This window comes from Pseudomonas sp. R3-52-08 (assembly GCF_003851745.1).
GTDB lineage: Bacteria > Pseudomonadota > Gammaproteobacteria > Pseudomonadales > Pseudomonadaceae > Aquipseudomonas.
Genome location: NZ_CP027730.1, coordinates 5,135,585 through 5,190,708 on the forward strand (window position 1 = coordinate 5,135,585; position 55,124 = coordinate 5,190,708).

The 55,124-nt window shown below is 61.8% G+C and carries 54 protein-coding genes and 1 pseudogene (2 of these 55 running past the window's edge); 29 read left to right on the plus strand and 26 right to left on the minus strand.

Annotated elements, in window-relative coordinates:
• Positions 1-433: the 5' portion of a ferredoxin--NADP reductase gene (locus C4J91_RS23620; RefSeq protein ID WP_124364493.1), read on the minus strand. Its footprint begins 344 nt before the window's first position; the window shows 433 of its 777 coding nt (coding positions 1-433); it begins with the start codon at positions 431-433; its stop codon lies beyond the left edge, outside the window.
• A gap of 429 nt (positions 434-862) precedes the next feature.
• On the opposite strand from C4J91_RS23620, the gene C4J91_RS23625 reads away from it, so the two are divergent.
• Both C4J91_RS23625 and C4J91_RS23630 read left to right on the plus strand, forming a co-directional pair.
• Positions 863-1,573, plus strand: coding sequence for a LuxR family transcriptional regulator (locus C4J91_RS23625; RefSeq protein ID WP_124365209.1), 711 nt, complete (start codon positions 863-865; stop codon positions 1,571-1,573).
• A gap of 142 nt (positions 1,574-1,715) precedes the next feature.
• The gene (locus C4J91_RS23630) at positions 1,716-2,840 is read left to right on the plus strand and encodes a class I SAM-dependent methyltransferase (RefSeq protein ID WP_124364494.1); all 1,125 of its coding nucleotides are present in this window, start codon (positions 1,716-1,718) and stop codon (positions 2,838-2,840) included.
• Between the two features lie 67 nt (positions 2,841-2,907).
• On the opposite strand, the gene C4J91_RS23635 is transcribed toward C4J91_RS23630, so the two are convergent.
• Genes C4J91_RS23635 through C4J91_RS23645 form a run of 3 tightly spaced genes read right to left on the minus strand, consistent with a single transcriptional unit; the run spans position 2,908 to position 5,536 of the window.
• Positions 2,908-3,075 carry a DUF2474 domain-containing protein gene (locus C4J91_RS23635; RefSeq protein WP_065886906.1) on the minus strand — a complete coding sequence of 56 codons (168 nt, stop codon included), beginning with the start codon at positions 3,073-3,075 and terminating at the stop codon, positions 2,908-2,910.
• Positions 3,076-3,087: 12 nt separating this feature from the next.
• Positions 3,088-4,095 (minus strand): cytochrome d ubiquinol oxidase subunit II, encoded by a 1,008-nt coding sequence (cydB, locus tag C4J91_RS23640; protein ID WP_124364495.1) that lies wholly within the window; start codon positions 4,093-4,095, stop codon positions 3,088-3,090.
• Between the two features lies 1 nt (position 4,096).
• Positions 4,097-5,536, minus strand: a complete 1,440-nt coding sequence (locus C4J91_RS23645; protein WP_124364496.1) for a cytochrome ubiquinol oxidase subunit I — start codon at positions 5,534-5,536, stop codon at positions 4,097-4,099.
• Positions 5,537-5,854: 318 nt separating this feature from the next.
• Between C4J91_RS23645 and C4J91_RS23650 the strand changes: the two genes are divergently transcribed.
• Positions 5,855-7,105, plus strand: coding sequence for an MFS transporter (locus C4J91_RS23650; protein ID WP_124364497.1), 1,251 nt, complete (start codon positions 5,855-5,857; stop codon positions 7,103-7,105).
• A gap of 129 nt (positions 7,106-7,234) precedes the next feature.
• Here the strand turns inward: C4J91_RS23650 and C4J91_RS23655 are convergent, their stop codons facing one another.
• The 4 genes from C4J91_RS23655 to C4J91_RS23670 all read right to left on the minus strand — a co-directional run bounded on the left by C4J91_RS23655 (position 7,235) and on the right by C4J91_RS23670 (position 11,468).
• Positions 7,235-9,418, minus strand: coding sequence for a xanthine dehydrogenase family protein molybdopterin-binding subunit (locus C4J91_RS23655; RefSeq protein ID WP_124364498.1), 2,184 nt, complete (start codon positions 9,416-9,418; stop codon positions 7,235-7,237).
• On the minus strand, positions 9,415-10,404 hold the full coding sequence (locus C4J91_RS23660) for a xanthine dehydrogenase family protein subunit M (RefSeq protein WP_124364499.1): 990 nt from the start codon (positions 10,402-10,404) through the stop codon (positions 9,415-9,417). The genes C4J91_RS23655 and C4J91_RS23660 overlap by 4 nt, the downstream gene beginning before the upstream one ends.
• Entirely contained in the window at positions 10,401-10,925 is a 525-nt protein-coding gene (locus C4J91_RS23665; protein ID WP_124364500.1) for a (2Fe-2S)-binding protein, read from the minus strand. Before C4J91_RS23665 ends, C4J91_RS23660 begins: the two co-directional genes overlap by 4 nt.
• Before the next feature lie 96 nt (positions 10,926-11,021).
• Positions 11,022-11,468, minus strand: a complete 447-nt coding sequence (locus C4J91_RS23670) for a DUF4879 domain-containing protein (RefSeq protein ID WP_124364501.1) — start codon at positions 11,466-11,468, stop codon at positions 11,022-11,024.
• A gap of 188 nt (positions 11,469-11,656) precedes the next feature.
• Between C4J91_RS23670 and C4J91_RS23675 the strand changes: the two genes are divergently transcribed.
• The 4 genes from C4J91_RS23675 (at position 11,657) to C4J91_RS23690 (ending at position 15,504) form a co-directional block, all read left to right on the plus strand.
• The gene (locus C4J91_RS23675; RefSeq protein WP_124364502.1) at positions 11,657-12,952 is read left to right on the plus strand and encodes an NCS2 family permease; all 1,296 of its coding nucleotides are present in this window, start codon (positions 11,657-11,659) and stop codon (positions 12,950-12,952) included.
• A complete protein-coding gene (gene trmA, locus C4J91_RS23680; RefSeq protein WP_124364503.1) occupies positions 12,949-14,028 on the plus strand; it encodes a tRNA (uridine(54)-C5)-methyltransferase TrmA in 1,080 nt (359 codons plus the stop codon). Before C4J91_RS23675 ends, trmA begins: the two co-directional genes overlap by 4 nt.
• Positions 14,029-14,203: 175 nt before the next feature.
• Positions 14,204-14,650, plus strand: coding sequence for a type II 3-dehydroquinate dehydratase (gene aroQ, locus C4J91_RS23685; protein WP_124364504.1), 447 nt, complete (start codon positions 14,204-14,206; stop codon positions 14,648-14,650).
• The gene (locus tag C4J91_RS23690; RefSeq protein WP_124364505.1) at positions 14,650-15,504 is read left to right on the plus strand and encodes a shikimate dehydrogenase; all 855 of its coding nucleotides are present in this window, start codon (positions 14,650-14,652) and stop codon (positions 15,502-15,504) included. The genes aroQ and C4J91_RS23690 overlap by 1 nt, the downstream gene beginning before the upstream one ends.
• Before the next feature lie 60 nt (positions 15,505-15,564).
• Here the strand turns inward: C4J91_RS23690 and C4J91_RS23695 are convergent, their stop codons facing one another.
• Together C4J91_RS23695 and quiC are read right to left on the minus strand one after the other, a co-directional pair.
• On the minus strand, positions 15,565-16,230 hold the full coding sequence (locus C4J91_RS23695) for a TetR/AcrR family transcriptional regulator (RefSeq protein WP_124364506.1): 666 nt from the start codon (positions 16,228-16,230) through the stop codon (positions 15,565-15,567).
• 74 nt (positions 16,231-16,304) lie between these two features.
• Positions 16,305-18,203 carry a 3-dehydroshikimate dehydratase QuiC gene (quiC, locus tag C4J91_RS23700; RefSeq protein WP_124364507.1) on the minus strand — a complete coding sequence of 633 codons (1,899 nt, stop codon included), beginning with the start codon at positions 18,201-18,203 and terminating at the stop codon, positions 16,305-16,307.
• 210 nt (positions 18,204-18,413) lie between these two features.
• Here quiC and C4J91_RS23705 point away from each other — a divergent pair, with 210 nt between their 5' ends.
• Positions 18,414-19,748 (plus strand): MFS transporter, encoded by a 1,335-nt coding sequence (locus C4J91_RS23705; RefSeq protein WP_124364508.1) that lies wholly within the window; start codon positions 18,414-18,416, stop codon positions 19,746-19,748.
• Here C4J91_RS23705 and C4J91_RS23710 read toward each other — a convergent pair whose 3' ends face one another.
• Entirely contained in the window at positions 19,749-20,627 is an 879-nt protein-coding gene (locus C4J91_RS23710; RefSeq protein WP_065935812.1) for a DMT family transporter, read from the minus strand.
• Positions 20,628-20,813: 186 nt separating this feature from the next.
• On the opposite strand from C4J91_RS23710, the gene C4J91_RS23715 reads away from it, so the two are divergent.
• Genes C4J91_RS23715 through C4J91_RS23725 form a run of 3 tightly spaced genes read left to right on the plus strand, consistent with a single transcriptional unit; the run spans position 20,814 to position 23,145 of the window.
• Positions 20,814-21,227: a lipoprotein gene (locus tag C4J91_RS23715; RefSeq protein ID WP_124364509.1), complete on the plus strand. Its 414-nt coding sequence runs from the start codon at positions 20,814-20,816 to the stop codon at positions 21,225-21,227.
• A gap of 55 nt (positions 21,228-21,282) precedes the next feature.
• Complete coding sequence (locus tag C4J91_RS23720; RefSeq protein ID WP_124364510.1) at positions 21,283-22,170, plus strand: neutral zinc metallopeptidase; 888 nt, start codon at positions 21,283-21,285, stop codon at positions 22,168-22,170.
• Complete coding sequence (locus C4J91_RS23725; protein WP_124364511.1) at positions 22,171-23,145, plus strand: alpha/beta hydrolase; 975 nt, start codon at positions 22,171-22,173, stop codon at positions 23,143-23,145. It begins immediately after the preceding gene.
• A gap of 118 nt (positions 23,146-23,263) precedes the next feature.
• Here the strand turns inward: C4J91_RS23725 and C4J91_RS23730 are convergent, their stop codons facing one another.
• From C4J91_RS23730 to C4J91_RS23740, 3 genes are read right to left on the minus strand one after another with little or no spacing between them, the layout of a single operon-like run.
• Positions 23,264-23,863, minus strand: a complete 600-nt coding sequence (locus C4J91_RS23730; RefSeq protein ID WP_124364512.1) for an HAD family hydrolase — start codon at positions 23,861-23,863, stop codon at positions 23,264-23,266.
• On the minus strand, positions 23,860-24,729 hold the full coding sequence (tesB, locus tag C4J91_RS23735) for an acyl-CoA thioesterase II (protein ID WP_124364513.1): 870 nt from the start codon (positions 24,727-24,729) through the stop codon (positions 23,860-23,862). Before tesB ends, C4J91_RS23730 begins: the two co-directional genes overlap by 4 nt.
• 38 nt (positions 24,730-24,767) lie before the next feature.
• Positions 24,768-25,337: a GNAT family N-acetyltransferase gene (locus C4J91_RS23740; RefSeq protein WP_124364514.1), complete on the minus strand. Its 570-nt coding sequence runs from the start codon at positions 25,335-25,337 to the stop codon at positions 24,768-24,770.
• 75 nt (positions 25,338-25,412) lie between these two features.
• Here C4J91_RS23740 and C4J91_RS23745 point away from each other — a divergent pair, with 75 nt between their 5' ends.
• Both C4J91_RS23745 and C4J91_RS23750 read left to right on the plus strand, forming a co-directional pair.
• Positions 25,413-26,333: a histone deacetylase gene (locus C4J91_RS23745; protein ID WP_124364515.1), complete on the plus strand. Its 921-nt coding sequence runs from the start codon at positions 25,413-25,415 to the stop codon at positions 26,331-26,333.
• Positions 26,334-26,504: 171 nt separating this feature from the next.
• Complete coding sequence (locus C4J91_RS23750) at positions 26,505-27,731, plus strand: TIGR03862 family flavoprotein (protein WP_124364516.1); 1,227 nt, start codon at positions 26,505-26,507, stop codon at positions 27,729-27,731.
• Between the two features lie 121 nt (positions 27,732-27,852).
• Here the strand turns inward: C4J91_RS23750 and C4J91_RS23755 are convergent, their stop codons facing one another.
• Both C4J91_RS23755 and yedA read right to left on the minus strand, forming a co-directional pair.
• Complete coding sequence (locus tag C4J91_RS23755) at positions 27,853-29,187, minus strand: DEAD/DEAH box helicase (RefSeq protein ID WP_124364517.1); 1,335 nt, start codon at positions 29,185-29,187, stop codon at positions 27,853-27,855.
• A gap of 49 nt (positions 29,188-29,236) precedes the next feature.
• On the minus strand, positions 29,237-30,133 hold the full coding sequence (gene yedA, locus C4J91_RS23760) for a drug/metabolite exporter YedA (RefSeq protein ID WP_124364518.1): 897 nt from the start codon (positions 30,131-30,133) through the stop codon (positions 29,237-29,239).
• A gap of 140 nt (positions 30,134-30,273) precedes the next feature.
• Between yedA and C4J91_RS23765 the strand changes: the two are divergent.
• The 3 genes and pseudogenes from C4J91_RS23765 to C4J91_RS23775 form a co-directional block, all read left to right on the plus strand.
• Positions 30,274-30,455 (plus strand): annotated as a pseudogene (locus C4J91_RS23765) (Lrp/AsnC family transcriptional regulator); the annotation flags it as partial.
• Positions 30,445-31,152, plus strand: a complete 708-nt coding sequence (locus C4J91_RS23770; RefSeq protein WP_124364519.1) for a cyclase family protein — start codon at positions 30,445-30,447, stop codon at positions 31,150-31,152. The pseudogene C4J91_RS23765 and the gene C4J91_RS23770, both read left to right, overlap by 11 nt.
• A gap of 527 nt (positions 31,153-31,679) precedes the next feature.
• Positions 31,680-31,988 carry a DUF6124 family protein gene (locus C4J91_RS23775; RefSeq protein ID WP_124364520.1) on the plus strand — a complete coding sequence of 103 codons (309 nt, stop codon included), beginning with the start codon at positions 31,680-31,682 and terminating at the stop codon, positions 31,986-31,988.
• 141 nt (positions 31,989-32,129) lie between these two features.
• Here the strand turns inward: C4J91_RS23775 and C4J91_RS23780 are convergent, their stop codons facing one another.
• The 3 genes from C4J91_RS23780 to C4J91_RS23790 form a co-directional block, all read right to left on the minus strand.
• On the minus strand, positions 32,130-32,741 hold the full coding sequence (locus C4J91_RS23780) for a PolC-type DNA polymerase III (protein ID WP_124364521.1): 612 nt from the start codon (positions 32,739-32,741) through the stop codon (positions 32,130-32,132).
• Positions 32,742-32,783: 42 nt separating this feature from the next.
• Entirely contained in the window at positions 32,784-33,260 is a 477-nt protein-coding gene (locus tag C4J91_RS23785; RefSeq protein ID WP_124364522.1) for an NYN domain-containing protein, read from the minus strand.
• Positions 33,261-33,378: 118 nt separating this feature from the next.
• Positions 33,379-34,110, minus strand: coding sequence for a DUF2076 domain-containing protein (locus tag C4J91_RS23790; RefSeq protein WP_124364523.1), 732 nt, complete (start codon positions 34,108-34,110; stop codon positions 33,379-33,381).
• Positions 34,111-34,290: 180 nt separating this feature from the next.
• Between C4J91_RS23790 and C4J91_RS23795 the strand changes: the two genes are divergently transcribed.
• Together C4J91_RS23795 and C4J91_RS23800 are read left to right on the plus strand one after the other, a co-directional pair.
• Positions 34,291-34,950 carry a YciC family protein gene (locus C4J91_RS23795; RefSeq protein ID WP_124364524.1) on the plus strand — a complete coding sequence of 220 codons (660 nt, stop codon included), beginning with the start codon at positions 34,291-34,293 and terminating at the stop codon, positions 34,948-34,950.
• 41 nt (positions 34,951-34,991) lie between these two features.
• Positions 34,992-36,080 carry an endonuclease/exonuclease/phosphatase family protein gene (locus C4J91_RS23800; protein ID WP_124364525.1) on the plus strand — a complete coding sequence of 363 codons (1,089 nt, stop codon included), beginning with the start codon at positions 34,992-34,994 and terminating at the stop codon, positions 36,078-36,080.
• An 18-nt stretch (positions 36,081-36,098) separates the two neighbouring features.
• On the opposite strand, the gene C4J91_RS23805 is transcribed toward C4J91_RS23800, so the two are convergent.
• Entirely contained in the window at positions 36,099-36,851 is a 753-nt protein-coding gene (locus C4J91_RS23805; protein WP_124364526.1) for a hydroxypyruvate isomerase family protein, read from the minus strand.
• A 189-nt stretch (positions 36,852-37,040) separates the two neighbouring features.
• Here C4J91_RS23805 and C4J91_RS23810 point away from each other — a divergent pair, with 189 nt between their 5' ends.
• The 3 genes from C4J91_RS23810 to C4J91_RS27920 all read left to right on the plus strand — a co-directional run bounded on the left by C4J91_RS23810 (position 37,041) and on the right by C4J91_RS27920 (position 38,679).
• Positions 37,041-37,943 carry a GntR family transcriptional regulator gene (locus C4J91_RS23810; protein WP_124364527.1) on the plus strand — a complete coding sequence of 301 codons (903 nt, stop codon included), beginning with the start codon at positions 37,041-37,043 and terminating at the stop codon, positions 37,941-37,943.
• A 167-nt stretch (positions 37,944-38,110) separates the two neighbouring features.
• Positions 38,111-38,392 carry a hypothetical protein gene (locus C4J91_RS27915; protein ID WP_256681622.1) on the plus strand — a complete coding sequence of 94 codons (282 nt, stop codon included), beginning with the start codon at positions 38,111-38,113 and terminating at the stop codon, positions 38,390-38,392.
• Positions 38,392-38,679: a hypothetical protein gene (locus C4J91_RS27920; protein ID WP_256681623.1), complete on the plus strand. Its 288-nt coding sequence runs from the start codon at positions 38,392-38,394 to the stop codon at positions 38,677-38,679. The genes C4J91_RS27915 and C4J91_RS27920 overlap by 1 nt, the downstream gene beginning before the upstream one ends.
• Positions 38,680-38,762: 83 nt before the next feature.
• Here the strand turns inward: C4J91_RS27920 and hrpB are convergent, their stop codons facing one another.
• Positions 38,763-41,273 carry an ATP-dependent helicase HrpB gene (hrpB, locus tag C4J91_RS23820; RefSeq protein WP_124364528.1) on the minus strand — a complete coding sequence of 837 codons (2,511 nt, stop codon included), beginning with the start codon at positions 41,271-41,273 and terminating at the stop codon, positions 38,763-38,765.
• Positions 41,274-41,520: 247 nt separating this feature from the next.
• Here hrpB and C4J91_RS23830 point away from each other — a divergent pair, with 247 nt between their 5' ends.
• Both C4J91_RS23830 and C4J91_RS23835 read left to right on the plus strand, forming a co-directional pair.
• The gene (locus tag C4J91_RS23830; RefSeq protein WP_124364530.1) at positions 41,521-41,940 is read left to right on the plus strand and encodes a polyribonucleotide nucleotidyltransferase; all 420 of its coding nucleotides are present in this window, start codon (positions 41,521-41,523) and stop codon (positions 41,938-41,940) included.
• Between the two features lie 10 nt (positions 41,941-41,950).
• On the plus strand, positions 41,951-42,844 hold the full coding sequence (locus C4J91_RS23835; RefSeq protein ID WP_124364531.1) for a cation diffusion facilitator family transporter: 894 nt from the start codon (positions 41,951-41,953) through the stop codon (positions 42,842-42,844).
• Here the strand turns inward: C4J91_RS23835 and C4J91_RS23840 are convergent.
• Positions 42,841-43,857, minus strand: coding sequence for a DUF6515 family protein (locus tag C4J91_RS23840; RefSeq protein ID WP_124364532.1), 1,017 nt, complete (start codon positions 43,855-43,857; stop codon positions 42,841-42,843). The genes C4J91_RS23835 and C4J91_RS23840 overlap by 4 nt on opposite strands.
• 417 nt (positions 43,858-44,274) lie before the next feature.
• Here C4J91_RS23840 and C4J91_RS23845 point away from each other — a divergent pair, with 417 nt between their 5' ends.
• Positions 44,275-44,754 carry an Lrp/AsnC family transcriptional regulator gene (locus C4J91_RS23845; protein ID WP_003194418.1) on the plus strand — a complete coding sequence of 160 codons (480 nt, stop codon included), beginning with the start codon at positions 44,275-44,277 and terminating at the stop codon, positions 44,752-44,754.
• A gap of 197 nt (positions 44,755-44,951) precedes the next feature.
• On the plus strand, positions 44,952-45,161 hold the full coding sequence (locus C4J91_RS23850) for a DUF2788 domain-containing protein (protein ID WP_025999909.1): 210 nt from the start codon (positions 44,952-44,954) through the stop codon (positions 45,159-45,161).
• Here the strand turns inward: C4J91_RS23850 and C4J91_RS23855 are convergent.
• From C4J91_RS23855 to C4J91_RS23870, 4 genes are all read right to left on the minus strand, one after another.
• Positions 45,156-45,791: a pseudouridine synthase gene (locus C4J91_RS23855; RefSeq protein ID WP_124364533.1), complete on the minus strand. Its 636-nt coding sequence runs from the start codon at positions 45,789-45,791 to the stop codon at positions 45,156-45,158. The genes C4J91_RS23850 and C4J91_RS23855 overlap by 6 nt on opposite strands.
• A gap of 71 nt (positions 45,792-45,862) precedes the next feature.
• A complete protein-coding gene (gene amn, locus C4J91_RS23860) occupies positions 45,863-47,335 on the minus strand; it encodes an AMP nucleosidase (RefSeq protein WP_164484569.1) in 1,473 nt (490 codons plus the stop codon).
• Between the two features lie 187 nt (positions 47,336-47,522).
• Positions 47,523-49,175, minus strand: coding sequence for an acyl-CoA dehydrogenase family protein (locus C4J91_RS23865; protein WP_124364535.1), 1,653 nt, complete (start codon positions 49,173-49,175; stop codon positions 47,523-47,525).
• A 68-nt stretch (positions 49,176-49,243) separates the two neighbouring features.
• The gene (locus C4J91_RS23870) at positions 49,244-51,643 is read right to left on the minus strand and encodes a hybrid sensor histidine kinase/response regulator (RefSeq protein WP_124364536.1); all 2,400 of its coding nucleotides are present in this window, start codon (positions 51,641-51,643) and stop codon (positions 49,244-49,246) included.
• A 277-nt stretch (positions 51,644-51,920) separates the two neighbouring features.
• Here C4J91_RS23870 and C4J91_RS23875 point away from each other — a divergent pair, with 277 nt between their 5' ends.
• From C4J91_RS23875 to C4J91_RS23890, 4 genes are all read left to right on the plus strand, one after another.
• Complete coding sequence (locus C4J91_RS23875) at positions 51,921-52,718, plus strand: hydroxymethylpyrimidine/phosphomethylpyrimidine kinase (protein ID WP_124364537.1); 798 nt, start codon at positions 51,921-51,923, stop codon at positions 52,716-52,718.
• A gap of 49 nt (positions 52,719-52,767) precedes the next feature.
• Entirely contained in the window at positions 52,768-53,397 is a 630-nt protein-coding gene (thiE, locus tag C4J91_RS23880; RefSeq protein ID WP_124364538.1) for a thiamine phosphate synthase, read from the plus strand.
• 11 nt (positions 53,398-53,408) lie between these two features.
• A complete protein-coding gene (gene hemL / locus C4J91_RS23885) occupies positions 53,409-54,692 on the plus strand; it encodes a glutamate-1-semialdehyde 2,1-aminomutase (RefSeq protein WP_124364539.1) in 1,284 nt (427 codons plus the stop codon).
• Positions 54,693-54,917: 225 nt separating this feature from the next.
• Positions 54,918-55,124: the 5' end (the start) of a tetratricopeptide repeat protein gene (locus C4J91_RS23890; RefSeq protein ID WP_057724919.1), read on the plus strand. The gene runs 348 nt beyond the window's last position; only the first 207 of its 555 coding nucleotides appear in the window; it begins with the start codon at positions 54,918-54,920; the stop codon falls past the right edge of the window.

Below are 55,124 nucleotides of genomic sequence, written 5' to 3' on the forward strand. Positions count from 1 at the left end.
GGACGATACGCTCGAATTTCTCCCATACCTCGAAATCCTGCAGGATCGACAGGAACGGCGCCACACCGGTACCGGTGCCCAACAGCCACAGATCACGCCCGTCTACAAAGCGGTTCAAGGTCAGGAAACCGGTGGCCTGGCGCTCCACCAGCAAGGTATCGCCCACCTTAAGACGGCTTAACTCACTGGTGAACTCGCCCCCCGGAACAACAATGGAAAAGAAATCGAGGTGTTCGTCAAACGGCGAAGACACGATGGAGTAAGCGCGCCATACGGTACTGCCATCCGCCCTGGTGACGCCCAGGCGCACGAACTGGCCGGCGGTAAACCGAAAACCGGCGTCGCGCGTGGTACGCAGGGTGAAGAGACTGGGGGTCAGCGATTGCACGTCTAGCAAGGTCTGGCGGGTAAATTTTTCAGCACTGGCCGTCATGGGAGGCTCCGTTTTGCACAGAGCCTTAGTGTCCCTCAAAGCAGGCCGCGCAAACACCGTTGATTTGTACTGGCATTACCGCCAGCCCAACGGCGACGCTGTTTCAGCGTTATGACAAAAGTGGCAAATCAGCGCCGCGCTGCATCGAACTAAATATTTCGCTATTAACGCACTTGCAGTACACCACAAGTTGAAGTCGAGCCTGCAAGAGATGTCATTTTGACAGCATTTACAAGCTCTTGAAAAAACAAGCCCTCCCCCACTAACGCCTACAAAAGCTGACTCCTTGTTCAGCGTTGAAGGCGTAAAACAAGCCAACAAATGAAAACATTTTAAGGCTCAATTGTAGGAGTTCTCCTACACTTGGTTTCGAGCAGCATTGGGATCCGGGCGTACCCAAGGCACATGGAAACCTATGGAGAGTTACCGATGGTCAGATGGCGAAATACACGGCTGCCCAAGCTGGAAGACGAGAATGAAATCACCAGCGTGTTTGAAATGGTCGTCAACCACACCTACGAACTGGGATTCCGATATTGCTCATTTACGATGAGTCCCGAAGCCCAAAGCAATCAAACAACGCCCGTTCACCTTAGTAATCATCCAATTGAATGGAGGAGTCTTTACCAACAAGCGCACTTCTTCGATATAGATCCCGTTGTAGCCCATTGTAAAAATAGTGTGCTGCCCGTTGTCTGGGACAAGAAGACCTTTAGGAACGCCCCTCATTTGTGGGAATTGGCCCGATCGTTTGGCGTTCACTTAGGCTGGACCCAAGCGGTCCATGACTTCCGAGGTGTGTTCAGCATGCTGACCCTGGCGCGTGACAAAGACGAGGTCAGCCCTGAAGAGCTTTACGAAAAAGCCGGGCAAGTGTTGTGGCTCTGCCATGCGATGCATGCGGTCGTGGCAAAAAAATACGCCGACAAAACCCATGTCAACGCGCCCAGTAAGTTAACGGCACGCGAAACGGAAGTGCTCAAGTGGTCCGCCATGGGCAAGACCGCTTCCGAGATTGCCGCGATTCTCTGCCTGTCCGAGCGTACGATAGGCTTTCATATCAGCAGTTCCTTCAAGAAGTTGGGGGTTCACAATAAGATCCAGGCCGTGCTCAGCGCCTCTAAAGCAGGACTGTTTTAGCCCTGACAAGAAACACCGCATGTCATCGCAGTCAAAAAAAAGTAACATTTACGGCCAATTCTGAGTGTTGATGCTGCCCTTTCAGAGGTTGCTTCGCTGTTCACTTAGACGGTTCCGTCGATTACCCAGAGCCTCCCCCGCCATGCCCCTGCTTGACAGCCCTTTCGCCCAACTCGATTTGATTCGTCAGCCCGAGCAATCCAATGACCCGCTGCAAGCCTTCGATGCCGCCGATGAGTACCTGCTCAGCCATCTCGCCAGCCAGCAACCCAACGCGGCAACCCGTGTGCTGGTGCTCAATGACAGCTTCGGTGCGCTCGCGGCCAGCCTTGAAGGCCAGGTGCAGGTGACCTCCAGCGGGGACTCGTTCCTCGCCGCCCAGGGCCTGGAGAAAAACCTGGTGCGCAACGGCAAAGCGTTTGATGCGGTGACGTTCGTGCCGGCCAGCCAGGTGCCGGTCGGGCCTTTCGATCGGGTGCTGCTCCGGGTGCCAAAAACCCTGGCGCTGCTGGAAGAACAGTTGATTCGGCTGCACGGGCAGTTGGCGCCGGGCGCCGAAGTGATCGCCGGGGCCATGCTCAAACACTTGCCACGCGCCGCTGGCGAGCTGCTGGAACGTTATATCGGGCCGATGCACGCCACGCTGGCGGTAAAAAAGGCCCGGCTGCTGATCGCCAGCGTTGCCGATCGACCGGCGTCAGTATCGCCCTACCCTACCCGCTACACGCTGGATACACCGGCCATCGAATTGCTCAACCATGCCAATGTGTTCTGCCGCGAAGGCCTGGACATCGGCACGCGCGCCTTCCTGCCCCACTTGCCGAACAACCTGGGCAGCGCCCGCGTCGCGGACCTGGGCTGCGGCAACGGCGTATTGGCGATTGCCAGCGCGCTGCAAAACCCCGACGCGCACTACACTCTGGTGGATGAGTCGTTCATGGCGGTGCAGTCAGCCACCGAGAATTGGCAGGCCGCCCTGGGGGCACGTGACGTGATCGTGAGTGCTGGCGACGGCCTGGCCGGCCAGCAAGCGCAGTCGTTGGACGTGGTGCTGTGCAACCCGCCGTTCCACCAGCAGCAGGTGGTGGGCGATTTCCTCGCCTGGCGCATGTTCCAGCAGGCACGGGAAGCCCTTGTGGTAGGCGGCGCGTTGTATATCGTGGGCAACCGTCACCTGGGTTATCACAGCAAATTGGCGCGCCTGTACCGTGGCGTCGAACAGGTGGCGGCCACGCCCAAGTTCGTCATTCTCAAGGCGCGCAAATAAAAAAAGCCCTGCCTTCTATAGAAGAACAGGGCTGAAAGAGCCGGACCGCAAGGCCCGGATCGGGATGTCAGTGTGTGGTAAGGCCCGCCGCATTCATGAACATGCGCATCAGGCTGGCGACGATAAACAGGGCCAGCACACTGCCGGTCCAGATCATCGCCAACCACCCAAGGCGCCGCCACAGCGGCTGTTTCTCGGCCTGTTCGATGTCGTGCAACGAAGGTTTGCCCGCCATGTCGCGACCCTCCTAGTGATAACCGTCTTCGTGGGTGACCTTGCCGCGGAACACGTAGTAGCTCCAGAAGGTGTAGCCCAGGATGAACGGGATGATGAACAAGGTGCCTACCAGCATGAAGCCCTGGCTTTGCGGCGGTGCGGCGGCGTCCCAGATCGATACCGACGGTGGGATGATGTTCGGCCACAGGCTGATCCCCAGGCCGCTATAACCCAGGAAAATCAGTACCAGCGTCAGCAGGAATGGCGTGTAGTGCGCATTGCGTGCCACGGCGCGGATCAGCCCGTACATGGTCACCAGTACCAGCACCGGCACCGGCAGGAACCAGAACAGGTTCGGCAGGGTGAACCAGCGCGAAGCGATTTCCGGGTGGGTCAGCGGTGTCCAGATACTGACGATACCGATCACCGCCAGCACCACGAAGGCCAGCGGCCGCGCCAGGTTGTGCATCTGTTCCTGCAACTTGCCTTCGGTCTTCATGATCAGCCAGGTGCAGCCGAGCAGCGCATACGCCACGATCAATGCCACGCCACAGAACATCGTGAACGGCGTGAGCCAGTCCAGCGAGCCTCCGGCGAACTGGCGGTTGACCACCGGAATCCCATCGATAAACGCCCCCAGCGCCACGCCCTGGAAGAACGTGGCCGTCAGCGAACCGCCGATAAACGCCTTGTCCCACAGGTGACGCTTGTGGTCCTTGGCCTTGAAGCGGAACTCAAAGGCCACGCCACGAAAAATCAGTCCGATCAGCATCAGGATCAGCGGCAGGTACAACGCCGACAACACCACGGAATAGGCCAGCGGGAACGCACCAAACAGTCCCGCGCCACCCAATACCAGCCAGGTTTCATTGCCGTCCCACACCGGTGCCACGGTGTTCATCATGACGTCGCGGTCGGTCTTGCCCGGTACGAACGGAAACAGGATGCCGATCCCCAAGTCGAAACCGTCCATGACCACGTACATCATGATCCCGAAAATGATGATCACAGCCCAGATCAGCGGCAGATCAATGCCCATCTCAATTCCCCTTGTGCTGGATGTCGTCGTGGTCGTTGTCGGTGCCATCATCGGCAGCGGACAGCGGACGGGCCGGTGTGCGTTTCTGGCCAGGACCACCATGGGTCGGCTCAGTGACTTCGTGAATCACAGGCCCTTTGCGCACCAGACGCATCATGTAACCCAGGCCCGCACCGAACAGCGCGAAGTACACCACCACAAACAGCACCAGGGTGATGGTCATCTGCGCCAGGCTATGCCCGGAGGACGCATCCGCCGTGCGCATCAGCCCGTAGACCACCCACGGCTGGCGACCGATTTCGGTGGTGAACCAGCCAGCGAGAATCGCGATCAGGCCGGAGGGGCCCATCCACAAGGCCAGGTACAGGAACGGCTTGGACGTATACATCTTGTCGCCCCGGCGCAGCCACAGGCTGAACAACCCGGTGAAGATCATCAGCAAGCCCAGGCCGACCATGACCCGGAACGACCAGAACACCACGGTCGAATTAGGACGGTCTTCAGGCGGGAATTCCTTGAGCGCCGGCACCTGTTTATCCAACGAGTGGGTCAGGATCAGGCTGCCCAGGTAGGGAATTTCCACCGCGTACTTGGTTTTTTCAGCCTTCATGTCCGGCCAGCCGAACAGGATCAGCGGTGTGGGTTCATTGCCGATGTTTTCCCAGTGGCCTTCAATCGCGGCAATTTTTGCCGGCTGGTGCTTCAAGGTGTTGAGGCCGTGGAAGTCGCCGATCACCGCCTGGATGGGCGCGACGATCAAGGCCATCCACATCGCCATCGAGAGCATCTTGCGGATCGCCGGATTGTCCTTGCCGCGCAGCAGGTGCCAGGCCGCCGACGAGCCGACGAAGAACGCCGTGGCCACGAAGGCCGCAGTAGCCATGTGCGCCAGGCGGTAGGGGAACGATGGGTTGAAGACCACGGCGAACCAATCGGTGGGGATCACTCGGCCATCAACGATTTCAAAGCCTTGGGGCGTCTGCATCCAGCTATTGGATGAGAGGATCCAGAAGGTCGAGATCAGCGTACCGATAGCCACCATCACGGTGGAGAAGAAGTGCAGGTTGCGCCCTACCTTGTTCCAGCCGAACAGCATCACGCCAAGGAAACCCGCCTCGAGGAAGAAGGCGGTGAGCACTTCGTACGTCAGCAGCGGCCCGGTGACGGCGCCGGCGAAGTCGGAGAAGCGGCTCCAGTTGGTGCCGAACTGATACGCCATGACCAGGCCCGAGACCACGCCCATGCCGAAGTTGACGGCAAAGATCTTCGACCAGAAATGGTAGAGGTCGCGGTAAGTGTCGTTACGGGTCTTGAGCCACAAACCCTCCAGCACCGCAAGGTAACTGGCCAGGCCGATGGTGATCGCCGGGAACAGGATGTGAAACGAGATGGTGAACGCGAATTGAATTCGGGCGAGATCTAGCGCCTCCAAACCGAACATAAGTCTTCCTCTGTCAGGTAATACCGGCTGCGGGCTCGGAGCCTGCACCCACTGCCCCCACGGATATGGAGTGTGACGAATTTCAATTCGTTTCTTTTTTTACCCGTCACGTAGGGAATCTGGCCTTTCGGCCGCCAGAACAATCCCGGTGCGGGTGTTGATCTGGATCAAGCATCGTTGAAAGAGTAGTCCCATTTGCGCTGCCCGGTTGTGTGGTCTTTTGCCGCGTGACAGCTTGCCTCACCAGGGTTATTGCAACTATTTGTTACAACACAATGCTAATCTCGCCATTCCTTTCGGTCTCGACCTGTACTCCCAATGCCTAGTGAACCTGCGTTGCTGTTACGTCACCACCGCCCCTTCATCGCGTTCTGGCTGGCGCGGATCTTTACCGCCAGCGGCTTCCAGATGCTGACCGTGGCCATCGGCTGGAACCTCTACCAACTGACTGGCAATGTGCTGGACCTGGGGCTGGTCGGCCTGGTGGAGTTCGTGCCGCGCGTGCTGTTCATGCTGCACACCGGGCATGTGGCCGATCGCTATGAGCGACGCAAAGTCGCTGCCATCTGCCAGACCGTACAGGCGCTGATTGCCCTGTCCCTGGCCATTGGCGGCCTGACCGGCAACGTGACCCGCGAGATGATCTTCATCCTCGCTTTCCTGCTGGGCGCCGCGCGTTCATTCGAAATGCCCACCACCCAGGCATTGCTGCCGAGTATCGTGCCCAGCGCGCTATTCCCCCGGGCCGTGGCCTCGTCGCAATCGGCTCAGCAATTGGCGACCATCGTCGCCCCGGCCCTCGGTGGTTTGCTCTATGCGTTCGGCAGCGTTTGGGTGTACGGCCCGACGGTAGTGCTGTACCTGATCGCCTGCGGCTTGACCCTGAACCTGCCTGCGCGCCAGACGCCGCTGAACAAAGGCAAGGCCACCCTGGATTCGCTGCTGGCCGGGATTCGCTTTATCCGCAGCCGGCCGGACATCCTCGGCGCCATTTCCCTGGACCTGTTTGCCGTGCTGCTGGGCGGCGCCACCGCGTTGTTGCCGGTGTTCGCCAAGGACATCCTGCTGACCGGCCCCTGGGGCCTGGGCCTGTTGCGCTCGGCACCAGCGGTGGGGGCGCTGTTGATGTCGTTGTGGCTGGCGCGTTTCTCGGTGGACCGCAAGGTCGGCCGCGTGATGTTCACCGCAGTCGGGGTGTTCGGCGTGGCAACCATCGCGTTCGGGCTGTCGACCTCGTTCTGGTTTTCCCTGGGGGTGCTGGTGGTGCTGGGCGCGGCGGATATGATCAGCATGGTGATCCGGGCTTCGTTCGTGCAGTTGGAAACGCCGGATGAGATGCGCGGCCGGGTCAGCGCAGTCAACGGCCTGTTTATCGGTGCTTCCAATCAATTGGGTGAGTTCGAATCAGGGATCACCGCCCATTGGTTCGGCACCGTGCCCGCCGTCGTCATGGGTGGGATTGGTACGCTGGTAGTGACCGGGGTGTGGATCAAGCTGTTCCCGACCCTGGCGAATCGAGACCGGATGCATGTGCCGGTAGAAGAGCCCGGGCTGAAGCCCACCGCATAACCTGAGCCTTGAACAGGATAAATGTGGGAGGGGGCTTGCCCCCGATAGCGGTAGATCAGTCACATCATCCTCGACTGATACTCCGTCATCGGGAGCAAGCCCCCTCCCACATGAGTTACGCGGTGTGTTTTAGAGCACTTTGTCCAGGGTGATCGGAAACTCCCGAACCCGTTTACCAGTGGCGTGATAGATCGCATTCGCCACCGCCGCCGCCACCCCGACAATGCCGATTTCGCCCACGCCCTTGGACCCGAGCGCATTGACGATCTCGTCGTGCTCTTGGACAAACACCACGTCAATCTCACCGATATCGGCATTCACCGGGATGTGGTACTCGGCCAGGCTGTGGTTCATGTAGCGACCCAGCTGATGGTCGACCTGGGTCTCTTCGTGCAGCGCCATGCCGATGCCCCACACCACCCCGCCGAGGATCTGGCTGCGCGCCATTTTCGGGTTGACCACGCGCCCGGCCGCAATCGCGCTGACCACGCGGCTGACCTTGATGGTGCCCAAGTCTTCATCTACCCGCACTTCGACAAACACCGCCGAATGGGTGGCCGTGGCATAGCCCTCGCGCTTCTTGTCGGGCTCGCTGTCTATCTGCACCTCAAGCGCGTCCTCGCCGCTGTCCTTGACCAGTTGGGCCAACGACACACTCACGTCGCCGGTGTGCAGTTGGCCGTCTTCAAAGCGCACGGACTCGGCATCCTTGAACACCGGGTAAGTCTGCCGGGCAACGGCCAGCAGTTTGGCGGTCAAGGCCTCGCAGGCTTGCTGCACGGCGGTGCCGACGGACGACACGGTAAACGAACCGCCTTGCAGCGGCGCGGTAGGCAGTGAGGAATCACCGAGCAAAAACACCACGTCCTCCACCGCCACACCGCTGGCCTGCGCCGCGATCTGGGTCATCACGGTGTAGGTGCCCGTGCCGATATCGGTGGTGGCGCTGCTGACGGTGAGTTTGCCGCTCGTATCGAGGCGCGCCTTGGCGCTGGCTTTCATCTGCATGGCTTCCCACACACCACCGGCCATGCCCCAGCCGATCAACTGGCGGCCGTCGCGCATGCTGCGCGGTTCGGGGTTGCGCTGGCTCCAACCAAAACGCTCGGCACCTTCGCTGTAACACTCGCGCAGGGCTTTGCTCGACCAGGGCTTGTCTTCGTTCTGGTTACGTTCGGCGTAGTTGATCAGGCGCAGTTGCACCGGGTCGATGGCCAGGGCGCAGGCCAGTTCGTCCATGGCGCATTCCAGGCCGATCACGCCCAGGGCGGCGCCGGGAGCGCGCATGTCCAGTGGGGTGAAGACGTCCAGCGGCACCAATTTGTAGGTCAATTGCACGTTATCGCAGTGGTAGAGCATGCCGCTCCATTCCACCACGTGTTCGCTGAAATCCTCGAAGCGCGAAGTCTGGCCAATCGCGGTATGCCCCAGGGCCAGCAAGCGCCCGTTGGCGGCGGCGCCCATCTGCAAGCGCTGCAAGGTGCGCGGGCGGTAGCCGAAGGTGAACATCTGTTGGCGGGTCAGGGTCACGCGCACCGAGCGCTTGAGCGCCAGCGATGCCATCACCGCCAGCGGCAATTGGTACTGCGGGCGCAGGCCCGAACCAAAGGCGCCACCGACGAACGCGGCGAAGATGCGTACCTGGCTTTTGTCCAGGCCAAAGACTTTTTGCACATACGCCTGGCAGTTCTGCGGGCCCTGGGTTTTATCGTGGATATGCAGGGTGCCGTCGGGCTGGTACAGCACGGTGCTGGCGTGGGGTTCCATCGGGTTATGGTGTTCGATGGGCGTGCTGTAGTGCAGATCGAGGCTGATGGCGGCACCGGCCCATTCGGCCTGGAAGTTGCCACGCGGCCCGGGCGGCGTCTGAGGTGAAGGGTGAGCCGATTGCTGCTGGGCGATCAGGTCGGTTTCGAAGCCTTCCGCCGCGTATTCGATGTCGACCAGCGAGCCAGCATGCCGCGCCAACTCCAGGTTATCGGCGATCACCAGGGCCAGGGGCTGGCCGCTGTAGAGCACGCGGTCGTTATACAGCGGGCGAAATGGCGAACCGTCGGCAGCATCCGCATCGGCGAACGCATCGTCGTAGCTGGCGATTTTCGGGCGATTGAGGTGATGGATGACCTCCACCACACCCGGCAGTGCCAAAGCCCTGGAGGCATCGATGCGCAGGACACGGCCTTTGGCGATGGTGCTCGACACCACGCTGCCATGCAGCAGGCCGTCCTCGGGAAATTCACCGGCATAACGCGCTTTGCCGGTGACCTTGAGCAGACCGTCGACACGGTCCAGGGGTTTGCCGATGGCGCTCATGGCTGTTCTCCTGCGACCGCAGCGTCGCTCAGTGCACGAATGATTGCGCGGCGCGCCAGCTTGATCTTGAAGCCGTTGTGTTGCAGCGGCTCGGCATCCTGCAGCAGGGCATCGGCAGCGTTACTGAAGGTTTCGCGGCTGACGCTGCGACCTATCAGCGACGCCTCTACCGCGCGGTCGCGCCAGGGTTTGTGCGCCACACCGCCAAGGGCCAGGCGGGCGTCGATGATCTCGTCGCCGTTCAACTCCAACGCGGCGGCAACCGACACCAGCGCGAACGCGTAGGACGCACGGTCGCGAATTTTCAGGTAATGGCTGTGGCGGGCTAGGTTATCGGCAGGCAATTCAATGGCGGTGATCAGTTCGTCGTCGGCCAATTGGTTGTCGCGTTGCGGTGCATCGCCGGGCAGGCGGTGGAAGTCGGCGAACTCGATGACCCGCGCCCCGCCGCGCCCTTCGACATGCACCCGCGCCTCCAGCGCCGCCAGGGCCACGCACATGTCCGAAGGGTGGGTGGCGACGCACTGCTCGCTGGCGCCGAGGATCGCATGGATGCGGTTCAAGCCGGTGCGCGCCGGGCAGCCGCTGCCGGGCTCACGCTTGTTGCACGGCACCGTGGCGTCATAGAAATAGTAGCAACGGGTGCGTTGCAGCAGGTTGCCACCGGTACTGGCCATGTTGCGCAGTTGCGGCGAGGCTCCGGCAAGAATGGCTTGGGACAGCAATGGGTAACGCTGCTCAATCAGCGGGTGCCAGGCCAGGTCGGCATTGCTCACCAGCGCGCCGATACGCAGGCCGCCGTCGGCGGTTTCTTCGATGGCATTGAGCGGCAGTCCGGTGATATCGATCAGGTGTTCGGGGCGGCTGATGTTCTCTTTCATCAGGTCCAGCAGGTTGGTGCCCCCGGCAATGAAGCGCGATGCCGCGCTGCTCAGGTGCACCGCCTCGTGCACGTCGGCCGGTTTGCTGTAATGGAAGGGGTTCATTGCTCACCTCCCCGGTTGCTGCACGCCGGCAGCGCCTCTTCGATGGCCGCGCGGATATTGCTGTAGGCACCGCAGCGGCACAGATTGCCGCTCATCAATTCCTGCACCTGGGCACTGTCGTGGGCGCGGCCTTCGTTGGCCAGGCCGACCGCCGAGCAGATCTGGCCGGGAGTGCAGTAACCGCATTGGAAGGCGTCGTGCTTGATGAAGGCTTGCTGCATTGGGTGCAGCTGGTCGCCGTCGGCCAGGCCTTCAATGGTGGTCAGCTCGGCGCCGTCGCACATTACGGCCAGGGTCAGGCAGGCGTTTACGCGCTTGCCGTCACGCAAGACGGTGCAGGCGCCACATTGGCCGTGGTCGCAGCCCTTTTTGCTGCCGATCAGGTCCAATTGTTCGCGCAGCAGGTCCAGCAAGGTGGTCCAGGGCAACACACTCAATTGGCGATCCTGGCCATTCAAGGTCAAGCGTATCGGGTGGGCGACGAACGGCTGGGCCGCCGCGCCATTGGGGGTCGCGCTCATAAACACCTCACGGGTTGATGTACATCCGCGGCGTTCAGGGAAATCGCCGTCTCAGGGGTACGACTTCCCAGGGTTTTGAGCGTTCAAGCCAATTGATCAGCGGATATTGAGCTGGGCTTTCAGGGTGTTTTGCGGAGGATTGATCGAGGTATTGGTGAACTCGAACCAACCCTGGGCTTGCACGTTGAGGTCAAACACATAGATGTAGCCCATCAGTGTGCCCACGCCGTTACAGGCCTCACTGATGTTGCCCACCTGGCACACCGCCGTGCGCTGCCCGTTCAACTCGGCGCCATTGAAGCGGCCCATCGGGCTGTTGCCCAGGCCGACCTCCATCACCGAGACCTTCGTGGGCCCACGATGCTCGCACATCTGGGTGGTCTGCACACGGTCCGGGATGGCCTCGCTGCACTTCGCCGATTCGACCTTGAACACCCGCACCTCGCTCAAGGCCGGTGCAGCCGCGCCCCACACCGGTGCCGCGCCGAGCCACAGGCCCAGACAAGGGATCAGAGCTAGACTCCACGCGTTGGCTTTTTTCATGCTGTCGATGACCTGCTGTTGAACGTCGGCGCAGTATGCCTCAAGGCCATGCGCCACACAGCCTCGGCTGCTGGTATGATGCGCCGCTTTTTCCGATCCTCTCTGAAGCCACAAGCGCTTGGCGCAGTTTGTGCTTTGACTTAGAGGTCAACAAATCACGACGCAAGATAGCGTCACAGGGAGCCGGCATGCTGGAAAAGCTGTTTCAACTCAAAGCCCACAACACCAACGTGCGCACCGAGATTCTCGCGGGTATCACGACATTCCTGGCCATGGCCTACATCCTGTTCGTGAACCCGAGCATCCTCGGCGAAACCGGCATGGACAAAGGCGCGGTGTTTGTCGCGACCTGCCTGGCGGCGGCCATCGGTTCGACCGTGATGGGCCTGATCGCCAACTACCCGATCGCCCTCGCGCCGGGCATGGGCCTCAATGCCTTCTTCACCTACACCGTGGTCCTGCACATGGGCCACACCTGGCAGGTGGCATTGGGCGCGGTGTTCATTTCGGCGGTGCTGTTCTTCCTGCTGTCGATCTTCCGTATCCGTGAGTGGATCATCAACAGCATTCCCCTGCCCCTGCGCTCGGCGATTGCCGCCGGTATCGGCCTGTTCCTGGCGCTGATCGCCTTGCACAACGCCGGTATCGTGGTCGCAAATCCGGCCACCCTGGTGGGCCTGGGCGACCTGAAACAACCGGCGCCGATCCTGGCCACCCTCGGGTTTGTGCTGATCGTGGCGCTGGAAGCCCTGGCCGTACGTGGTGCGGTGCTGATCGGCATCCTGGCGGTGACCATCGTGTCCATTGTGATGGGCTTCACCCCATTCGGCGGCGTGACCTCGATGCCACCGTCCCTGGCCCCGACCTTCCTGCAACTGGACATCAAGGGCGCGCTGGACATCGGCCTGGTCAGCGTGATCTTCGCGTTCCTGTTCGTCGACCTGTTCGACAACTCCGGCACCCTGATCGGCGTCGCCAAGCGCGCCGGCCTGATGGGCAAGGACGGCCACATGCCGAAAATGGGCCGTGCGCTGATCGCCGACAGTACGGCGGCCATGGCCGGCTCGCTGCTGGGTACTTCGACCACCACCAGCTACATCGAATCTGCCGCTGGCGTGAGCGCCGGTGGCCGTACCGGCTTGACCGCCATCGTGGTCGCGATCCTGTTCCTGCTGGCGCTGTTCTTCTCACCGCTGGCAGCCAGCGTACCGGCCTTCGCCACCGCGCCGGCGCTGCTGTTCGTGGCCGTCTTGATGACGTCCGGCCTGGCCGAAATCGACTGGGATGACATTACTGTGGCCGCGCCGGTGGTAATCACCGCCCTGGCGATGCCCTTCACTTACTCCATCGCCAACGGCATCGCCTTCGGTTTCATCGCCTGGACCGCCATCAAGCTGCTTTCGGGCCGCTACCGTGAGCTGAACCCGGCCCTGGTGATTCTGTCGATTCTGTTCGTGATCAAGCTGGGCTGGTTCAACGCATGACTTTCGACGCCGCACACTACACCGCTCAACTGCAAGACAAGGTCACGCGCCTGCGTGACCTGCTGGCACCGTTCGACGCCCCCGAGCCGCAGGTTTTCGACTCGCCGCTGCAGCACTTCCGCCTGCGCGCGGAGTTCCGCCTGTGGCGCGAAGGCGGCGAGCGCCACTACGCGATGTTCGCCCAGGACGACAAGCGCACGCCGATCCTGATCGAAGCGTTTCCCATCGCCAGCCAGCGCATCAACCAGTTGATGCCGCAGCTCAAGGCCGCCTGGCAAGCCAGTGCCGCCCTGAGCCACAAACTGTTCCAGGTGGAGTTCCTCACCACCCTGGCCGGCGACGCGATGATCACCCTGTGCTATCACCGCCCGCTGGATGAACACTGGCACACCGCAGCGAACAAGCTGGCGGCTGAGCTGAACGTGAGCATCATTGGCCGCTCCAAGGGCAAGCGCGATGTGATCGGCCGCGACTACGTGGTGGAAAAACTCGAGGTCGGTGGCCGCACCTTCAGCTACCGCCAACCCGAAGGCGCCTTCACCCAGCCCAACGGCACGGTGAACCAGAAGATGCTCAACTGGGCGTACGACGCCCTGGGTGATCGCCCGGACGACTTGCTGGAACTGTACTGCGGCAACGGCAACTTCACCCTGCCGCTGGCGACCCGCGTGCGTAACGTGCTGGCCACCGAAATCAGCAAGACCTCGGTGAATGCGGCCCTGAGCAACCTCGATGAAAATGCCGTGGATAACGTCACCCTGGTGCGCCTCTCCGCCGAAGAACTCACCGCGGCCCTGAATGAAGTGCGCCCGTTCCGCCGCCTGCACGGCATCGACTTAAAAAGCTACGCATTCGGCAGCGTCTTCGTCGACCCGCCCCGCGCCGGCATGGACCCGGACACCTGCGAACTGACCCGGCGCTTCGACAACATCCTGTATATCTCCTGCAACCCGGAGACGTTGGCGGCGAACATCGCGCAGTTGCACGACACGCACCGCATTACCCAGTGTGCAATGTTTGACCAGTTTCCGTGGACGCATCATATGGAGTCCGGTGTATTGCTGACCCGCCGATAAGCGCAGGGCACCGCTGAAGAAAATGGGGAGCGAGTTTGCTCGCTCCCCAGCGGACCCTCCCCGCACAAGCGATTAAAAGTTCGATAATCGAACACATCCGCTAGGTTTAATTGACCAAATTAACCAACCAGTACATTTTATCCGCATAACCAATAAGAACTGCGGAGACCCCTCTATGCCACCCATTGTGCTGGTGCTCAACGGCCCCAATCTCAACCTGCTCGGTACCCGCGAGCCTGCCACCTATGGCCACGAAACCCTGGCCGACATCGCCGCCCTGTGTGGGCGCAGCGCGGAAAAGCTCGGGCTGACCATCGAGTTTCGCCAGACCAACCACGAGGGCGAACTGCTCGACTGGATTCACGCCGCCCGCGCCCGTTGCGCCGGGATCGTGATCAACCCGGCGGCCTGGACTCATACCTCGGTGGCGATTCGCGATGCGCTGGTGGCCAGCGAAGTGCCGGTGATCGAGGTGCATTTATCCAACGTGCATGCCCGTGAGGCGTTTCGTCATCACTCCTTTGTCTCGCCCATCGCCAAGGCGGTGCTGGCCGGGTTTGGCAGCCATGGCTACCACTTGGCCCTGGAACATTTCAGCCACTCGTTGAAAGGATGCGCCTGATGAAACCACGCGTTCTCGCCGGCCTGATCGGCGCCGGCATCCAGGCCTCCCGCACGCCCGCCCTGCATGAGCAGGAAGGTGACGCCCAGGGCCTGCGCTACCTGTATCGCCTGATCGACCTGCAAGCGCTACGCCTGGACAGCCACGCCCTGCCCGAGCTGCTACGTGCCGCCGAGCAGATGCATTTCACCGGCTTGAACATTACCTACCCGTGCAAGCAGGCGATCCTGCCGTTGCTCGATGAATTGTCCGACGAGGCAAAGGGCATTGGCGCGGTCAACACCGTGGTGTTCAAAGACGGCAAGCGCATCGGCCATAACACCGATTGCCTGGGGTTTGCTGAGGGTTTTCGACGCAACTTGAATGACGTGCCGCGCCAGCGCGTGGTGCAGATGGGCGCCGGCGGCGCAGGCGCGGCAGTGGCGCATGCGCTGCTGGCCGAGGGCGTTGAACAGCTGAGCATTTTTGACCTGGACAGCCTCCGCGCCCGCGAGCTTGTGGATAACCTCGCCCGGCGTTTTGGCAACGGTCGCGCCCAGGTCGGCAGCGACTTGACCAACGCCATGGCGGAGGCGGACGGCCTGGTCAACACCACACCGATGGGCATGGCCAAGCTGCCCGGCACACCGGTGCCCCCCGCGTTATTACATGCAGGGCTGTGGGTGGCGGAAATCGTGTATTTCCCATTGGAAACCGAGTTGCTGCGCGACGCACGCGCCTTGGGTTGCCGCACGTTGGATGGCGGCAATATGGCGGTGTTTCAGGCGGTGAAGGCGTTTGAGTTATTCAGTGGCGAGGCGGCGGATGCTTGCAGGATGTTGGCGCACTTCCAGAGCATGAATAAGCCACTGTAGAAACCGAAATCCAAATGTGGGAGGGGGCTTGCTCCCACATTGACCGCGTACAGCCAGTTCTCAGGCTTGCAGATAACGCAACACCGACTCGCAGATCATCTCCCGATGCCGCTGCTTGATCGCCTCATCCGACAGTTCAATCTGAAAAATCTCACTGAAGGTATGCCGGTTGGATACACGGTAAAAACTGAACGAGTTGATCAACAGGTGCACATCCAGCGGCTCCAACCCTTCGCGAAACAGCCCCATTTCAGCGCCGCGACGCAGGGTCTCACCGAGCCCCTCGAGGATTTTGCTGTTCATGTCCTTGATCGTACTGGTGCGCTTGACGTACTCGGCGTTGTGGATATTTTCGATGCTGACAATGCGCACGAAATCCACGTTCTGGTCATGGTGGTCGAAGGTGAACTCCACCAGCCGGCGGATCGCTTCGCGCGGCTCCAGGGCCGTGAGGTTCATGCGGGTTTCGGTGTTGCGAATATCGCCGTAGAGCTTCTCCAGCACCTCGACGTAGAGCTGCTCCTTGCTGCCGAAGTAGTAATAGATCATGCGCTTGGAGGTGTGGATGCGCTCGGCGATGGCGTCCACGCGGGCGCCGGACAGGCCCTGCTGAACGAACTCGACAATGGCTTCCTGGAGAATATTCTCGCGGGTCTTTTCCGGATTGTTCTTGCGACTCTTGCGCGGTGCATCTGACACGGCAGAGAGGTCGGGAGTCAGGGTCATGGTGCGCTCACGGCGTTTTTATGCAGGCCCGATTATGGGCCGAGGCGCTCCCCGAAGGAAGCACCTCCCCACCGTTATAAACGCGCCTGACGCACCGCACCGCTGCGCGACTTGGCCATCGCCGCCAAACGCACCGCCACGTTGGCCGCGCCATAACCGGCATAGCCGTTCTTGCGCTGGATGATCTCGAAGAAAAACCGGCCCTCGAAGGCTTCGGTGTAGACATGAAACAGCTCACCGCCCTGGGCGTCGCGGTCGTACAGCACGTTGTAGTACGCCAGTTCGCTGAGGAACTCATCGTCGAAATCAAAGCGTGCGGCCAAATCGTCGTAGTAGTTGAGCGGGATATCCAACAGCGGCACCCCGGCCTCCTTGGCCCGGCGCACCTCGGCGAAAATATCCGCGCAATCGAAGGCAATGTGGTGCACGCCCGAGCCGCGATAGCTCGAAAGCGCGTGGGAAATGGCGGTATTGCGGTTCTCGGAAATATTCAGCGGCAGGCGAATCGAACTGCAGCGGCTGCGCAGTGCGCGGCTTTTGACCAGGCCGTAAGGGTCGGGCAGCACCACTTCGTCATCGGCTTCAAAATCCAGCAAGCTTTTGTAGAACAGCACCCAGCTGTCGAGGCTGTCGGCCGGCAGGGCCATGGCCATATGGTCGATGCGCAGCAAGCCGCCGCTGGCGGTGACGGGTTGCAGGTTGAAATCGGTGTCGTATAGCCCGCCTTCGCTTTGGTCCACCAGGTAAATCAAGCTGCCGTCCGGCGCGCGCACGGCCGCCAACTCCAGCTCATTGGGCCCGACCAGGCCGCGATAGGGCTGGCCCTTGTAGGCCACCGCCCGTTCCAACGCCTTGGCGCTGTCCTTGACCCGAATCGCCGTGGCACACAACGACGGCCCATGGGCCTCGAAAAAGTTGTGGGCAAAGGAATAAGGTTCGCAATTGAGGATCAGGTTGATATCGCCCTGGCGCAACAGGCTCACGTTCTTGGAACGATGCTGGCCGGCCTTGGCGAAGCCCAGGCGTTCCAACCAATGGGTCAGCTTCGCGCCGAGGCTTTCATCCACCGCAAATTCGAGGAATTCGATGCCGTCGTACTCGCTGGCCGCCGGGGTCTCGAACAGGATATCCACGGGCGCGGCGGGTTGTTCCGCCGCCAGGCGCTGGCGGGTTTTCTCTTCCAGGTACAGCAACGAGCGCAAACCATCTGCCGCATTGGCCCGAGTCGGTGCGGCGCGAAAGCCGTCGTTGAAAATCTCCAGGGACAACGGCCCGGTGTAGCCACTCTGGATGATCGGCGCGAGAAACCCAGCCAGGTCGAACTCACCCTGGCCGGGGAAGCAGCGAAAATGCCGGCTCCACTCCAGCACATCCATGGCCAGGATTGGCGCGTCGGCCATTTGCACGAAGAAGATTTTGTCGCCTGGGATTTCGGCGATGGCGCTCGGGTCGCCCTTGAGCGACAAGGTATGAAAACTGTCGAGCAACACACCCAGGCTGGGATGGTCCACCTGGCGTACCAGGTTCCATACCTGCTGCCAGGTGTTCACATGCTTGCCCCAGGCCAGCGCCTCATAGCCGATTCGCAAACCACGGCGGCCCGCGTGTTCGGCCAGCAGGCTGAGGTCGTCCAGCAGGATGCGTTCATCGCCCACGCAATCGGCCGAGGCATTACTGCACACCAGCACCAGGTCGGTGCCCAGCTCCTGCATCAGATCGAATTTGCGCTCGGCGCGCTCGAGGTTGCGCGCCAGACGATCACGGCGGCAGCCCTCGAAGTCTCGAAACGGCTGGAACAAGGTAATGGCGATGCCCAAGTCGGCGCACATCTGCCTGACTTCACGCGGGCTGCCGTCGTAGTACAACAGGTCGTTTTCAAAAATCTCAACGCCATCAAACCCGGCGGCGGCAATGGCTTCGAGCTTTTCCGGCAGTGTGCCGCTCAACGACACGGTAGCGATGGAACGTTGCATGGGTCACTCCCGGCAATTGTTGTTTATGGCAAATTATTCGCCCACAGCCTACACGCGGCAATTAAAATGTACGAACCGGTTAGTTTTTGGTGCGATTATCGAACACTATGCCCCTTTGATGAATTGACGACTTTTTAACCACTGCGCACCATCGACCTTGCACCAAGACCCAGATCACACCATAAAAATTTCAAAAACGGGTACGACCTCATGCCTCTGCAAAATTCCGCCCTGGCCGCGCGCCCCGGCACCCCGCACGCCGGCATCGGCGACAAGATCCGCGGCGCCCTGGCCGTGGGTAAAACCCGCTGGGGCATGCTGGCCCTGGTGTTCTTCGCCACCACCCTCAACTACATCGACCGCGCCGCCCTGGGCGTGATGCAACCGATTCTGGCCAAGGAAATGAGCTGGACGGCGATGGATTACGCCAACATCAACTTCTGGTTTCAGGTCGGCTACGCCATCGGCTTTGTGCTGCAGGGCCGCTTGATCGACCGAGTAGGCGTCAAGCGCGTGTTTTTCTGCGCGGTGCTGTTGTGGAGCCTGGCCACCGGCGCCCACGGCCTGGCCACCTCGGCCGTCGGCTTCATGGTCTGCCGGTTTATCCTCGGGCTGACCGAGGCCGCCAACTACCCGGCGTGCGTGAAAACCACGCGACTGTGGTTTCCGGCCGGCGAGCGCGCGGTGGCGACCGGTATCTTCAACGCCGGCACCAACGTCGGCGCGATGATGACGCCCATGCTGCTGCCGTTGATCCTGCACGTGTGGGGCTGGCAGGCGGCGTTCCTGTGCATGTCGGCGCTCGGGGGTATCTGGCTGGTGTTGTGGGGCTTGAAGTACTACAACCCGGAAGAGCATCCCACCGTTAAACAATCCGAATTGGACTACGTGCAACAGGAAGTCGAGCCGGAACAACCCCGCGTACCGTTCAGCCGCATCCTGCGCATGCGCGGCACCTGGGCCTTCGCGCTGGCGTACTCGCTGACCGCGCCGGTGTTCTGGTTCTACCTGTACTGGCTGCCGCCATTCCTGAACCAGCAATACAACCTGGGCATCAACGTGACGCAGATGGGCATTCCGCTGATCATCATCTACCTCACCGCCGACTTCGGCAGCGTGGGCGGCGGCATTCTGTCCTCGTTCCTGATCGGTCGCGGGATGAACTCGATCAAGGCACGGCTGCTGTCGATGTTCTTGTTCGCCTGCTGCATCGTCGGCGTGATCATGGCGGCCGGCTCCAGCCAATTGTGGGTCGCGGTGTTCGCCATCTCCCTGGCCATCGGCGCGCACCAGGCCTGGACCGCCAACATCTGGAGCCTGGTGATGGACTACACGCCCAAGCACATGATGAGCACGGTGTTCGGCTTCGGCGGCATGTGCGCGGCCATCGGCGGCATGTTCATGACCCAGATCGTCGGCCATATCCTCACCGTAACCAACAACAACTACACGCTGTTGTTCACCCTGATTCCGGCGATGTATTTCATCGCACTGGTATGGATGTACTTCATGGCGCCGCGCAAGATTCCTACGGTAGAGGTGTAATCAACGCCGCCGCTGCTGCCAGGCAGCGGCCAAGCCGCTCATGCAGATCACCCCGATACCGACCACCGTGGTCATGTCGGGGGTATGGCTGAACACCAGCCAACCCAACAACCCCGCAAACACGATCTGGCAATAGCCGAACGGCGCCAGCAAGGCCGGCGCCGCGAAGCGGAACGCCTGGGTGAGCATCAAGTGCGCGGTCATCCCACAGGTGCCCAGCGCCAGCATCATCACCCCATGCCACAGGGTCGGCACCTGCCAGAAGAACGGCACCATCGCACTCATCACCAGGGTGTTGCACAGGCCGGCGAAGAAGTTGCTGGTGGTGGGGCTGTCGTATTGGCTGAGGATGCGCGTGAGCAGTTGGTAGAAGCAGAAGAACAGCGCCGAGCACAGTGGCAGCAGCACCGCCGGGGTGAACAGCTCACCGCCCGGATGGATGATGATCACCACGCCGACAAACCCGCAGATCACCGCCAGCCATTGGCCACGCGTGACGTGCTCGCCGAGCAGGGGCACCGAGAGCGCGGTCACCAGGATCGGCGCAAGGAAGTTCACCGCCGTGGCTTCCGCCAACGGGATGTAATGCAGCGCTGTGGTGAAGAACAGGCTGGTGCCCAACAAGCACAACGCCCGCACCACCTGCATCCCCGGCCGTTTGCTGCGCAGCACGCGCAGGCCCGATTGCGGCAGGAAGATCCCGGCCATCAGCAAGGTGTGCACCATGTACCGCGCCCACACCACCATCACGATCGGGTAGAACCCGGCCAGGTATTTGGACAGGGCGTCGTGGCTGGAGAACAGGAACGTCGCCAGCACAATCAGCAGGATGCCTTTGAAGGGATGGTTGACGCCGGAAAGCGGGGTACTGACAGTCATTGAATTCTCTTGTGTGGCGAGCTGAATACGGTGGCACTCAACCGAAGTAATCTAGCAGCCGGGCATGCGTCTGCCCCAAGAGCATAACCAAACACCGGGCGAACAGCGCACTAAATCAGTGGATTTGAGTCCAACCCTGCACGCGCGCCCCGGCGTTGCACACTTTTTAATCAAGGCCCTGCCGCTATGAAAAAAATCCTGTTTGCCCTGTCTGCCCTCGCCTTGCTCTCTGCCTGCGATAAAACGCCGAAAGAAGCCCCCAAGCCCGCCCCCGCGTCCGTGCAGGCGACCCTGGTACCGGAAACCCCACCCACCGATAAATGGGTCGGCAAGTGGATCGGCGTCGAAGGCCTGAACCTCACCATCGCCAAGGACGACAGCATCGGCCGCGGCCACTACCTTCTGACCATGCAGTATGGCCTCGATGCCGACGCTTCGGGCACGTTCAAAGGCCAGGCAACCGATGACGGCATCGCCTTCACCCGCCCGGACGGCCCGCAGGTGCTGCGCGCCGGGGATGGCGCAGCCACTGGCTTGAAATGGCTGGCCGATAAAAAAGACTGCCTGATTGTCGCCAGCGGCGAAGGCTATTGCCGTTAACTACGACCATACTCCATCCATATTTTTGCCGGACCGTTAACAAGAGGATTGCCCCATGCTATGGAAAAAAGGCCGACGCAGCGACAACGTGGTGGATGCCCGCGATGACAGCGGCGGCGGCGGTGGCGGGATGCGCTTCGGTGGCGGCAAGGGCCTGAGCCTGACCGCTATCGTGTTGATTGTCGGCATCGGCTGGCTCACCGGCCAGGACCCGATGCAGATCCTCGGCCAATTGACCGGCCAGATGGAGCAGGCGCCGTCGGTCAGCACGCAATCGCGTCAGGCTCCGCCGGCCAACGACGAGCAGGCCGACTTCGTGCGCGCGGTGCTGGGCGATACCGAAGACACCTGGGGCCACGTGTTCCAGGAGAACGGCCTGGCCTACAAGAACCCGAAACTGATCCTGTTCCGTGGCCGGGTGAACTCCGCCTGCGGGGGCGCCACCTCGGCCAGCGGCCCGTTCTATTGCCCGGCTGACCAGCAGGTGTACCTGGACCTGGATTTTTTCCGTGAAATGTCGCAACGCTTCCAGGCCGCCGGCGATTTCGCCCAGGCGTATGTGATCGCCCACGAAGTCGGGCATCACGTACAAACCCTGCTTGGCATCTCGTCCAAGATCCAGGCCGCGCGCCAGCAGGGCCGGCCGATGCAAGGCGACGGTGGCCTGCTGGTCCGCCAGGAGCTGCAGGCTGACTGCTTTGCCGGCGTCTGGGCCAACCGCGCGCAAAAACGCCTGGACTGGCTGGAACCCGGCGATATCGAAGAAGCACTGAATGCCGCCAACGCCATCGGCGATGACCGCCTGCAGCAACAGGGCCAAGGGCGCGTGGTGCCGGACTCGTTTACCCACGGCACGTCGGCTCAGCGCGTGCGCTGGTTCAAGACCGGCTTCGCCCAGGGCCAGATCTCCCAATGCGACACCTTTACGGCCAAGAGTCTTTAAATGCATAAACGCGTGGGCTGGCTGCTGGCGTGGTTGATGTCCTGTTCAGCGTTGGCTGCCGAACACGGCGTCAACCTGGTCAGCCCTGAGCGTTTTCATGTGGATGCGGGCGAGCTCAGCCTGGGCCTGAGCCAGGATTGGCGCCAACCGCTGCCGGAGGTCACGCGGGCGCTGATTATCGTGCATGGCCGCCTGCGCAATGCGCAGACCTATCTGAAAAGCGGTATCGATGCCGCCGCCCATGCTGGCGTTGGGGCACATGTGCTGGTGATCGCGCCGCAGTTTCTCAACCAGTCGGACATTAAACGTCACCACCTGGATGACCAGGTGCTGCGCTGGAAGGGCAATGACTGGATGGCTGGCGCGCCGTCCATCGGTCCGGGCCGGGTCAGCTCTTTTGGCGCTCTCGACCAGATCATCAAGCACCTGGGCAACCGCACCCTGTTCCCGGCGCTCAAGGAAATCGTCGTCGCTGGGCATTCCGGTGGCGGCCAGGTGGTGCAGCGTTTCGCGGTCACCGGCCACCCGCACCCGATGCTGCAGACCGAAGGCATCCGCCTGCGTTATGTGGTGGCCAACCCATCGTCCTACGCCTACTTCAGCCCACAGCGGCCAGTGCCGTTTGAAACGGCGAGTTGCCCTGGCTTCAACGAGTGGAAGTACGGCATGCAAGGCCTGCCGGATTACGCCAAGGGCCAGGGCGCCGAGCAACTGGAGCAGGCTTATGTTTCACGCGATGTCACTTACCTGCTGGGCCAACAAGACACCGACCCCAACCACCCGGCGCTGGATAAAGGCTGCGAAGCCGAAACCCAGGGTGCGTATCGGCTGATTCGTGGGCACAACTATTTTGACGCCCTCAAGCAGCGGCATCCGCAGTTGGGTCATAGGCTGGTAGAAGTGCCTGGGGTTGGGCATGACGGGGATAAAATGTTTACCTCGCCGCATGGGCAGAACGTGTTGTTCCCGCACTGACTGAAGAAACCGGATTAAAAATGTGGGAGGGGGCTTGCCCCCGATGGCGGTGTGTCAGCCAGCACATATTTAGCTGACAGACCGCTATCGGGGGCAAGCCCCCTCCCACATTTGATCGTCATTGCCTGGGCTGGATCATCTGGCGCAATACCGTGCAATCCTCGGCATGCCAATCCGCCAACTCGGGCCACGGGTTATCCGGCAGGTTCACCAACACCGTCCGCGCACCGGCCGCCCGGCCGCAATCCAGGTCAAAGCGGTAATCGCCCACCATCACCATCTCGCTCGGTGCGACATCCCAGGCCGCCGCCAGCTTCAGCAAGCCGCCCGGATCCGGCTTGGGCGGTGCGTCCTCACGCCCTAGCACGTCTTCGGCGGCAAAACAGTCCGCCAGGCCAATCGCTGCCAGGGTGACATGCGCCAGTTCCTGCGCGTTGCGCGTCAAAATGCCCAGGCGATAACCGCGTCCGGCCAGCTCGCGCACCAGGTCCACCGCGCCCTCGGCGGCGACCGAACCCAGCGCCAGTTCGCGCTCGTGTTCCAGCAACCAGGCGTGCTTGGCCGCCGCGATATCCACCGGCAACGCGGCAAGGTGCGTGAGAATATCGTCTTCGGCGGGAATCTCCAGCGCCACGCGGATGGCCGCGAAATCATGCACGGCCACCGTGAGGGTGCCGTCCATGTCAAACACCCAATGCCGGACGTCGGCCAGGCTCATGCCCAGTCCTTGCGATGGCGAATCAAGCCTTCCTGGGTCACCGACGCCACCAGTTGCCCGGCGCGGTTGTACACGCTGCCCCGGGAAAAACCTCGGGAATTGCCGGCCCATGGGCTGTCCATGGCATACAGCAACCAGTCATCGGCGCGCAGATCAGCGTGGAACCACAGCGCGTGGTCGAGGCTGGCGACCTGCATGTCTTTGTGCCACACGGTCTTGCCATGGGGCAGCAGCGAGGTGGTCAACAGGCCGAAGTCCGAGGCGTAGGCCAGCAGGTATTTATGCAACGCCGGCGCATCGGCCAGGGCGCCGTCGGCACGAAACCACACGTACTTGACCGGGTCGGACGGCTGCGGGTTGAACGGGTCTTTTTCGGTCACCGGGCGCACTTCGATGGGCTTGGGGCACAGCAGCTTGTCGCGCATATGCTCGGGGATCAGGTGCGCGCGCTGCTGGGTCAGCTCCAGCTCCGACGGCAGGTTCTCCGGGCCGACCACCACGGGCATGGTGGTCTGGTGTTCGAAACCTGCTTCGTCGTACTGGAACGAGGTGGTGCAGGTGAAAATCGGGTGGCCCTTCTGGATCGCCGTGACGCGGCGGGTGCTGAAACTGCCGCCGTCGCGCACGCGGTCCACCGAATACACCACCGGCAACGCGGCGTCGCCTGGACGCAGGAAATAACCGTGCAGCGAATGTACGTGGCGCGCTTCTTCGACGGTCTGGCTGGCCGCCGACAGCGACTGGCCGAGCACCTGGCCACCGAACAATTGGCGAAAACCCAGGTCCTGGCTGCGGCCGCGAAAGAGGTTTTCCTCGATCGGCTCCAGGGTCAGCAAGTCCACCAGATCTTCCAATACTTGGCTCATAGAGCAACTCCTAAACTCGATAGGGCATTCCGGGCTGCTTATCCGTGCAGCGTGTCCAACCATTGGGCGCGGGTGATGCGGTATAAAACATGCGGACGCAGCAGGTCATCGGCTGCGACCTTGGGGTGTTCGAAATCTGCCTGCGGATCGTAATGCATACCGATGGCCTGCATGACTTTTTGTGATGGCAGATTGGCCTCGGTGGTGAAGGCGACGACCTCATCCAGGCTCAAGCGATCGAAACCACAGCGAAATGCGGTCCAGGCCGCCTCGCTGGCGTAACCCAGGCCCCAGTGCTCGCGAGCCAGACGCCAGCCGATTTCCACCGCCGGGGTGAAATTCGCTTCAAAACTGACGTTCTGCAGCCCGGTGAGGCCGATGAATTCACCGGTGTCCTTGCGCTGCAAGGCCCAAAAGCCAAAACCATATTCGGCGAAGTGGCCGCGGATCCGGCCAATCAGTGCAGCGCTTTCCAGGTGGCTCAATTTAGCCGGGAAATAACGCATCACCTGCGGGTCGGCGCACATCTGCGCAAAGGCCTGCAGGTCGCTGTCACGCCATTGGCGCATGATCAGACGTGCGCTTTCCAATTCCAGTATCGGCTCCATGGGTCCCCTCCCTTGCCATGTGCGTGAGTGTACAGCGCTGGTAAGATCCGACGCAGATTCCAGTCAGAAAATCCCATGCCCTTGCCATTGATCTACCACGATGACTACAGCCCCGAGTTCCCGGCGGACCACCGCTTCCCCATGGACAAGTTTCGCCTGTTGCGCGATCACTTGGTGGATAGCGGCCTGACCGAGGACAGCCGTTTGCTGCGCCCGCAGCTGTGCCCGCCAGAGATTCTGGGCCTGGCCCATGAACCTGGGTATATCGAACGCTATATGAGCGGCGAGTTGTCTCGCGAGGACCAACGGCGCCTCGGCCTGCCGTGGAGCGAAGCCCTGGCGCGCCGCACCGTGCGTGCGGTGGGTGGCTCGATCCTCGCGGCGGAGCAGGCGCTGGAGCACGGCCTGGCCTGCCACCTGGCCGGGGGCACCCATCACGCCCACTACGATTACCCGGCGGGCTTTTGCATCTTCAATGACCTGGCAGTGATCAGCCATTACCTGCTGGCCAGCGGCCGGGTCAACCGTGTGCTGATCTTCGACTGCGACGTACACCAGGGCGACGGCACCGCGCGCATCCTGCATGACACGCCGGACGCCATCACTGTATCGCTGCACTGCGAAAAAAACTTTCCGGCGCGCAAGGCGCAGAGCGACTGGGACATTCCGTTACCGATGGGCATGGGCGATGCCGACTACCTCAAGGTGGTGGATGACGCGCTCAACTACCTGCTGCCGCTCTACCAGCCGGACCTGGTGCTGTACGACGCGGGCGTGGACGTACACAAGGACGACGCACTCGGCTACCTCAAGCTGACCGATGCCGGCGTCGCCGCTCGCGATGAAAGCGTGATGCGTCACTGCCTGGGCCGCGACATTCCGCTGATGGGCGTGATCGGTGGCGGCTACAGCAAGGACCGCCCTGCCCTGGCCCGCCGCCACGGCATCCTGCACCACAGCGCGCAGCGCGTGTGGACGTCATCAGGTTGTCATTGAACTGTGGACGTTACCCACAATGCCTGTGGAACCAGCTGTGGATAACTTGAGCGTAACGGTCTGAAAGCGGTTAGCCGTATGGCTTGTAGGAAAGTGTACGTTTTTTGATCAGGCAGCTGCGCCTTCGTCGGGTAGAATGCTCGGCCTATTCACAGCACCGTAGCCCTGCCCATGCCTCAGACCTCTCCCCACACTGTCTCTATCATCGGCGGCGGCCCTGCCGGGCTGATGGCCGCAGAAGTCCTGAGCCGGGCGGGCGTGCGCGTGGAGCTGTACGACGGCATGCCTTCAGTGGGGCGCAAGTTCCTGCTGGCCGGCGTGGGCGGCATGAATATCACCCACTCCGAGGCCTACCCGGCGTTCCTCTCACGCTATGCCGAACGCGCGCCGCACATGGCGCCGTTGTTGCGCAGCTTTGGTGCCGATGCGTTATGCGAGTGGATTCATGGCCTGGGCATCGAAACCTTTATCGGCACCTCCGGCCGCGTATTTCCTACGGACATGAAAGCCGCGCCGCTGCTGCGTGCCTGGCTCAAGCGCCTGCGTGAACAAGGTGTGGTTATCCACACCCGGCATCGTTGGCTGGGGTGGAATACCGAAGGTGATTTACTTATCCACAGCCCGGAGGGCGAGAAAACCGTGCGCAGCGCTGCGGTGCTCCTGGCCTTGGGCGGCGGCAGCTGGTCGCGCCTGGGCTCCGATGGCGCCTGGCTCAATTTATTCGAAGAGCGTGGCGTGCCCTATGTGCGCCTGCAGCCGAGCAACTGCGGTTTCGAGGTGTCGGCGTGGAGCGACTTGATGGTCAGCAAATTCGCCGGGGCGCCGTTGAAAAACGTCGCCATTGGGCTGGGCGACGATAAACCTCGCCTGGGCGAATGCGTAGTGACGACCACCGGTATCGAAGGCAGCCTGATCTATGCGCTGTCGGCGCCGATTCGGGAAACGATCAACCGCGACGGCGCCGCCACCGTGCATATCGATCTGCTGCCGAGCAAGCCGTTGCACAAGGTGCAGGCGGCACTGGCCAAGCCGCGCGGGTCGCGGTCGATGAGCAAGCATTTGCACAGTCAACTGGGCCTGGATGGGGTCAAGGCGGCGCTGCTGCGCGAGCTGGCTCCTGCTGAGCACTTCAATGACCCGGCGCAGTTGGCGGTGGATATCAAGGCGTTGCCGTTGAAACTGGTCAGGACGCGGCCACTGGATGAAGCCATCAGCACGGCCGGCGGTGTGCCGTTCGAAGCGCTGGATGAGCGGCTGATGCTCAAGCAAATGCCGGGCGTGTTTTGTGCCGGGGAGATGCTGGACTGGGAGGCGCCGACCGGGGGGTATTTGCTGACGGGGTGTTTTGCCAGCGGCCGGGCGGCTGGGCTTGGGCTGTTGGAGTGGCTTAACCGCTGAGAGGGGTGGTGGATTCGAAGCCGCCATCGGGGGCAAGCCCCCTCCCACATTTTGATTTGTGAATACAGTCAAGTGTGGGAGGGGGCTTGCTCCCGATGAGGCCATCAGCCACACCGCAAAATCACTTCTTCTTACGCGGCCCCGTGTTAAAAACCGGCACCTTGCGCACCGGCTTGATCGAAGGCTCCGCCGGCGCCACGTCGCCGCTTTCCACCCACTTGCCCAAATTGCGCTTACCACCGCCACCCGACGTCTTGGGCTTCTTCGGCTTTTTCGGCTTCTTCACCACCTGCCCGCTGGCATCGGTATCCGGCACGCGGTGTTCCGGTTCGAAGTCCGGTTCCATGTTGCGGGTCAGGGTCTGGCGGGTCAGCATCTCGATCGCCGAGAGCATGTTCACTTCATCGGCGCACACCAGCGAAATCGCCTCACCGGTGTTGCCCGCGCGACCGGTGCGGCCGATGCGGTGGATGTAGTCTTCCGCGACGATCGGCAGGTCGAAATTGACCACCAGCGGCAAGTCTTCGATGTCCAGGCCACGGGCCGCCACGTCGGTGGCGACCAGGATCTGCACGTCGCTGGCCTTGAAGCGGTCCAGCGCACGCTGGCGGGTGGCCTGGGGTTTGTCGCCATGGATGCCGTCGGCGTTGATGCCCAGCCCCTGCAACTTATCCACCAGCGCATCCACGCCGTTGCGGGTTTTGGCAAACACCAGCACCTGCTTCCAGCGGCCCTTGCGCATCAGGTGCACGAACAACTCCGCCTTGCGCTTTTTATCCACCGGCACCACCCACTGTTTCACGGTGTTGGCGGCAACGTTACGCGGGCTGACTTCGATGCTCAGCGGGTCATTGAGCATCTGCCCGGCCAGCAGGCGGATGTCGTCGGAGAAAGTGGCGGAGAACAGCAGGGTCTGGCGCTTTTTCGGCAGCATGCGGTAGATGTTGGCAAGCTCTTCGGAGAAGCCCAGGTCGAGCATGCGGTCGGCTTCATCCAGCACCAGGGTTTGCAGCTGATTGAGTTTCAGCGCGTTCTGGCGGAACAGGTCGATCAGTCGACCGGGCGTGGCAACCAGAATGTCCACGCCCTTGCGCAGCTTCATCATCTGCGGGTTGATGCTCACGCCGCCATACACCGCGTAAGTGGTCAGCGGCAGGTGCTGGGCGTATTCGGCGACGCTGGCGTGAACCTGCTCGGCCAGTTCGCGGGTGGGGCACAGGATCAGCGCACGCGCCGAATTGGCGGCGACTTTCGGCCCTTCCATCGTCAGCAGCTGCAGCAGCGGCAAGGCAAAGCCGGCGGTCTTGCCGGTGCCGGTCTGGGCCGCGGCCATCAGGTCACGACCGGCCAGCACCGCCGGAATGGCTTGCGCCTGCACCGGCGTCGGGGTCTGGTAGCCAAGCGTCTCAAGGGCGCGCAGCAAGGGTTCGATCAGGCCAAGGGAGGCGAAAGTCATGTGTTTACCGTAGGAAAAATTCAGCGCAAGGTCGCAATTGCGCCGCAGTTTACCTTATTTCCGCCTTCGGCTTGCGCCACTGGGGCAGGCTGATCAGCAGCACGGCGCTGATGATCACCAACATCGCCAGGGCTTCTTCCAGGCCGATGGACTCGCCAACGAACACAATCCCCAGCAGCACCGCCACGGCGGGGTTCACATACGCATAGCTGGTCGCCGCCGCCGGACGCACATGCTTGAGCAGGTACATGTAGGCGTTGAAGGCGATGATCGAGCCAAACACCGTCAGATAGGCCAGGGCCAGCCAACCCTCCAATGGCGGCATCGCCTGCAAGTGCTCACCCGACACGCCGCTGACGATCAACAATGCCACGCCAGCCACCAGCATTTCAGCAGCGCTCGCCATCGCGCCCTGGGGCAGCGGCAAGTGGCGGCTCCACACCGAACCGAACGCCCAGGAAGCCGCCGCCATCAACAGCAACACCGCGCCCATCGGGCTCGATTGCAGAGTGCTGCCCATATTCAGCATGGCGATGCCGATAATCCCCAGAATCACCCCGGCCCATTCCAGCCGCGTATTACGCGCGCCCCAGAAAAAACCGAACAACAAGGTAAACAACGGCACCGTCGCCACCGCCAACGCGGCCACGCCGGACGACACGCCCATATGTTCCGCCACGCTGACGCCGCCATTGCCCACGGTGAGCAGCAAAATGCCGATCATCCCGGCCGCCTTCCACTGCGCCCACGTCGGCGCGGGTGCGCCACGCCACCTGAGGTAGCCATACATCAACGCGCCCGCCGTGCAAAACCGAATCCCCGCCAGTAACAACGGCGGCCAGTACTCCACGCCGATGCGAATCACCAGGTAAGTGGAACCCCAGATCACATACAACGCAAAAAAGGCGGCGATCAACGGTAAGGGAAAGCGACGTGTGCCAGGCATTGGGCGGCTCTATGGCAGGAAATGGGAGGCTTATTCTAGAAAGGCAAGTGGATAAACATAAGTTACAAAACCTGTTTAAAGAGCCCATACACTTTTCAAAGCATGGTTATGGAGGCTATAAACCGTGCTTTCGAAAGCCACGCGTAACCTGCGACCCGTGCGTGATCATGCAAGCAGCAGTGGGCACCATGCCGCAGTTGAAGACCTGATTAATCGGGTGGCGAAGTTCGGGTTCAGCAAGACTTCGATTATTTTGTCCAGCGCCATAGAGCGGCGCGTGCCGCTGAGGCAATTGGAAGGGAATGGCAAACATGGCGGTTAAACAGCTGCAATTTCAGCAGGTCATTAGTCTCAGCCATCCAATCAACCCGCGCATCCCGCTGTGGCCTGGCGACCCGCCAGTGGCGTTCGCGGACGTTGCTTCATTGGAGCGGGACGGCTATTACCTGCGCCGCTTCAGCATGGGCGAACACAGCGCCACTCATATGAATGCGCCGAAGAGCTTTTATACCGATGGAATGGGGATTGAGGGTTACTCGGCAGAAGCGCTGGTGCGGCCAGCGGTGGTGATCGATGTGCGCAGTAAAGCCATGGCCGATCCGGATTACCAAGTCAGCCCGCAGGATATCCACGCTTGGGAACACCAACACGGCCCTATCGATACGGGTTCGGTGGTGCTGGTGTACACCGGGTGGCAACACCTCTGGAACGATCCGACCGCCTTTTTCGGCCACGACGCGCAAGGCTCGCACTTTCCTGGGATTGGCGAGGCAGCCATTGGCTTTTTGCTGGAGCACCGCCAGATTGCCGGCGTGGGCATTGATACCCATGGCGTGGATTATGGGCAAAGCAGCACGTTTGCAATCAATCACGCGGTACTGGCCGAAAACGGGATTGTGTTGGAGTGCCTGACCCAGCTCGACCGACTTCCGGCTACTGGGGCAACTCTGGTTATCGGGGTATTGGCGCTTGAAGATGGCTCGGGGTCACCGGCCTCGGTGATGGCCTTTATTCCCTGACATCATCGCTGCCTACACCGACCGCCCACAGGTGACCGCGTGTAGGCCGGGCAACGCCGACGACCGTGGGAGGGGGTTGCTTCCGATGGCGTCAGTGGCTGCGCTTGGCTATAGACGGGAGAATGGCAATCCAGAAAAGTCTGACGAGACAGGCGGACTATGCCTACTGACCATTCAGAAAGCAGATAAAGCCCCCAGAAAAAAGCCGACGTTTCTATGGCCAGCAAGACCGATCCCTTTCATTTGCGGGACGTTTCCGAGAGAATCCCACGGCCTTGTTTCCGTCGGATTCGGTAGCTAGTCTCGCCCTGTCATCGAATGTTCGGTGACCGGACGTGCAAGTCCGATGGCAAGCAAGATCATAAATAAACCTACAGCTGATATGCCTGTTATGGCGGCTGTGCGTGGGAGGCCTTCGGGCCTGCTGGGTTTGGATCCTTGCCCCGGTCTTGCACACCTACGTACAGTTGCCACCCTATTCGCGTGCAAGCGAACGGTGTCGACTTCTTCCAGCAAGGAGCTCCACCATGATCAAAGTCACCCCCGATCCACCGAAGTCCAAAGCCGACTTCCTCAGCGAAGACGCCCTGCTCCACCGTCGCGCCATCGACTACTACCTCAAAGCGTCCGCCCCGGATGCGCCCACTTTTATCCTGAATGACAACCTGAGCTTCGAAGAGGCCCTGGCCCATGCGGCGGATTTGTTGCATTGCGCGGTGGAGACGGCGCACGCGTCGAGTGAGTTGATGAAGGCGCCGCAGCGGGCGGTGATGCATTTGGTGGAGATGGCGAAGGGCGTGGTGGATCAGGCGTTGGAGTGCACGCAGGCTCCATAGGCGACGCATCACCAAATGTGGGAGGGGGCTTGCCCCCGATGGCAGTGGGTCAGCTACACATAAGCTGGCTGACCCACCGCTATCGGGGGCAAGCCCCCTCCCACATTTGGAGCTTCAGTGTTCTTGAAACCGCGCCCAGGCTCAGAACCCGCGATGCTTCTTCAAATGCTCATTGATCTTCGCCGCCGGCACTTTCTGCAAGGTGCACAGCAAGTCATGTGACAGCTCACGCAGGCCATGGGTCTGGCGCAGTTCCTGGGCCAGGTGCGCGGTGAGGTTGGCGGCCATTTCCGCGTCCGCCAGCGCCCGGTGAGCCTTGCCGGTGTGGGGCAGTTGGGCGTAGGTGTTGAGGGTGCCGAGCTTGTGATTCGGCGCCGAAGGCATCAACCGACGCGCCAGCAATAAAGAACAGGCGAATTTCTGCAGGCGGGTGCGGCGGATCAGGCTCAGCTCAAAGTCCCAGAACTTCTGGTCGAACGCGGCGTTGTGCGCCATCAACGGCGTGGTGCCGACGAACTCGTTGACCTCGTTCATCACGCGCTCGGCCGGCGGCGCGCTGCGCAGCATGGCGTTGCTGATGCCGGTGAGTTGTTCGATAAAGCCCGGCACGCGTACGCCGGCATTCATCAGGCTCTGGTAGCGGTCGACGATTTGCCCGCGCTCAAGGATGACCACGCCAATTTCCGTGGCCCGGCAGTGGCTGCTCGGGGTGATGCCGGTGGTTTCAAAGTCGATGACCGCTATACGTTCCAAACCTGTTCCAACTCCGTCTGACAATTAAGTGAGCCACAGCGCTTATTTAAGCAGCAACGCGCCTTCGATCGGCACGTAGCGGCTGGCGGCGCGTATCAGTGAGTTGGCCGTCAGCCCCGGCACGCCGTAGGCCACGGCCTGCACGCCATGCTTGTGGATGATGCGGTCGAGCAGCATGTCGAAATCGCCATCGCCGGAGGCCAGCACCACTTCGTCGACGTTTGCGGCGGCGTCCATGATGTCGATGGTGATGCCGACGTCCCAGTCGCCCTTGGCCGAGCCGTCACTGCGCTGGATGTAAGGCTTGAGCTTCACGGTAAAACCGAGGTTGCGCAGGATCTGCTGGAACTGCTGCTGTTTGCTGTCGCCACGGTCGATGGCGTAGGCGTACGCCTCCACGATCTGCCCATGGGCACTGATATCCGCCCACAGCGCGGCGTAGTTGAAATGGCAGCCATAGGCCTGGCGAACGGTGTAATAGAGGTTTTGCACATCGGCGAACACTGCAATTTTCTTCACCGCACTTCCTCAATGACCGCCAGGCGCCAGCGCCCGGAAAGGGTGCCAGTATGCCAGCCAAGGGAAGCTTTCCGGGAAAAAATCAGACCGGAGCGCCGTAGCGCCCCGGCCGGGCGTGTCAGACGAAGGAATCGTCATCGCCAAAGGAGGAGGAATCGTCGGAATAATCGCTGTCGGCGAAGCTGTCCGCGTTGTTGCTGCCCCAGCTGTCATTACCCGCGAACTTCTGGTCATCATTGCCCCAGCCACCTTGATCACTGGCAGGCGCCGGTTGCTCGATGATCTCTTCCACCACCTGCGGCTGCTGGTTGTGGTGGAACAGGCTGCTGATGCCTTCGGCGAGCAACACACCACCGGCCACGCCGGCGGCGGTTTTCATCGCGCCACCCAGGAACCCGCTGCCCGCAGGCGCGGCGACGGCCGCTGGTTGCGGCTGTTGATAGTTCTGTTGCGGTGCCGGCTGGTTGAAGGCTGGTCGCGCCGGTTCACGCCAACCGCCGCCCGCGTTGCTCGGCGCAGGCTGCGCATCGCGCGAACCGCCGCCGCCAAAGATGCTCGAGAGAAACCCGCCACCGCTCGCCGGAGCCGCTGGCGCGGACTTGGCGCGCTGCAGCTCTTCCTGCAATTGCTGGATCTGCTGGGCCTGCTGCTTGTTTTGCGCATCGAGGCTCTGCAGCGCGTGTTCCTGCACCAGCAGCGACTGGGTCATGTAGTAGCCGGCGGCCGGTTGGCGAGTCATGTGTTCCTTGATCCGCGCTTCGGCCTGGGCGTCGCGGGGGGCTGAGTCCGTTTCGGCTTGCTGCAACCGTGAAAACAGTCCGTCGATCAGGGTTTGTTCTTCGCTGTTCATGGCGACCTCGTTAGATTGCCGGTAAAAATCAGGGTCCCGCCTGGCGTCAGGCAAGGTACGCCCTAGTTATGGGGCTGTTACCAATTGTTTCAATGGTCTTTACGCAAGGTTTACGTTTGCTTGCCCAGGCCCGCTATCGGTTAAAGTGTGCCTCTGCTTTTTCGGCCTGTGATGACTCTGATGAATCCGCTAGACGTGCTGCGCGACTCCTTCCGCTTCACCCAACGCAACCTGGGCGCCATCGTCCAGCTGTGCCTGCCGCTGGTAATCCTCGAAGCCCTGCTGCAACAAGTGCTCGACCACACGCTGGGCCCGGATGCCTTCAGCGGTTACAGCGTGGTGGTGGGATTGCTCGTGTACCCGTTGTACACCGGCGCGCTGATCCTGTTTCTCGACGCGCGCACCCGTGGCGAGTCGCCACGCACCAAGGACGTGTGGGCCATGGCATTGGCGATGTGGCCGCGCTTCGCCCTGCTGACCGCCATGAGCACGCTGCTGATTCTGCTCGGGCTGTCGCTGTATTTCCTGCCGGGCCTGTGGCTGATGGTGGTGCTGGCGTTTGCCGAGTACCTGCTGGTTTTGCGCGGCATGTCGGCGCTTGAAGCGATGAAGGAGAGCCTGCGCCTGACCCGTGGGCACTTCTGGCGAATCCTGGTGTGCCTCTTGTGCGTGATGACCCCGCTGTGGCTGCTCAAGGGCGCGAGCGTGGCGGCCTATCCCGAACCCGCGCCATTGCTGGGGCTGTTGATGGACAGCGCCCACAGTTTCCTGCAGCTGTTCACCAGTGTGGTGCTGTTCCGTTTATTCATGTTGATCGGTGGCGACGCCGACGTGCGGTGATATGCTCCGTGCCCATCCTGAAACGCACATAAGCCGAGCCGATGACCCGTTTATTGCGCATCACCCTGTTGAGCCTGCTGCTGATTGCGGGCCTGCTGACGGCCCTGGTCTACAGCCTGACCTGGCGCCCCGTCGCCAAGGAAACCCTGCCCGTCAGCTGCGTCGCGCCGCGTGCGCCGACCCTGCTGCCGGGGCAGGCACTCAAAGTGATGACCTGGAATGTGCAATACCTGGCCGGCAAGAACTACGTGTTCTGGTACGACACCGCCGACGGCAGCGGCCCGGACGAGCGCCCCACGGTTGAAGACATGGCCTTCAGCCTTGACGAAGTGGCGCGGGTGATCCGCGACGAACAGCCCGACATCCTGCTGTTGCAGGAACTCGACGAAGGCGCAAAGCCCTCCCATTATCAGGATCAGCTGGCCCTGTTGCAGGAGCGCCTGGTCGACCTTTACCCCTGCAGCGCCCAGGCCTTCGACTGGAAAGCTGATTTTGTGCCCAACTTGCGTATCTTCGGCAGCGTCGGCCGCAAATTGGCGACCCTGAGCCGCTACCAGATCGAACACGCCGAGCGCCTGCAATTGCCGACCCCGCAGGCCAATTTCATCAGCCGCCAATTCCAGCCCAAGCCTGCCCTGTTGTTGACTTACCTGCCGCTGAGCGACGGTGGCCAACTGGCGGTGCTCAATACGCGCCTGGACGGCGGCATGCCTGGACGCAGCGCCGTGCGGGAGCAAGTGCAGGCCACCGTGAAGTTGTTGGATAAACTGGAAGGTCGTGGCACGCCCTGGGTGATTGGCGGGGATTTCAATGCGCTGCCGCTGGGCCAGTTCCTGCGCCTGGATGCGCAAAAACGCGGCCAATATTCGCCGGACAGTGAGCTGCATCTGCTGTGGGACAAATACCCGATGATCCCGAGCAACAGTGAATCCAGCGGGATCGACCGAGAGAAATGGCTGACGCACTTCCCCAACGATCCAAGCCTCGAAGGGCCGGACCGTACGCTGGATTACCTGTTCTACAGCGCCCGGATCAAGCGGGTGGCGGCCAAGGTAAGGCAGGAAGACACGTTGCGTATTTCCAACCATTTGCCGGTGATTGGCCGGTTCCTGCTGCCTGCCGCGCAATGACCCCCAGCTTTTCAACACCTAGGCATGCAGCGGCTTAAGCCACTCAAGGCTGGCAACAGTGGTGCCGGATGGGCGGTATTCACAGCCGATCCACCCTGGGTAGCCACGCTGCTCCAGCGCCGCGAACAAGGCGGCAAAGTCCATGTTCCCGGTGCCCGGCTCATGACGCCCCGGGTTGTCGGCGATTTGTACATGGACGGTCCTGTCGTAAAACTGCGCCAGCACCCCGGCTGCGTCGCCGGTCAACAGCTGAGCATGGTAAAGATCCAGAATCAGTCCGACACTCGTAAAGGTTTCCAGCACCTGTTGGGCCTTGCTGAAGTCGGACATGTAATAGCCTGGCATCGCCTGCGGGCTGATCACTTCAATCAGCGTTCGCAAACCCTGATCTTCGAGGTACTTGACCGCGTATTCCAAGTTACTTGCATAGGCAGGCGCGCTCTCATCCTGGGGCGTGGTCACGCCAGACATGATGTGCACATCCGGGCAGTTCAGCGCCTTCGCATAGCGGGCCGCCTCGCGCAGCCCATCGCGAAATTCCTGCTCCTTGCCCTGCAAGGCAGCGATGCCTTTGGTAACACCAGCCGGTGCTGCGAACTGAATCAACGGCAGGTTGTATTGGGCCAGGTGGTCGGCGAGCAGGCTCGCGTCGAATTCATAGGGCGATGGGAACTCCACCGCCCTGAAACCGGCAGCGGCAGCGGCTTCGATGCGTTGCAGAAAAGGCAATTCGTTAAATTGAAAACCGAGGTGAGCATTGAATTTGAGCATGGGTAAATATCCATCCTGGGAATAAACAAATCATCAGCCTGGAGCCTCCTTCGCGGCTCCAGCGCCAAGCTATCGAAAGTGGTCAGTGCAAATACTCATGCTCTTCGTATGGTATTTTCCCACTCCAGTGCGGTGGGGGCATCTGCCCCGACGGGAACGGACTGAAGCTAACCATTCGGAATAAAACCTGTGATCAAGAAAGACCTCGCCCTGCAGTTGGCCCCACGCGTCATCGACATGGTTCGCGCCCGTTCGATGAAAGCCGGTGAGCCCTTGCGCGAGCAGATATTTGCGCAAGCGCTCGGGGTGTCGCGCTCGCCGATCCGGCGGGTTTTTGCTTTGCTCGCCCAATGGGACATTGCCATTCAGGAGCCCAATCGTGGCTACTTCCTCAAACAAGGTGCCGGGCAGATTCAGGAAGCCGCAGTCCCTTGCGCCAGCGATCCTTTCGAGGACTTTTACCTGCGTGTGGTAGACGACATCCTGAGCGGGGAAATACCTGCGCACTTTTTCGAAGCGCAGTTGTTGCGGCGTTACGAGGTGCCCCGGGGGCAGTTGCTCAAGGTGCTGAACAGGCTGGCCAGCGAAGCCATGGTGGAGCGTAAGCCGGGCCAAGGGTGGGGCCTCAAGGACTTCGTGCATAACACGCAGGCGCACATTCAAAGCTACCGTTTCCGAATGGCCATCGAACCGGCGGCGCTGCTTGAGCCCGGTTACCAGATCAATCACGCCGCGTTTGCCCAGGCCAGGCAACAGCAACAAGCCCTGATCGACGGTGAGATCCAGACGTTGTCTCGCGCGCAATTGTTCCAGGTGGGCGCCCAGTTTCACGAAATGATCGTGCAATGTTCCGGCAATGTGTTTTTCATCGACGCCATACGCCACCAGAATCAGCTCAGGCGCTTTATGGGCTACAAGGCCAACATCGATCGCACACGTCTGAAGGCGCAATGCCAGGAACACATCCATTTGCTCGACCTCATCGAGTCTGATCGGCGTGAAGAAGCCGCACAGTTTCTCTGGCGCCACCTGGATCAAGTCGGCCGACTCAAGACTGATCAGCGCGTCATGCCAGAAGATAGCCAAATCTAGAGCACTTCACTGACTGCCCATCAGTGCCGTTGCTTCGCCATCACCCCGTCCAATAACGGGCCAAGCAGCCTAACACAATTGTTTCCTATCAAAACAGAATACAAAAAAATCACGAAACAGTTAATTTTTTCACCTTATATTGTATTTCATTACAACAATAGGCAATCATGCGCGCCGCTCGGACACGGATCCGTATCGAATCGCACAGGGATGGTACGTTTCTGAAAGAGCATGGATATTACGTCATCAAGCCTCAAGACCACTCTCTGGAAGCCTTTAGGGAGACCGCCGGCAAGTTCGGGCTGATTCAGTTTCATACCAAGTCCGATAAACATGGTGTGGTGGGCGGTGGAGAGCCAATCAACCAGGACTGGCAACGTTTCAAGGATGATTATCACGGCGAACTGTCGAGCGATTTTTTCCCGCATACCGATGGGACATTCTGGTAATGGATAACCTGCGGGTCCTGCATGCCCGGCATAAATTCATCGATGGCAACCAGCAGAGAAAAACAAGAAGGCTGTGGATCGCTGATGACGCAAGCACCACATTCAAAAATATCCTGGATCAGTCCCCAGTGCGCAGGGCCATGCAGCCCTTTCAGAACTACAATATTGCCCAGTCTGAAACCGCCGAACATTCTTTTATCGAGTACACCTGCGGCATCCACGCCCTATCGAGCAAGTCGCTGCTAAACGCGCGCAAGGAATTTGATAGCGCGTCTGAAGAGCTTTAAGTCCTTCAAGACACCCCATGCTGTGATTCCACGCTTTCAGGTAAACACCCCAGTCATCAAAAAGACTGGGGAGTTACTTACACTCAAGGCTTTCTAGGTTTGATCCGCGCCGTCGCTTCGGCCACCAGCGGATCATCCGGCCAATAATGTTTGGGGTATCGCCCTTTCAAATCCTTCTTTACCTCGGCATAAGTACTGCGCCAGAAGTTCGCCAGGTCCTGCGTCACTTGCACCGGCCGCCGCGCGGGCGACAACAGGTGCAACTTCACCACCTGGCGCCCGCCGGCAATCCGTGGCGTATCCGCCAGCCCGAACAGCTCCTGCAGGCGCACCGCCAGGATCGGCGGGTGTTCGCTGTAGTCCAGGCGTACTGATGAGCCAGACGGCACTTTCACATGCTGCGGCGCCAGTTCGTCGAGGCGCTGGGGCAGTGGCCAGGGCAGCAGGTTGTGCAGGTAGCTGGAAATATCCAGGTTGGCGAAATGGCTCAAGCGCGAGACTTTTCCCAGGTAGGGCATCAGCCAGTGTTCCAGGCCCGCGAGCAAAGCGCTGTCGCTGACGTCGGGCCATTCGCTGGTTTTGCCGGCATCGAGCTGGCGCAGCAGCAGGACGCGTGCCTGCCATTGGCGCAGCTCCGGTGTCCAGGGCAACAGCTCCAGGCCCTTGCGCCGGACCAGATCAACCAGGGCCTGGCTGCGTGTGGCCTCGTCGAGGCCGGTGAGCGCTTCACGACTGAGGACCAGCTCACCGACCTTGCGCTGGCGTTCGGCGCGCAACACGCCTTCGCGCTCGTCCCAGTCGAGCTGGTCGACGTTGCGCACTTGCTCGGCCAGCACCGTGTCGAACAGCGCCGGGTCGAAGGCCGCCGCCAGGTAGATGCGCTCTTCACGCTGGCCCTGGCGACTGCCCAGGTCGGCGATCACCAGCCAGGCGTGTTTCATCAAACTGTCAGCTTCGGCAAACAGTGCGGCGCGCCCATTGGCCAAACGGTATTCGGCGCCACCGGGGCGACGCTGTTGGGCGACGCGGTCCGGGTAAGCCAACGCCAGCAAGGCGCCAAGCCAACGCGGATGATCGGGATCGGCCACCGGTTGGGTGGCCTTGCCTCTTAAATAGCCGCGATATTGGCGGGCCAACTGCTTGGCCCGTTGCACACCACCCTGGGTACCACGGGCGCGCTCTTCGCCGGACAACAGCGCCAGGCGGCTGTGCAAGTCGGCACCGGCGCCGCGCAGGATATCGCGCTCACCCAGCAACGCCGCGACATCGCAAGCCATCGCGGCGAGGCCCAGGTCCTGTCCGCGCAGCAGCAAGTGGGCAATACGCGGGTGGGCCGGCAACTCGGCCATCTTCTGGCCATGGGCGGTGAGTGTGTCGTCATTCAAGGCGCCGAGGCGCACGAGTAAATCCTGGGCCTGGGCGTAGGCGGCGGTCGGTGGCCGGTCCAGCCACACCAACTGCGCGGGCGTGACGCCCCAGCGCGCCAGTTGCAAGGCCAGGCCGGCGAGGTCGGCGGCGAGAATTTCCGCGCTGCCATAGGCGGCCAGCCCTTCATGCTGGTCCTCGGACCACAGGCGATAACACACCCCCGGTTCCAACCGCCCTGCCCGGCCGGCACGCTGGGTGGCGCTGGCGCGGGAGATGCGCTGGGTGTCGAGGCGCGTCATGCCGCTGCCGGGGTCAAAGCGCGGCACCCGCGCCAGCCCGGCGTCGATGACCACGCGCACGCCGTTGATCGTCAGGCTGGTCTCGGCGATGTTGGTGGCCAGTACCACTTTGCGTTGACCGGCGGGCGCGGGGTCGATGGCGGCGCGTTGGGCATTGAGGTCGAGCTCGCCGTGCAGCGGGCACAGCAAAACGGTGTGGCGATCCCCCAAGGCGTCGGCCAGTTGTTGATGCACTCGGCGAATCTCCGCCTGCCCCGGCAAAAACACCAGCACGCTGCCGGTCTCGTCATGCAGGGCTTCAAGGATTGTCTGCACCACCCGCGGCTCGATAAATTCCCCCGCCTGATACGGCCGCCCCCAGCGCATCTGCACCGGGAACATGCGCCCTTCGCTGCGCAGGATCGGCGCATTATCCAGCAGCTCGGCCAGGCGCTCGCCTTCAAGGGTGGCGGACATCAGCAGGATTTTCAGCGGTTGGTCGTCGCGAAACAACTCGCGGCCGTTGAGGCTCAGGGCCAGCGCCAGGTCGGCGTCGAGGCTGCGCTCGTGGAACTCGTCAAAGATCAGCAGGCCCACGCCGTCCAGCGCCGGGTCGTCCTGCAGGCGCCGGGTGAGGATGCCTTCGGTGACCACTTCTATGCGAGTAGTGGGGCCGACCTTGCTGTCGAGGCGAATGCGGTAGCCGACCGTTTCACCGACCTTCTCGCCCAACTCGCTGGCCAGGCGCTCGGCAGCGGCCCGCGCGGCGAGGCGCCGGGGTTCGAGCATCAGGATGGTTTGCCCGGCGAGCCACGGCTCATTCAACAAGGCCAGGGGCACGCGGGTGGTTTTACCGGCGCCGGGGGGCGCTTCCAGCACGGCTTCATGGCGAATCGCCAAGGCGTCACGCAGGGCGGGTAAAACATCATCAATCGGCAACGAATTCATACTGGCTCCAAAGCAGAGCGGCGAGTATAACGGCGAACTGCCGGATGCTTGCGCGGGTCTGAATAACATCGTTCCCATACTGAGATCGTTCCCACGCTCTGCGTGGGAATACCGCCCGGAACGCTCCGCGTTCCAATACCTGCGCAAGTTGACGCAAAGCGTCACGGCATGCATTCCCACGCAGAGCGTGGGAACGATCAGGCAGTGCGATATAGTCATTTATCAATTGTGTTCAGGAGACTTTTTCATGCGTATCGCTTCCCGTGTCATTGGCGGCGTCTTGGCCGTCACCCTGCTGAGCCAACTCACAGCCTGCGGTTCGATTTTCTACCCGGATCGCCGTGGCCAGATCGACGGCAAGATCGACCCGGCGATTGCCGTGCTCGATGCGGTCGGCTTGCTGTTTTATGTGATCCCCGGCCTGATCGCGTTCGGCGTCGACTTCGCCACGGGGGCGATCTACTTCGAACCGGGCAAGACCGCCCAGGTCGCGCCGGAAAAACTGCAAGAAGCCATCGGCGCCGACGGCACGGTCGACAACGCCAAGCTGCAAGGCATCATCCAGAAGGAAACCGGGCGCACCCTGCCGCTGGATGACCCACGCCTGATCCAATTCAAGGGCAGCGTGCAACAACTGGCGTCCCTGGGCCTGCAGCCTGCGGCATAAGGACAGCGCCATGACCAGCAGTCCCGAACACGCCAGGCTCCTGCGCCTGGCTACCCGCGCCTCGGTGGGCGTGGCCAGTGCGTTGATCATCACCAAGGCCATCGCCTGGTGGTTCAGTGGCTCGGTGGCCATGCTCGCCGGGTTGACCGACTCGCTGCTCGACGGCGTGACCTCGCTGCTCAATCTGCTGGCGGTGCACTATGCCCTGCGCCCCGCCGATGACGATCATCGTTACGGTCACGGCAAGGCGGAGTCGCTGTCGGGCATGGCCCAGGCGCTGTTTATCGGCGGCAGCGCAGCATTGATCGCCTTCCAGGCCTACCAACGCTTGCAACACCCGGAGCCTGTAGGCGCGCCCTGGCTGAGCATCGGCGTAATCGTGTTTTCACTGGCGCTGACCGTGGCGTTGTTGATGCTGCAACACCGGGTGATCCGCGAAACCGGCTCCAACGCGGTGCGCGCCGATTCGCTGCATTACCGCTCCGACCTGATGCTCAACGGCAGCATCCTGGTGGCGCTGGTGCTCGCCGGTTTTGGCTTCCATCAGGTGGACGCCTGGTTCGGCCTGGGTATCGCCGCCTACATATTGTGGAGCGCCATCCAGATCGCCCGGGAAAGCTTTGCCGTATTGATGGACGAAGAACTGCCGGCGGATATCAGCCAGCATATGCTCGACCTGGCCCGCAGCGTACCGGGCGTGCTGGGCGCCCATGACTTGCGCACGCGGGTTTCCGGCAACCACTGGTTCGTGCAGTTGCACCTGGAGTTGCCAGGTGAATTGACGCTGTCGGTGGCCCACGGCATCAGCGACCAAGCCGCCGATGCCATTCATCAGGCCTACCCGAAGGCCGAGGTGCTGGTGCACGCCGACCCGCAGGAAGTGGTCACCGGCGCCAGCGCTTAATACTGGACCTGATAGCCGCGACTGCTCAGGCAGTTGCCCTGGGCCTGGCGGTAGGTTTGCACCACCGCCGGGTCCGGGGCGTAGGTGGCGGTCTGCGGGTCAAAGCCGCTTTGCTGCGCGGCCCAGCGATAACAATCGTAACCGTCCTGCTGCACCTGAGCCGGGGATTGCCCGTTGGCCGGGTAGGCCACTACGTTATAGCCATTGCCTTGCGGCGCAGGCTGAGGCGCCGGCACCTGCGCCGGCGGTTCCACCACCACGTATTGCTGGGTGTTCTGTTCGTAGGCGTAGTAGGCGCCAGCCGCCAGGAACAATAGCGAACCGCCCACCCAAACTTCACGCGCGTAGTCCGGCAAATACTGCACACGGATGCCATACGGTGGCCTCACCACCACATAGCGCGGGCCTTGCGGGCGATACCAGTAACCGCCGGAGTAGAAGTAATCCTGGCCACGGTAGGGCACGCGGTAATTGCGATCGGGGAACCGGTCGACGACATAGCCTGGACGATATTGCGGGCCTGCCCCCCAACCGTTGCCGTGCCCATCGGGACGCCCCGGCCAGCGGTTGTCGCCGGGACGGCCATGGTCACCAGGCCGCGAACCTGGACCGCCCGCCTCCCAATGTCGGTTGTCGTCGTTACGCCGTGGGATATCGCGGTAATAGCCCTGGCGCGGCTCCTGGGTCTGGCGCACGGTATCGGGCCGCCCCTGGATCGGCAGGTTGTTCGACGGCTGTGGCTGCGGTTGCGGCCGCCCTTGTTCATTCGCCTGCGGGCGCCCCTGCCATTGACCGCCGCCATTCTGGCCGCCGCGATCAATGTGCGGATTCTGCGGGCGTGGCGGGTTATTCTCCGGGCGCCCGCCGCCTTCCGGCCCGCGCTCATGCTGACCGCCGCCGCCCTGTGGGCGCTGCCCCTGGCCCGGTGAGTTATCGCGTTCGTCGGCCACCGCCTGGGCGCCAACGCTGGCCACCAGCAAACCAACACCTGCCATACGCCAGATGCGCTTCATGCTTTTCCTCACTGCGGATTAGGGCTCGATCATGAGACTGGAAAAGCCTCGCCCGGTTCTGAGACAGGTTATCAGTCACGAGAACTATTTTCTTGAACGCAAAGAAAAGGGGTGACCCGTCGGCCACCCCTTGAGAATTTCGTCCTGGCTCAACGCTTTTGACGTTGGCTCACCTCACGCCGTCTTGTGGACAGTGTGCAGCCTGGAGGCCGGCTCAACCCTGCTCGGGTGGCGGCCGCAGCGGGCCTGATTGGGCTCGCTGCGAGTGGACTGTTGTCCAGGCGGTGATTCTGTTGATAAAGATACAGGCCCGGGCCCGACGGATGATTGCGAAGATTGCGTCAATAAACAGTGCTTGCGCAATTTTTAACCCTTCATGGATAATTCACCGCAATAGTTACGACAAAGGCCAACCCAATGAGCAAGCTTGACCGATACGACCTGAGTATTTTGGCGGAATTGCAGCGTGACGCACGGATCTCCAACCAGGAGTTGGCCGAGCGCATCGGCCTGTCGCCTTCGCCCTGCTCGCGCCGGGTCAAGCAATTGGAAGACGACGGCTACATTGCCCGTCAGGTCGCATTGCTTGATCGCAAGATGCTCGGCCTGAGCCTGACCGCCTACGTGTTGATCGGCATGGACCGACATACCCCAGAACGTTTCGAAAACTTCGAAGCGGCCATCCGCACCTTGCCCCAGGTGCTGGAATGCAGCCTGGTGACCGGGATGGACGCCGACTATCAGTTGAAAGTTGTGGTGCCGGATATGGATCACTACCAGAAACTGCTGCTGGGGCATCTGACCCGGATTGAAGGCGTGACCAGCGTGCGCTCAAGCTTTGTGCTCAACCAAGTCTTGAATAGCACCGAACTGCCCCTGACTCACCTGCGCACCTGAGAACACTGAAGTTCAAATGTGGGAGGGGGCTTGCTCCCGATGGCGGTGTGTCAGTCAGTACATGTACCAACTGACACACCGCCATCGGGAGCAAGCCCCCTCCCACAGTTTGATTGCACTTCGATCCAAGTCAATGTTGTGCCTGTGACGCTGCCGTATACTTCCCGCCTGCCTTAGTAGGAAGCCCCATGAACAACATCGACCCCGCCCTGTTCGAAGAATGGATGATGACCGGCCTGGTCACGATCCTGATTATCTTCATGGGCTTTATCGTCTGGGACTTGGCGAAAAAATCCAAGGCCGGGCGCTTTGGCTCGTTCATTCTGTTTTTCGTGCTGGGCCTGGGCGTGGCCGCGTTCATCATTAAGAGCGTAGTGATCGGCCTGATCGAGTCCGGTGCCTTATAAACGCGGCGGTACTGCCTTCCACTGGCCCTGATCGAGGCCTTCGATAGACCAGTCGCCAATCCGTACGCGCACCAGGCGCAACGTTGGCAAGCCCACCGCGGCGGTCATGCGCCGTACCTGGCGGTTACGCCCTTCACGAATCACCAGTTCCAGCCAGTGGGTGGGCACGCTTTTGCGAAAGCGCACGGGCGGGTTGCGTGGCCATAAATCAGGCTCCTCCAACCGCCGGGCCTCGGCGGGCAGGGTCATGCCGTCGTTAAGCTCCACGCCGTCGCGCAGACATTGCAGCTGTGCTTCGGTGGGTTCGCCTTCGACCTGCACCCAGTAGGTTTTCGCCAGCTTATGCCTGGGGTCGGCAATACGCGCTTGTAGCTGGCCGTCGTTGGTCAGCAGCAACAGGCCTTCGCTGTCACGGTCCAGGCGGCCTGCCGGGTAGATACCGGGAATGTCGATAAAGTCCTTGAGGGTCGCGCGCCCGCCTTCGTCACTGAACTGGGTCAGCACATCGAACGGCTTGTTGAACAGGATCAGCTTCGGCTCGGCCGGCGGTGCCTTGGCGACACGGCGCGGGCCCGTATGTGGGGGTTTCACACCAGGGCGGCGCGAATCGGGACGGGTAGGACGGGACATGGCGAAGGAACATCTAACGGTCAGGACCGACAATGCTAGTGGCCTGACCGCTAAATGACCATCCCCACCGCTTAGCGGAACGGCGGCTCGTCGAAGCTGCGCAGTTTGCGCGAGTGCAGCGCGTTGAGTTCGGTACGCAGCAGGTCGACGGCTTCGATACCGATCTTCAAGTGCTGGCTGACGGCCCGCTCATAGAACGCGTTGGCCGAACCCGGCAACTTGATCTCACTGTGCAGCGGTTTGTCCGACACACACAACAACGTGCCGTACGGCACGCGCAGCCGGTAACCCTGGGCGGCGATGGTGCCGCTTTCCATGTCCACCGCCACCGCGCGAGACAGGTTGATCAGCGGCCGCTCCTGGGCCCAGCGCAGCTCCCAGTTGCGGTCGTCGTAGGTCAACACGGTGCCGGTGCGCAGGCGTTTTTTCAGCTCTTCGCCTTTTTCGCCGGTGACGTTCGCCGCCGCTTGCTGAAGCGCCAGCTGCACCTCGGCCAGGGCCGGAATCGGGATGTTCGGCGGTACCACGCGGTCGAGAATCCCGTCGCGACGCATATAGGCGTGGGCCAGTACGTAGTCGCCGATGGTCTGGGATTGGCGCAGGCCGCCGCAGTGCCCGATCATCAGCCAGCAATGCGGGCGCAGCACCGCCAGGTGGTCGGTGATGTTCTTGGCGTTGGACGGGCCCACGCCGATATTCACCAGGGTCACGCCGTGGCCGTCAGTGGCCTGCAAGTGATAGGCCGGCATCTGATAGCGGTGCCAGACCACGCCTGCGGCAATCGCCGACGCTTCGCCGTGGTCCATGCTCTTGTCGATCACCACGTTGCCCGGCAGCACCATGCGGATAAAACGCGGGTCGCTGCGCAGTTGCTCCAGGCCATGCACGATGAACTGGTCAACGTAGCGATGGTAGTTGGTCAGCAGAATCCACGGCTGCACATGGCGCCAGTCGCTGCCGGTGTAGTGCACCAGGCGGCGCAGCGAAAAGTCCACACGGGCCGCGTCGAACAGGGCCAGGGGCAGCGGGTCGGTGTTTTCCCAGTCATAGAGGCCGTCGGCGATGCCATCGGTGGCGGCCGACAAGTCGGTGCTGGGAAACACGCGGGCCAGGGTCGCGGCGGTCACGCCGGAACCGGCCAGCTCATCGCCCTGCTCCACCACGTACGGGTACGGAATGTTCTGCTGGCTGACGCCCACTTCCACCGTCACGGTGAAGTCGTGCATCAGCGGCACCAGTTGCTCCAGCAGGTACTTACGGAAGGCCGCCGGATGGGTGACGGTTACGCTGTAGGTACCTGGCAACTGCACCTTGGCATACGCCCGGGTGGTCTGTGGGACTTCGCCGTGGCAGTGGTAAGTCAGGCGCAGTTCCGGATAGCGAAACAGCGCACGTTGTGCGGCGTCGGGTTCGACGCGGTCCTTGAGGTACTGCTTGAGGGCTTGATTGAGCGCGCCAGTCGCACGCTCATGCAGGGCCGCCAGCCGATCCACGGCCTCTTCAGCGGTTTGAACGACAACAAAAGCTTCGGTCACGGTAAGCATCCTGTGTTCTGGACTTGCAGGCCTTTATCTTGCCTGTATCCCTGCCTCACTGAAACACCAGAGTTGGAATGCCCTTTAAAATGTGGGAGGGGGCTTGCTCCCGATAGCTGAGTATCAGCCACCAGATGTATTGGCTGACACACCGCTATCGGGGGCAAGCCCCCTCCCACATTTTGACCGTGTAGTGTCAGAGAGACTGCGGTGTTGAGCGGGCGACGATGGCTTCCACATCCACCCCGCGCGGCAAGGCGCCGTAGACCCGCCCCGATGACTCACCCAACCGACTGGCCACAAACCCATCGCTGACCGCCCCATTCCCGGCCTCCAGCAACAGCTTGGCCTGCAGCGCCAGGGCAATATCCTCGGTAAGTTGACGTGCGCGGTATTGGATATCCTGGGTGTCCATGAACGCTGACTTCAACCCCTCGATATGCCGCGCCAGCCGGGGGTCGCCATGCCCATCGCCCAGTTCGACAAACAACGCCTCCAGCACACCCGGTTCCTTGGACAATGCCCGCAGCACATCCAGGCATTGCACGTTGCCGGAACCTTCCCACGTCGAATTCACCGGCGCCTCACGGTACAGACGCGGCAGGATGCTGTCCTCGACATACCCGGCGCCGCCCATGCATTCGGCGGCTTCATTGATCATGGCCGGTGCGCGTTTGCAGATCCAATACTTGCCCACCGCCGTCACCAGCCGGGCGAATTTGGCTTCCTGTTCATTGCCCAGGTGATCCAGCGCCCGCCCCATGCGCAGGCTCAAGGCCAAGGCCGCTTCGCTTTCCAGGGCCAGGTCGGCGAGCACGTTCTGCATCAACGGTTGTTCGCTCAATACGCGGCCGCCGACCGAACGGTGGGCGCAGTGGTGGCTTGCCTGAGTCAAGGCCTGGCGCATCAGCGCGCTGGAACCGACCATGCAATCGAAGCGGGTCATGGCGACCATCTCAATGATGGTCGGCACGCCGCGCCCCTCTTCACCGATCATCCAGGCCAGGGCGCCACGGAACTCCACTTCGCTGGAAGCGTTGGAGCAGTTGCCGAGTTTGTTCTTCAACCGCTGGATGTAGAACTCGTTGCGCGTGTCATCCGGGCGATGCCGGGGCAGCAGAAAACAGGTCAGGCCCTTGTCGGTCTGGGCCAGGGTGAGGAAGGCGTCGCACATGGGCGCGGAGCAGAACCACTTGTGGCCGACCAGTTCGTAGGCCTGCCCCGGCCCACCCGCGCCCACCGCGTAGGCGCGGGTGGTGTTGGCGCGCACGTCAGTGCCGCCCTGTTTTTCGGTCATGGCCATGCCGATTGTGGCACCGGCCTTGTGGGCGATGCCGACGTTGCGCGGGTCGTATTGGGTAGTGAGGATCTTCGGCAGCCAGAGGTCCGCCAGCTCCGGTTGCAAGCGCAGGGCCGGGACGCAGGCGAAGGTCATGGTCAGCGGGCAACCGGTGCCCGCTTCGGCCTGGCTGTGCAGGTAAGTCATCGCCGCGCGCGCCACGTGGGCGCCGGATTGCGGATGGGCCCACGGCAGCGACGGCAGGCCGTGCTCGACGGCGGTGCGCATCAGTTCGTGGTAGGCGGGGTGAAACTCCACCAAGTCAATTCGATGACCATACCGGTCATGGCTGCTGAACACCGGCTTGTGCTGGTTGGCCAGGAAGCCGGCCTCCATCAACGGCCCGCCGGCCAGGGCACCATAGGCATCGATGCGCGACTCGGCCCAGCCGGCGCCAAAGCGACGCGCCCACTCTTGCAGGGGCAGGTCGATGCGGTACAGGTTGGTACCGTCCAAAGACGGTGGCTGGTTGGTGACGTCGTGGGTTTCGGCAAACCGGTGCAGGTTCATGACGGGCCTCTTGGAAAAAGGCCACGTGACATCGAGGCCTTGATTTCAGTTAAGCACCGACCCAGGCCTTAAAAAAGTGGCATACGCGCCGAATGTTCGGCGCTTTCGCCCTCTGGTGGACACAGCACGAGCCGCTCCAGCGTCGCCTGCAAAGCCTCGAAACGTACTGGCTTGGCCAAGTGATCGTTCATGCCGATGCCATGGCAGCGCTCACGGTCCGCGACATTGAGCGCGCTGCTCAGGCCGATCACCGGTAACTCACCGCCGCCCGGCAAGGCACGGATCTGACAGCACAATGAGAAGCCGCCCTCAGGCACATCCAGCACCACCGCGTCGAACCTGTGCTCCTGCAACGCCGCCAATGCCGCCGGGCCGCCATCCACGGCCTTGACCCGGTAACCCAGCTTGAGCAGCATGCCGCGCACCGCCAGTTGCGCCACGCTGTTGTCATCCACCAATAACACCGTGCAATCCTGCGGCGCGCGTTGTGCGGGCCGCAACTGTGCGGCGGGCTTGGGCTCGGGCGGCACCGGCTTGACGTCCATTTCCAGCTGGAAGCGACTGCCCTTGCGCGGCTCCGAATGATGGGTGAGGCGACCGCCCATCAGCTCGATCAACTGCCGGCAAATTGCCAGGCCAATGCCCAGACCGCCGTATTCGCGGGTCATCGAGCCATCGAGCTGGAAGAAGCGCTGGTACAGCGTGGCCTCGTCGAGAAAGGCGAAGCCGATACCGGTATCGGTCACGATAAAGCTCAGGCGCAATCCGCCATCCGCCTGGGGGACGCCCACCACGCGTAAGCGCACCGCGCCGTAGTGGGTGAATTTGAATGCGTTGTCCAGCAGGCAATCCAGGCACTGGATCAGTTTGTCGGCGTCGCCCATCACGCGGTCCGGCACGGCATCGGCGACGTCAATGGAAAACGCCAGGCCCTTGGCCTGGGCGCTGGCCGCGAACTGTTGCCGCACGGTTTCCAGCATGCCGCGCAGACCGAACACCTGCGGGCGGGCAGCCAGGCGGCCGGCCTGCAACTCGGTCAGGGTGAGAATGCCGTTGACCATGCGCATCATGTCCCGCGCCGAACCGGCGGCGGTTTGCTGGTACTGCGCCAGGTCATCGTCCAGGGACACGGTTTGCATCAGTTCAAGGGAGCCGATCACGCCGTTCATCGGCGTGCGTAATTCATGGGTCAAAGTGGCAAGGAATTCATCCTTGAGCCGATTGCTGCGGGCCAATTGCTGGTTGAGCACTTCAAGTTTCTGGCTGGCGTCGAACAGGATCTGCGCCTGCTGCTCGCGCATGCCGTTGATGCGGTCGGCCAGGGCCAGGGACAGCAGCGCAACTTCGATGGCCGAGCCGATCTGGCTGGCATACATCGTGAGGAATACGTTGGGCAAGTAGCCCAGCACCATCAGCGTGTTGACTACCCCGCCGAGTAAAAACGCCGACCAGGCAATGATGAAATAGCGCGCCATGCGCTGGCCGCAATACCAGGCCTTGATTGCAGCAATGAAGATGGTCACGGTAAACACCAGGGCCAGGCCGGTGGCCAGGCGCAGGGCCACCGCGTAACTGGTCAACAGCGCCAGCGCCATAACCAACCCGCCACAGGCCGCCAGCGCCAGCAAGATACGGTCGAGCCAGCGGCTGTGTTGCGCGGTGTGCAGGAAGCTGCGCGCGAACAGGCTACCGAACAAGGCGGCCGAGCCGATCAGAAACGGCACCGCCGCGTTCGCCCACCACGGGTTGTTGGGCCAGAAGTACTCCACGGCCACGCCATTGACCGACAGCTGGTACAGGCCGAACGAGGCAATGTAGAGGATGTAATACAGGTAGCTGGTGTCGCGCACGCTCAAATAAATGAACAGGTTGTAGACCAGCATACCCAGCAACACGCCGTAGATAGCGCCCAGCACATAAAGGCGCAGCGGCTGTTCTTCCATATAGGCCGTGCCTGCCCAAAGGGTCAACGGCGCCTGGATCGAGCCTTGGCTCTGCAGGCGCAGGTAGATCGTCTGCTGCTGGCCGGGCAGGAAATTGAGCTTGAACAGGTAGTTGGCCTGGCGCACTTCACGGCTGGAAAACGGTAACGCGCTGCCGGTGCGAGTGGTGAGCCGATAGCTGCCGGTGCCGTCGTTCTGGTAAAGCTCGAGGCGATTGAGTGGCGGGTAAGCGAGCTCCACAAACCATGTCCGCGGGGAGCGGGGGTCAACGGCGGTGTAATGCAGGTTGACCTTTAACCAGAACACCGAGTGCGAATAACCGGCATTGAGGGTGGGTGTGTCATGGGGTTTGAATTGAGCGGCGTAGGCAGGGGAACTGACGTCGGCGATGGTGAGGGTGCCGGTCGGGTCTTCGAGCACTTGCATGACCCGGCCCAGTGGCAGGCTTCGGGTGCTCTGATTGAACTCGGCGGCGCCGGCCAGCAGCGGCAGCCCGCACAATAATAAAATCAGCAAATAGCGCATAGAGCCCCAGCGTGGCCTGTCCGGTTATGGCAAAAAGCTCCCCCGTTCCTTTTGAGAAGACGTACACCGGCAATACAGTAAGTTGTTTGGATCCACTTTAGCATAGCCGGTAAAGGCCATTGGACACCATGGTAACTATTTTTCAGATGGCCCTGGGACGAGGCTTTCAGCGTATTTGCAGAGGATGTTCAGCCACCCCGAAAGCGTCACCCCAGGGCAACATTCCCTCATCGCCGGACGGCCACGCAAAAGGCGTTTGGTGGTAAGCTCGCGCACCATGAATATCTACAGCTCTCGCCCCGTTGTTCTCTGTCTCTCCGGCCATGATCCCAGTGGTGGCGCCGGCTTGCAGGCCGATATCGAAGCCCTGCTTGCCCAGGGCTGCCACGCCGCTGCGGCCGTCACCGCGCTGACCGTGCAAAACACCGTCAATGTCAGTGACTTTCGCGTGCTCGACCGCGAGTGGGTGCTGGCCCAGGCCAACGCGGTGCTCAGCGATTCCAAAGTCGCCGCGGTCAAGCTGGGCATGCTCGGTTCCACTGCGATGGTCGACACCGTGGTCGAATTACTGCAGGCGCACCCGCACCTGCCGGTGGTGTGCGACCCGGTACTGCGCGCTGGCGGCGGTGGCAGCCTGGGCAAGGATGAAGTCGGTTATGCGATGCGCGAGCGGCTGCTGCCCCTGGCGCTGATCGCCACGCCCAACCTGCCCGAAGCCCGCATCCTGGCCGAATTGCCTGACGGCAGCGCCGACGAATGCGCCGAGAAGCTGTTGCCCTACATCAAGCATCTGCTGATCACCGGCGGCCACGGCGACGAGCACGAAGTGCACAATCGCCTGTACAGCCGCGATGGCAGCCGCCATACCTACACGTGCCAGCGTTTACCCGGCAGTTATCACGGCTCGGGGTGCACGCTGGCCAGTGCGCTGACGGGGCGGCTCGCCCAGGGCGAAGGCCTGGCCAGCGCCGTACAGTCGGCGCTCAACTACACCTGGCGCACCCTGCGCGATGCCGAACGACTCGGCCAGGGCCAGTTCGTACCGCGTCGGTTGCCACTGGATTTCTGCTCGTAGTTCACCTTTCATCATCACTTACCGCTCGTCACAGCAAGGGGCTTGCCCGATGAAACTACGTGGCCTTTACGCCATTACCGACAGCCAACTGTTGGCCGGCAAATTCCTCGCCTACGTCGAAGCGGCGTTGGACGGCGGCGTGACATTGCTGCAGTACCGCGACAAAAGCAGCGACGAAGCGCGCCGCCTGCGTGAAGCCGAGAAACTGCGGGAACTGTGCTCGCGCTACAAGACCCACCTGATCATCAACGATGACGCCGAACTGGCCGCGCGCCTGGGCGTGGGCGTGCACCTGGGCCAGACCGATGGCCCGCTGACCCCGGCGCGAGCGCTGCTCGGCTCCAAGGCGATCATCGGCGCAACGTGCCACAGCCAGATCGAGCTGGCCGAACAGGCCGCCCGGGAGGGCGCCAGTTATGTCGCCTTTGGCCGCTTCTTCAATTCCACCACCAAGCCCGGCGCACCGGCCGCCAGCCTTGAAATGCTGGCCGAGGCGCGCCAACGCCTGCACCTGCCGATCTGCGTGATCGGCGGCGTCACCCTGGAAAACGCCGAGCCGCTGGTGGCCCACGGCGCCGACTTGCTCGCCGTGGTGCACGGCCTGTTCGGCGCCGACAGCACCCAGGAAGTCACGCGCCGCGCCCGTGCGTTCAACGATCTTCTTAAATCTTCAGTGTAGAGAGCCCGATCATGTCCCGTTCCGAAACCCTGTTTGCCAATGCCCAGAAACACATCCCCGGCGGTGTGAACTCCCCCGTGCGTGCGTTCAAGAGCGTGGGCGGCACGCCGTTGTTCTTCAAGCATGCCGAAGGCGCCTATGTCACCGACGAAGATGACAAGCGCTACGTCGACTACGTCGGCTCTTGGGGCCCGATGATCCTCGGTCACAGCCACCCGGACGTGCTGGACGCCGTACGCCAGCAGTTGCAGCATGGTTTGTCCTACGGTGCCCCAACCGCGATGGAAACCGAGATGGCCGACCTGGTCTGCTCGATCGTGCCGTCGATGGAAATGGTGCGCATGGTCAGCTCCGGCACCGAGGCCACCATGAGCGCAATCCGTCTGGCCCGCGGTTTCACCGGTCGCGACAGCATCATCAAATTCGAAGGTTGCTACCACGGCCATTCCGACAGCCTGCTGGTAAAAGCCGGTTCCGGCGCGCTGACCCAGGGCGTACCGAGTTCGGCCGGCGTACCGGCAGCGTTCGCCAAACACACCCTGACCCTGCCGTTCAACGACATCGCCGCCGTCGAGCAGATGCTCGGTGAAGTCGGCCAGGACGTGGCGTGCATCATCGTCGAGCCGGTCGCCGGCAACATGAACTGCGTACCACCGGCCCCAGGCTTCCTCGAAGGCCTGCGCGAGCAGTGCGACAAACACGGCGTGGTGCTGATTTTTGACGAAGTCATGACCGGCTTCCGTGTCGCCCTCGGTGGCGCCCAGGCGCATTACGGCGTAACACCGGACCTGAGCACCTTCGGCAAGATCATCGGTGGCGGCATGCCAGTGGGCTGCTTCGGCGGCAAGCGCGAGATCATGCAGCACATCGCCCCACTGGGCCCGGTCTACCAGGCCGGCACGCTGTCCGGTAACCCGCTGGCGATGGCCGCCGGCCTGACCACCCTGCGCCTGATCAGCCGCCCTGGCTTCCACGCCGAGCTGACCGACTACACCACCCGCCTGCTGGACGGCCTGCAAGTGCGGGCCGACGCTGCCGGCATCCCGTTTGTCACCACCCAGGCCGGCGGCATGTTTGGCCTGTACTTCAGCGGCGCCGACGACATCGTTACCTTCGATGACGTGATGGGCAGCGACGCCGACTTGTTCAAGCGCTTCTTCCACCTGATGCTCGAAGGCGGTGTGTACCTGGCGCCCAGTGCGTTTGAAGCCGGCTTCACCTCGATCGCCCACGGCGACGCCGAGCTGAAGCTGACCCTGGACGCTGCCGAGCGCGCCTTTGCGGCCCTGAAATAAGTGACGGCATCCTCTGACGTTGCCCGTGCCAACGTCAGATTTGCTACTTTGCTTACAGCCATTTCTCGCTTTTTTCGAGAATTGCCCTGCAATCCGGCAGATAACTTGCCCAAGCAGCAGAAAAACGAGTAAAGACTTTGTAAGCAGAGGCCTGCTTATTTCATAATGCGCGCTTATTGGACCCCGCGAGGGTCCGCGCGCCCCGTCAGAGGTAAGTCGATTCCCATGAAACGCACCGGCCGCACCCTGGTTCTGGGCTGCCTGTTGCTCCTTCAGCCGCTGCTGGCGCATGCACAAGCAGGCGGCAACTCGTTGTTAATCCCAGCGATGGGTCGTTGCACCCTCAATACCCAGCCCGACACCCAGGCCGAAGCCCTGAGCGCGTGCCAGAAACAGGCTGATGAAGGGGATGCGCAAGCGCAATACGAGTTG

What these genes read in the sequence shown, in the direction of transcription:
- C4J91_RS23625 (WP_124365209.1), top strand. Translation starts at nt 863, where the DNA reads ATGGTCAGATGGCGAAATACACGGCTGCCCAAGCTGGAAGACGAGAAT.
- C4J91_RS23630 (WP_124364494.1), top strand. Translation starts at nt 1,716, where the DNA reads ATGCCCCTGCTTGACAGCCCTTTCGCCCAACTCGATTTGATTCGTCAG.
- C4J91_RS23635 (WP_065886906.1), bottom strand. Translation starts at nt 3,075, where the DNA reads ATGGCGGGCAAACCTTCGTTGCACGACATCGAACAGGCCGAGAAACAG.
- cydB (WP_124364495.1), bottom strand. Translation starts at nt 4,095, where the DNA reads ATGGGCATTGATCTGCCGCTGATCTGGGCTGTGATCATCATTTTCGGG.
- C4J91_RS23645 (WP_124364496.1), bottom strand. Translation starts at nt 5,536, where the DNA reads ATGTTCGGTTTGGAGGCGCTAGATCTCGCCCGAATTCAATTCGCGTTC.
- C4J91_RS23650 (WP_124364497.1), top strand. Translation starts at nt 5,855, where the DNA reads ATGCCTAGTGAACCTGCGTTGCTGTTACGTCACCACCGCCCCTTCATC.
- C4J91_RS23655 (WP_124364498.1), bottom strand. Translation starts at nt 9,418, where the DNA reads ATGAGCGCCATCGGCAAACCCCTGGACCGTGTCGACGGTCTGCTCAAG.
- C4J91_RS23660 (WP_124364499.1), bottom strand. Translation starts at nt 10,404, where the DNA reads ATGAACCCCTTCCATTACAGCAAACCGGCCGACGTGCACGAGGCGGTG.
- C4J91_RS23665 (WP_124364500.1), bottom strand. Translation starts at nt 10,925, where the DNA reads ATGAGCGCGACCCCCAATGGCGCGGCGGCCCAGCCGTTCGTCGCCCAC.
- C4J91_RS23670 (WP_124364501.1), bottom strand. Translation starts at nt 11,468, where the DNA reads ATGAAAAAAGCCAACGCGTGGAGTCTAGCTCTGATCCCTTGTCTGGGC.
- C4J91_RS23675 (WP_124364502.1), top strand. Translation starts at nt 11,657, where the DNA reads ATGCTGGAAAAGCTGTTTCAACTCAAAGCCCACAACACCAACGTGCGC.
- trmA (WP_124364503.1), top strand. Translation starts at nt 12,949, where the DNA reads ATGACTTTCGACGCCGCACACTACACCGCTCAACTGCAAGACAAGGTC.
- aroQ (WP_124364504.1), top strand. Translation starts at nt 14,204, where the DNA reads ATGCCACCCATTGTGCTGGTGCTCAACGGCCCCAATCTCAACCTGCTC.
- C4J91_RS23690 (WP_124364505.1), top strand. Translation starts at nt 14,650, where the DNA reads ATGAAACCACGCGTTCTCGCCGGCCTGATCGGCGCCGGCATCCAGGCC.
- C4J91_RS23695 (WP_124364506.1), bottom strand. Translation starts at nt 16,230, where the DNA reads ATGACCCTGACTCCCGACCTCTCTGCCGTGTCAGATGCACCGCGCAAG.
- quiC (WP_124364507.1), bottom strand. Translation starts at nt 18,203, where the DNA reads ATGCAACGTTCCATCGCTACCGTGTCGTTGAGCGGCACACTGCCGGAA.
- C4J91_RS23705 (WP_124364508.1), top strand. Translation starts at nt 18,414, where the DNA reads ATGCCTCTGCAAAATTCCGCCCTGGCCGCGCGCCCCGGCACCCCGCAC.
- C4J91_RS23710 (WP_065935812.1), bottom strand. Translation starts at nt 20,627, where the DNA reads ATGACTGTCAGTACCCCGCTTTCCGGCGTCAACCATCCCTTCAAAGGC.
- C4J91_RS23715 (WP_124364509.1), top strand. Translation starts at nt 20,814, where the DNA reads ATGAAAAAAATCCTGTTTGCCCTGTCTGCCCTCGCCTTGCTCTCTGCC.
- C4J91_RS23720 (WP_124364510.1), top strand. Translation starts at nt 21,283, where the DNA reads ATGCTATGGAAAAAAGGCCGACGCAGCGACAACGTGGTGGATGCCCGC.
- C4J91_RS23725 (WP_124364511.1), top strand. Translation starts at nt 22,171, where the DNA reads ATGCATAAACGCGTGGGCTGGCTGCTGGCGTGGTTGATGTCCTGTTCA.
- C4J91_RS23730 (WP_124364512.1), bottom strand. Translation starts at nt 23,863, where the DNA reads ATGAGCCTGGCCGACGTCCGGCATTGGGTGTTTGACATGGACGGCACC.
- tesB (WP_124364513.1), bottom strand. Translation starts at nt 24,729, where the DNA reads ATGAGCCAAGTATTGGAAGATCTGGTGGACTTGCTGACCCTGGAGCCG.
- C4J91_RS23740 (WP_124364514.1), bottom strand. Translation starts at nt 25,337, where the DNA reads ATGGAGCCGATACTGGAATTGGAAAGCGCACGTCTGATCATGCGCCAA.
- C4J91_RS23745 (WP_124364515.1), top strand. Translation starts at nt 25,413, where the DNA reads ATGCCCTTGCCATTGATCTACCACGATGACTACAGCCCCGAGTTCCCG.
- C4J91_RS23750 (WP_124364516.1), top strand. Translation starts at nt 26,505, where the DNA reads ATGCCTCAGACCTCTCCCCACACTGTCTCTATCATCGGCGGCGGCCCT.
- C4J91_RS23755 (WP_124364517.1), bottom strand. Translation starts at nt 29,187, where the DNA reads ATGACTTTCGCCTCCCTTGGCCTGATCGAACCCTTGCTGCGCGCCCTT.
- yedA (WP_124364518.1), bottom strand. Translation starts at nt 30,133, where the DNA reads ATGCCTGGCACACGTCGCTTTCCCTTACCGTTGATCGCCGCCTTTTTT.
- C4J91_RS23770 (WP_124364519.1), top strand. Translation starts at nt 30,445, where the DNA reads ATGGCGGTTAAACAGCTGCAATTTCAGCAGGTCATTAGTCTCAGCCAT.
- C4J91_RS23775 (WP_124364520.1), top strand. Translation starts at nt 31,680, where the DNA reads ATGATCAAAGTCACCCCCGATCCACCGAAGTCCAAAGCCGACTTCCTC.
- C4J91_RS23790 (WP_124364523.1), bottom strand. Translation starts at nt 34,110, where the DNA reads ATGAACAGCGAAGAACAAACCCTGATCGACGGACTGTTTTCACGGTTG.
- C4J91_RS23795 (WP_124364524.1), top strand. Translation starts at nt 34,291, where the DNA reads ATGAATCCGCTAGACGTGCTGCGCGACTCCTTCCGCTTCACCCAACGC.
- C4J91_RS23800 (WP_124364525.1), top strand. Translation starts at nt 34,992, where the DNA reads ATGACCCGTTTATTGCGCATCACCCTGTTGAGCCTGCTGCTGATTGCG.
- C4J91_RS23805 (WP_124364526.1), bottom strand. Translation starts at nt 36,851, where the DNA reads ATGCTCAAATTCAATGCTCACCTCGGTTTTCAATTTAACGAATTGCCT.
- C4J91_RS27915 (WP_256681622.1), top strand. Translation starts at nt 38,111, where the DNA reads ATGCGCGCCGCTCGGACACGGATCCGTATCGAATCGCACAGGGATGGT.
- C4J91_RS27920 (WP_256681623.1), top strand. Translation starts at nt 38,392, where the DNA reads ATGGATAACCTGCGGGTCCTGCATGCCCGGCATAAATTCATCGATGGC.
- hrpB (WP_124364528.1), bottom strand. Translation starts at nt 41,273, where the DNA reads ATGAATTCGTTGCCGATTGATGATGTTTTACCCGCCCTGCGTGACGCC.
- C4J91_RS23830 (WP_124364530.1), top strand. Translation starts at nt 41,521, where the DNA reads ATGCGTATCGCTTCCCGTGTCATTGGCGGCGTCTTGGCCGTCACCCTG.
- C4J91_RS23835 (WP_124364531.1), top strand. Translation starts at nt 41,951, where the DNA reads ATGACCAGCAGTCCCGAACACGCCAGGCTCCTGCGCCTGGCTACCCGC.
- C4J91_RS23840 (WP_124364532.1), bottom strand. Translation starts at nt 43,857, where the DNA reads ATGAAGCGCATCTGGCGTATGGCAGGTGTTGGTTTGCTGGTGGCCAGC.
- C4J91_RS23845 (WP_003194418.1), top strand. Translation starts at nt 44,275, where the DNA reads ATGAGCAAGCTTGACCGATACGACCTGAGTATTTTGGCGGAATTGCAG.
- C4J91_RS23855 (WP_124364533.1), bottom strand. Translation starts at nt 45,791, where the DNA reads ATGTCCCGTCCTACCCGTCCCGATTCGCGCCGCCCTGGTGTGAAACCC.
- amn (WP_164484569.1), bottom strand. Translation starts at nt 47,335, where the DNA reads ATGCTTACCGTGACCGAAGCTTTTGTTGTCGTTCAAACCGCTGAAGAG.
- C4J91_RS23865 (WP_124364535.1), bottom strand. Translation starts at nt 49,175, where the DNA reads ATGAACCTGCACCGGTTTGCCGAAACCCACGACGTCACCAACCAGCCA.
- C4J91_RS23870 (WP_124364536.1), bottom strand. Translation starts at nt 51,643, where the DNA reads ATGCGCTATTTGCTGATTTTATTATTGTGCGGGCTGCCGCTGCTGGCC.
- C4J91_RS23875 (WP_124364537.1), top strand. Translation starts at nt 51,921, where the DNA reads ATGAATATCTACAGCTCTCGCCCCGTTGTTCTCTGTCTCTCCGGCCAT.
- thiE (WP_124364538.1), top strand. Translation starts at nt 52,768, where the DNA reads ATGAAACTACGTGGCCTTTACGCCATTACCGACAGCCAACTGTTGGCC.
- hemL (WP_124364539.1), top strand. Translation starts at nt 53,409, where the DNA reads ATGTCCCGTTCCGAAACCCTGTTTGCCAATGCCCAGAAACACATCCCC.